The following is a 57,671-nucleotide window of genomic DNA, read 5'->3' as shown; positions in this document are numbered from 1 at the left end:
CGGCGCCCGCCAGGCGTCGAGTCGGTGTTCGACCGCCGCCCCCAGGGACAGCAGCTCGCCGTCGCGGTGGTCGCCGGACATCAGCAGCAGACCCACGGGCAACCGGTTCACCAGGCCGGCCGGCACCGACAACGACGGGTACCCGGCCACGGCCGCGGGGGTGGAGGACGGGATCACGTCGTTGTCGCCGCGCGCACAGTCGGTCGTCCAGGCGGGCGGGTTCGTCGGGGAGGCGATCGCGTCCAGGCGATGGGCGGCCATGGTCTCGTCGATGGACCTACGCGAGAGATCCTTCAACTCGGCGCGTGCGGCCCGGTATTGCGGGTCGGTGGTGGGCGGCGCGAGCAGGGCCTGCTCGAACAACTCCTGACCCGCGAAGCAGGTCTGCTCCGCCGGGTGGGTGCGGTTGAACTCGATCAGTTCGGCGAGGTCGCGCGGTCCCCGGCGGGTGGCGAGGTAGGCGTCGATGTCGCGGTGGAACTCGCTCAACAGTGCGGGAAACTCCAGTTCGGCGAGTCGCTCCTGGTAGGGGAGTCGCACCTCGACGACCTCGGCGCCCGCCTTGCGCAGGCTGTCGGCCGTACGCGTCATCAGGGCGTCGACCTCCGGCCCGAGCGAGGGCAGCCGCCACAGTCCGATGCGCTTGCCGCGCAGTGCGCCGGGGCGTGTCGACGCCCGCGCGACATCGAGGGAGGCGGTGAGCTCCGGGGCGCCGCCGCTGATCACGGCGAGGGTGAGCGCGGCATCGGTGACGTTGCGCGCCATCGGTCCCGCGGTGTCCTGCTCGGCGGAGATGGGCACCACGCCGGCCTGGCTGACCAGTCCCAGGCTGGGCTTGTGGCCGACGACACCGTTCGCCCCGGCCGGACACACGATCGAGCCGTCCGTCTCGGTCCCGATCGCCACCTGCGCCAAGGACGCGGCGAGCGCGGCTCCGGAACCGGACGATGAACCACACGGGTTGCGGTCCAACACATACGGATTCCTGGTCTGACCGCCCACCGCCGACCAGCCCGAAGTGGGCTTGGCCGCACGGAAGTTGGCCCATTCGGACAGGTTCGTCTTGCCCAGGATGACCGCGCCCGCGTCGCGCAGGCGGGTGACCAGGGTGGCGTCGGCGTCCGGCGGGCTCCCGGCCAGTGCCAGTGACCCGCCCGTCGTGGGCAGGTCACGGGTGTTGACGTTGTCCTTGAGCAGGACGGGAATGCCGTCGAGCGGGCCGCGGGTCTCACCGCGTCGATGCCGGGCGTCGCTGGCCGCCGCCTGGCGCAGGGCGGTCGGATCGGTCCGCAATACCGCGTGGATTTTCGGGTCGACGGTCTCGATCCGCCACAGATAGGCGCCGGTCAGTGCCGACGAGGTCAACGAACCGCGCGCCATGCGCGCCTGTAACTCGGGGATCGTCACCGTGTCCAGATCGACGCCCAGCCTCGGCGGCGAGCCCGCGGCGGCCGGCGAACCGCCGGCGTCGGCGGCCTCCGCAGGTGAACTCGGCGCGGTCACAAGGCATCCCGCGACGAGGGCGGCGATCAGCGTGGCAACGCTTCTCTTTGTCATGGGAGTCATCGCACTACACGGCGGCATCCGGCACAAGGTCACCGGGACGCCCGGACACCGGGTTGCCGGGGACGCCATCCGGCACGGCGCGCGACGCACCGGGTGGGTCGGCGGGGTGTGGTCGCCTCGTCCGTCGGGTGTTCGTACTCACATCAGGTGGGCGCGGCAGGCCAGTTGTACCGCGAGGCGTTGTTGGGGATCCTCCAGGTCCGCGCCGATCAGTTCGCCCACCTTGCGGACGCGTTTGGTGACCGCGTTGCGGTGCAGGTGCAGTTCGTCGGCGGCCCGGGCGGGCGAGCCCTGATGGTCGAGGTAGGCCTGTAGCGTACGCAGCAGCGGCGCGGCGCGCTGTGGGCCCAACGCCAGCACCGGGGCCAGGAGTTCGTGCACCGCCTCGCGGGCCGCGTCGGAGGAGTACCAGTCCAGCAACATCCGGTCCAGACCCGCCGCGTCGTGCGCGGCGATCGGGCCGGACCCGCCGCCGCCCGAGCGCAACAGGGCGGTGCGGGCCTCGCGGGCGGACCTGCGCAGGCCCAGCACGCCGCGATGGGCCGCGCCCACCCCGCAGCGCAGGTCCGCGCCCGGGTTGCGCTCGCGCAGCACCACCAGGAGCCGGCCGGCGTCGGCGAGCGTCGCGCGCATGCCGTCGCGGCCCGGGTCGGTGGGCTGTGATCGAGTCAGCACCAGCGCCTCGTCGACGCGCGCGGCGTTCCAGGTGACCGGGCCCAGCGAACGCAACAGGCGCAGCGCGAGCGGCCCGGCGGCCTCCAGGAGGCGGTATCGGTCGGTGCCGGCCAGGGCGATCGGCTCCACCCGCAGGGCCAGATGCCAACTGTCGACCGGCAGCCCCAGGGCCCGGCCGCGGCTGCCCAGGCGCAGTGCCTGGGCCTCGGGCACGGCCAGCAACTCGGCCAGGAGCTGGCCGCGCGAGCGCACCGGGACATCGTCGGCCGGGCCGGCCGCCGCCGCCAGCGCGCCCAGGGCGAGCACCGCACGCACGGCGCGGCCCGCCGCATCGGGTCGGTCCGGTGCGCTGAGCCAGACGTCGCCGTCGGGCCCGAGCGCCGACGCGCCGAACTCGCCCGGCTCCGGCGCACGCAGACCCACCGGCACCCCCAGAACCCGGGACGCGGCTCGGGCCACCCGCTCCGGGTCGCCCGCCACGGACGGCAACTCCCGGGCCGCCGCGTCCACCCGGGCCAGGGCGTCGGCCGCACCACCGCGGACCACTCGATCCACCGCCAGCACCAGCGCGGCCAGGTCGCCGTCGGTGTGCAGGATCGCGACCCGGCCCCGGTCGGCCAGCGCGCGGGCGGTGGCCGGGACGGGCGAGTCGGGCGTGATGGCGGTCAGCACCAGGCCCGCCGCGCCGGCCGCCGCGAGATCGCGCACCGCCACGTCGAGCCGATAGCCGCTGAGCGGTGTGGTCAGCACGACCAGGCAACCGGCGGGCGCGTGCGCCAGGCGATCCGCGCGCGTCTCCAGCCGCACGTCGGTCAGCGGGACGGCGTCGGTCGGTCCGGCCACGACGACGATCCCGTCGGTGTCGGGGCCGGAAAGCAGGTCGGCGAGTGTGGTCACGGCGCCCAGTGTGCCGGCAGCACATGTTTCGCTCGATCGGGTGCGTGTGGCACACATCCGACATGCCGTCCGTTCGTACCTTTGACCCATGGAACTCGACGCCGGACTGCTTCCGGACTTCGCGCGCGGCTGCGCCGTCCTGGGTTCGGGCGGCGGCGGGGCCACGTCGGTCACCCTCGCGGGCGCCCGGCAGGCGATCGTCGAGCACGGCCCGGTCCGGATCCTGCACCCGCGGGACCTGCCCGAGGACGCCAGGGTGATGACGGTCGGCACCGTCGGCTCGTCCCCGGTGATGGCCGAGCGGGTCGGCGGCGTCGCCGAGGCACGGCGGATGTTGGACCGGGTCGAGAAGGTCCGGGGCGGACCGCCGGCCGCGCTCATGTCGAGCGAGATCGGCGGCTCCAACGGCTGCGTGGCGGTCGCCTGGGCCGCACGCCTGGGCTTGCCGCTGCTGGACGCGGACAGCATGGGCCGGGCCTTCCCCCGGATGGACCAGAACGTGCTCGAACTCGCCGGGATCCGGGCCACACCCGCCGTGCTCGCCGACGAACGGGGCCGCACCGTGGTCGTCGACCACGCCGACGGCCCCTGGCTGGAGCGGGTGGTCCGGGCCGCGCTGGACGCGTTCGGTGGTCAGGCCGCCTGCTCGGACTACCCCCTGACGGCCGGTCAAGCCGCCCGGCACGCCGTGCCGGGCTCGATCCGCCGGGCGCTGGCCGTGGGCGCGGACCTGGCCTCCGGCGTACCCGGCGACCCCGCGCCGCCGACCCGCCGGGTGGTCACCGGCAAGATCGCCGCAATCGAGCGGGTCTCGCACGCGGCCACCGGAATCCTGGTCGAGGGCCTGGGCCGGGACCAGGGCCGGCTGCTGCGGGTCGAGGCGCAGTCGGAATATCTGGCCGTCCTGGAGAACGGCCGGCCGGTCGTGGTGACGCCGGACATCATCGCGCTGGTGGAGACCAGGACGGGCGAGGCCCTGCAGGTCGAGGTGCTGCGCTACGGGCTTCGCGTGTCGATCCTCGCGTTGGACTGCGCCCCCGCCTGGCTGACCGAGGCCGGCCTGCGCCTCGGCGGCCCGGCGGCCTTCGGGCTGGACCTGCCCGATCCCGAGGGGAGCGTGCGATGAGCGCCCTTGGCACGATCGGTGTGGACGTGGGCCCGACCCACACCGACGGGGCACTTCCGGCCGGCGACGCCCCGGCGATCACGGTCAAGGTGCCCTCGGCGGAGCATGCGGTGGACAGCGTCCGGATCGCCGTGGCCGCGCTCCTGCGGGACGCCCCGCGCCCGACGAGGGTGACCCACGTGGCCATCGCGCTGCGCAGCGCCGCGCACGCGGTCACCCGCCGCGAGGGGCTGACCCGGGTCGGCGTCCTGCGCATCGGCGGGCCCGTCTCGGACGCGGTGCCGCCGCTGGCCGACTGGCCCGCCGACCTGCGCGCGGCCGTGCACGCGGGCAGCGCGATGGTCGAGGGCGGCGCCGGCCTGACCCGCGCCGACACCACCTTGCTCGACCGGGACGCGGTGGCCCGGTTCGCGGCCGGCCTCGCGGGCCGCGCCGACGCGTTCGCGGTCTCCGGGGTGTTCTCGCCGATCGACGACACCCAGGAACACGAGGCCGCCGAGATCATCCGCCGTGAGGCGGGCCCCGACGTGTTCGTCGGCCTGTCCGCGGGATTGGGCGGGTTGGGCCTGATCGAGCGCGAGAACAGCACGGTCCTGGACGCCGCGCTGTCACGGCACACCGCGGCCCTCGCCGACGCGTTGACCTCCTCGCTCGGCGCCCTGGGTCTGGCGTCCGCGCCGATCCTGGTCACCCGCGGCGACGGCACCCTGACCGCGCTGGACTACCTGCGGCTGCACCCGAGCCTGGCGTTGGGCAGCGGACCGGCCGGCACGCTGCGCGGCGCCGGGCTGCTGACCGGGCTGACCGATGCGGTGGTCGCCGACGTCGGGGCGCGGCGGATCAGAGTGGGCCTGCTGGTCGGCGGCTTCCCGCAGGAGAGCAGGCCCGGGGAGGTCATCGGCGGCGTTCCGGTGAGCTTCCCGATGCCCGACCTGATCCGGGTCCCGGCCGAAGACCGCGACGCGTTCGAGGAGGCGGTGGACCGGATGCAGCCCGGCGCGGCCCGACTGCCGCTGATCGTGGTCGGCGGCGGCTCGGCCGCGCCCGCCGCGGCGACGGCCCCGGCCGCGCACGTCGTACGGCCCGAACACGGCCCGGTGGCCGGGGCGTTCGGGGCCGCACTCAGCCCGGTCGGCGGCGCCTACGAGCAACTGGTGCGAGCCGGGGAGGCGGCCGAGGCGGACGCGGTGGAAGACGTCCGCGAAGGCGCGCGCCGCAGTGCCGTGCGGGCGGGCGCCGATCCGCGCCGGGTCGTCGTACTCCCGGTCGAACGGGTCCCCGTGCCCTACCTTCCCGGTCCCGCGTTCAGCCTGCGGGCCCGAGCGGTGGGACCTCCCGCGCCGCTGTGAGCGGTCCGCTCAACGTACGCGCGGAGCACCACCCGTCCCGGTGAGCCGCGGCACGACACCACGCACACCCGCCCAGCCCAGGGCGGGTCTTCCAACCCCCGCCGAGCTCCACGACGCCCGGCACCGCACCTCGCCGCCCGGCGACACGTCCCCTTCCGGTCCCAGGAATTCGTGCCGGTCCCCAGGAATCCGAGGAAACGCATGACCACAGACAGCAGAACGACCGACGCGGGCACACCCTCGCCCAAGGCCGTCGACGCGGGTGCGCCCGACGCGTCGGGCCCGGACGAGGACTACCCGCTCGAGCGTGTGCCGCAGTCCGCGCGCTACTCGTGGTTCAACGTCGCGATCCAGCGCTTCGGCCAACTCTCCGACCTGACCCAGTTCCTGCTCGGCGCGACGCTGGGCGCCGGGCTGAGCTTCTGGGGCGCGTTCTGGGCCTTCACGCTCGGCTCGGTGATCCTGGAGGTGGTGTGCATCTTCGTCGGCATCGCCGGGATGCGCGAGGGCCTGACCACCTCGGTGCTGGCCCGCTGGACCGGGTTCGGCCGATACGGGTCGATCCTGATCGGCCTGGTGATCGCGGTCAGCCTGTTCGGCTGGTTCGGCGTGCAGACCGCGGTGTTCGCCGCAGGGCTGCACTCGCTGGTCCCGGGCGTGCCGTTGTGGGGCTGGTGCCTGATCACCGGTCTGGGTGTCACGATCCTGGTGCTGCGCGGGTTCCGCGCGATGGGCTGGACGGCCTTCGTCACCGTGCCGGCGTTCCTGGGCCTGGCGGGCTGGGCGATGACCGTGGAGATCTCCCGGCACAGCATGGGCGATCTGGTCGCCTCCCCGCCGTTCGGCGAGCACATATCGATCGCGACCGGCGCGACGATCGTGGCCGGCTCGTACATCATCGGTGCGGTCACCACACCGGACATGACCCGGTTCAACCGCTCCACCGCAGACGTCGTCAAGCAGACCCTGGTCGGCATCTCGCTGGGCGAGTACGTGCTGGGCCTCGCCGGTGTGCTGCTGGCGTACGCGGTCAAGTCTTCCGACGTGATCGCCATCATCACCGCCTCCTCCGGCGTCGCGGGCGTGCTGATCCTGGTGTCGGCCACCGTGAAGATCAACAACTGGAACCTGTACTCCGCCGCCCTGGGCCTGATCAGCGCCGTCGAGTCGACGATCGGGATACGCCTGAACCGCACCGTCGTGACGATCGCCATCGGCGTCCTCGGCAGCCTCGCGGCCGCCGCCGGCATCCTGGACCGGTTCACCGACTTCCTGACCGTGCTCGGCGTGGTGACCCCGCCGATCGCCGGAATCATGGTCGCCGAGTACTTCGTCACCAAGCGCTGGCGTGCGCAACTGGACGCCTCCCGCGCGATCGGCCGACTCCCGGAGACCGAACCCTTGTGGGTGCCCGCCACGATCGTCTTGTGGACCGCCGCCTCGGTGTTCGGTTGGTTGTGCGAGCACTACCAGTGGGCGGGAGTGCCGGCGCTGAACTCGCTGCTGGCCGCCGGGCTCGGATACATCGTGGCCGGTCGGCTGAACCTGGTGCAGCCGCACCGCGAACTGCCGGTCGAGCAACCGGCCCACCCGGCCGCGGCCCGCGAGATCGCGGCCGCCGGCGAAGCCGCCGCAACTCCGGCCTGAACACCCCCACACCGCCCGTTTCGGCAAGAGGAACCACCACATGCGCATCGGAATCGACGTCGGGGGCACCAACACCGACGCCGCCCTGCTGAGCGACGACAACCACGTCGTCGCCGGCACCAAGTCACCCACCACCGCCGACGTCACGTCGGGGGTGGCCGCGGCCGTCGCCGCACTGCTGGCCGCGCCCGGCGCCGACGGGCGGCCCACCGATCCGGCCGCGGTGGACGCGGTGATGATCGGCACCACGCATTTCCTGAACGCGCTGATCGAGGGCGAACGGCTGGCGCGGGTCGCGGCCGTCCGGCTCGGCCTGCCCGCCACCGAGGCGCTGCCGCCGATGGTCGACTGGCCCGAACGGCTGCGCGAGGTGGTCGGCGGCGGCACGTACCTGTGCCACGGCGGGCGCGAGTTCGACGGTCGGATGATCTCGCCGCTGGATCCCGACGAGTTGCGCCGGGTCGCGGCGGACATCCGCGCCCGGGGGCTGACCACGATCGCGATCAGCTCGGTGTTCTCGCCGGCGGCGGCCGAGGACGAGGTCCGGGCGGCGGAGATCCTCACCGGCGAACTCGGCGACGTACACGTGTCCCTCTCGCACGAGATCGGCCGAGTCGGCCTGTTGGCGCGCGAGAACGCGACGATCGTCAACGCCTCGCTGCGGGATCTGGCCGAACACATCGTGGACGCGTTCGGCGCGGCGCTGGTCGGGGCCGGGATCGGCGCGCCCTTCTTCATATCGCAAAACGACGGCACGCTGATGGACGTCGCACACGCGCGGCGCTATCCGGTCGCCACCTTCGCCTCCGGGCCGACCAACTCGATGCGCGGCGCGGCGTTCCTGTCCGGACTCACCGACTGTGCGGTCGTGGACGTGGGTGGGACCACGGCCGACGTGGGCATCCTGGTCGGCGGCTTCCCGCGGGAGGCGGCGGGCGAATCCGAGGCGGCCGGGGTGCGGACCAACTTCCGCATCCCGGACGTGCTTTCGCTCGGTATCGGCGGTGGCTCACTGGTCGCCGGCGACGGCGAGGTCGGGCCGCGCAGCGTGGGCTACCGGTTGACCGACGAGGCCCTGGTGTTCGGCGGCGACACGTTGACCGCCACCGACCTGGCCGTGGCCGCCGGTGCCGCCGACATCGGCGACGCGAGCGCGGTGGCCGGTGTGGAGCGCGCGTTCGCCGAGCGCGCGCTCGCCCGGATCGCCGAACGGCTGGCCGAGACGGTGGACCGCATGCGCACCTCCGCCGCGCCGCTGCCCGTGGTCGCGGTCGGCGGCGGCAGCGTGCTGGTCTCGGGCGGTCTGCCCGGCTTCCCGGACGTGCGGCGACCGGCCCACTTCGATGTGGCCAACGCGGTCGGCGCGGCCATCGCGCAGGTCGGCGGTGAGGTCGACCGGGTCTTCCGGGTCCCGGAGGGCAAGCGTGACCAGGTGCTGGCGACGGCCCGGGAGGAGGCGGTGCGCCGGGCCGAGGAGTCCGGCGCGCGGCCGGGGACGGTACGCGTCGTCGACGTCGAGGAGGTGCCGTTGGCCTATCTGCCGGGCGGGGCGACGCGCATTCGGGTGAAGGCGGTGGGGGATCTCGACCTTGGGCGGCCGGTCTCGGCGTACCGCGTGTCGGGTGCGGGGGACGGCGGTGCGGTGGGCGATGGCGCGCTGGGCGATGGCGTGTCGAACGTGGGCGCGTCGAACGTGGGCGTGGAGAAGCATGGCGCGTCGGACGCCGGTGCCGAGAAGCACGGTGCGTCGCAGGACGGCGCGGAGAAGCATGGCGCGTCGGCTGCCGGCGCGCGGAACGATGGTGCGTCGAAGGACGGCGCCGAGAAGCACGGTGCGTCGAACGAGGGCGCCGAGAAGCACGGTGCGTCGAACGACGGCGCGCAGGACGACGACGCGCAGGACGACGGCGCGCAGGACCACGACGCGCAGAACGGAGTTCGCACGCATGCGTGAGATCGGCATCGAGCAGTTGGCGGATATCGCGCGTGGCGCGGGCATTCTTGGTACGGGCGGCGGCGGGGACCCGTACGTGGGCATGCTGTTGGCTCGCGAGGCGGTGCGGCGATACGGCCCGGTGACCGTGCTCGACATCGACGAGGTGCCGGCGGACGCGACCGTCGTGCCGATCTCGTCGATGGGCGCGCCGACGGTGTTGTTGGAGAAACTCCCCTCCGGCCGCGAGGAGATCAACGCGCTGCGCGCGTTGGAGGCGGTGCTGGGCCGTCGGGCCACCCACCTGGTGCCGATCGAGATCGGTGGCGTGAACTCGATGATCCCGTTGGCCGCCGCGGCACACACCGGGCTGCCGATCGTGGACGGCGACGCGATGGGACGGGCCTTCCCGGAGGCGCAGATGGTGTTGCCCGGCCTGATCGGGGTGCCCAACTCACCGATGGCGCTGGCCGACGACAAGGGCAATACGGTCGTCGTCCAGGCGGTGGACAACACCGAGGCCGAGCGGATCGCCCGAGCCGTGTGCGTCGAGCGCGGCTGCCAGATCTCGTGCGCGGACACCGTCCTGCGCGGCGACCAACTGCGCGACGGCCTGGTCCCGGCGACGCTGACCCTGGCCGAGAACCTGGGCCGCGAGGTCCGCCGGGCGCGCGCCGAACACCGCGATCCGGTCGAGGCCGCCCGCGAACTTCTGGGCGGCGTACACCTTTCGGCCGGAAAGGTGGTCGATGTCGAACGCCGCACCGAGGGCGGGTTCGCACGCGGTCGGGCGCGCCTGGAGGGAGCCGGCTCGGTACTGGAACTGGACTTCCAGAACGAACACCTGCTCGCGCGCCGCGACGGCCGGGTGGTCGCCACCACCCCGGACCTGATCTGCGTCCTGGACACCGAGACGGGAGAACCGGTGACCACCGAATCGTTGCGCTACGGACTGCGCGTCACGGTGCTGGCCGCCCCGTGCGACCCGCGCTGGCTGACCCCGGCGGGCCTGGCCCTGACCGGCCCGCGCTATTTCGGGTACGACCTGGACCACCATCCGTTGACCGATTGAGCGCGCGTGAGCCCGACGGGCGGGCCTGCGGGCCGGCCCGCCCGCCGGGCTAGCCGCCGTGGAGCCGGCACGACCGCGTCGACCGCTGCCTGCGCATGCGCGGGGAGCGGGGCAGGTCGCAATCGCTCGATCGTAGGATGCCTGCATGCCTTCTTTGGTCGATTGGCTACGCGCGGGGCCCAGGCCGGTCGGGATCGCGCCCGGGGATCCCCTGTTCGAGGCCGTCGTAGTGGCGGGCGATGTGCGCGAGTCGGCGCGGCTGACGCAGGTGGGCATCAAGGACGCCTCGGGGCGCGATGTGCGCGTCGACTACACGCACTACGACCCGATGACGGCCAAGGAAACCGCGATCGCAGCGATTCACTGGGCCCGGATGTATCCGGACAGCGAGGCGCTCGCCTTCATAGGAATGAGGGAACTGGGCCCGAACGGTGAGGAATTTCCCCCGGCTGTCATATTTGCCACGGAGCAGGGCGGAGGGGATTTCAAGTTCAGTGATTTCTACTATGGGAGTGACTACCGCTTCCGATTCACCGATCTGCACGGGGCGTTGGTTGGGTCATCGGGCTACTTCGGGCCAGAGGGCCGAGCCAACCTGTTGACGGGGGTGGCGCGGGAATTCGAATCCCATATACCGGACATCTCCCGATGGGGCACGATCCCCGCCATCCTCCACGAACTCGGGCACATCCGGGAGATGGATGCCATGAGGCGGGGCCGATACGCGCTCCCGAACATCGGACCGGGCGACCGCGAGCAGTCCGGCAGGCTGCACTGGCAAGCCCCGCTGTTCTCTTCTCTCCGCGGCCCGGTCGGCTTGGACACGCCACAGGGCCGATGGGCGACGGGTGGGAGGGGCCGGGCGATGTCGCCTGCGGTCGCCGGGGCACAAAGCCAGGACGCCCACATCTCGCCGGAGATGTCTTGGGCACTCAATGATCGGTTCCGCAACCACGGGTTTCGATCGTATTCCGCGGGCACCAAGCACGAGGCATATCCGGACGCGCTGATGACGCTCATGATGCAGGGTGAGGCCGCCGGTTGGCAGGTCCGATCCATCGCCCGTGCGCAGCCCGGGTCGAATGTGGACACGCTCCTCGCGGGCGCACCCGGACTGCGTGCCGCCGCCGTCGAACTGCGCGAACGTTCGGACCCGGCCACCGCCGCCCCGGCGCGGGAGCAGGTGCGGTTGTCGGCTCGGACGGTCGGCGCGGAGGTGGTGCAGCGGGCCTCGGGTACCGTCGCGAGACTGGACCGCACATCGCCGGCGGTGGCGCGGAGCGACGCGGAATCGGTGACTGTGGAGCGTGTCGACCGGGCACTTCCTCGCCGGCGTGACACACTCGATCCGGCGCCGGTGCTGCCGCAACTGCCACGCGGGAGACAGCTTTCCTCGGCCACGTCCGACCCGAGTACCGACGCCCGCCTTGCCGTGACGAGGCACGGATTCGGCGCTGCTGCGAACACGAAGGCGCAGGCGACGAGCGCGGCTCCGACGCGCCTTCCCGACACGGGTCACGGTGCGCGTACGACCGGCGTCGGACGTGTCGAAAGCGACCCGTCCGGACGCGGGCTTGCCTGACTCGACCGCGTTGCCCCGGTGTTCGGCCGGGTCTGTCCGGGAGCCGTTCGCCGGCTGGCCCTTGGCGCCGACTCCGACCGGGACGGCCGGGTGTCGGCCCCGACGTGGGGCGGGGCCGACGGGGGTGGGCCGGATCAGGCGGGGAGGGTGTCGACGGTGGGGACGACGGTGCCGAACAGGTCGGTGATGGTGGTCAGGGCGGCGGTCTGGAGGGCGGCCGCGGGCAGGATCGTGCCGTCCGGGGTGGTGAGCGCACGGGTGGCCGTGGCCTCGGCGACGACGGTGGGGCGGTAGCCGAGGTTGAAGGCGCCCTCGGCGGTGTGGTTCACGCACATGTGGGTCATGAAGCCGGCGATGACCAGGTCCTTGCCGCCGCCCGGCGCGGCGCCCAGGTCGGTCAGGGTCTTCTCCAGCGCGGTGAGGTGGAAGGAGTTGGGGAACTCCTTGACCACGACCGCCTCGCCGTTCGCCGGCGCGACCTCGTCGCTGATGGCGCCGATGTGGGCGCGGATGTCGTACGGAGTGTTCTCGCCGCCGTCGTTGAGGACGTGGACGACCGGGGTGCCGGCGGCGCGGGCGCGCTCCAGCAGGCGGGCGCCGGCGGCGAGGGCCTCCTCGGCACCGTCCAGGGCCATCACACCGGTGCGGTAGGTGTTCTGGAAGTCGACCAGGATGAGGATGGAATCGCTCAGGTTGGGCGGCCGGTTGTCCAGACCGATGACGTCGCGCAGGGTCGTGGAGGGCTGGTTCGTGGAGGGCTGGTTCGTGCTCATCGAGCGACCTTTCATGGGGAATCGGGCATGGCGAAGTTGTCCGCCTTGGCGGCATGCCGGGCGGACGGGGGTGGATGGATGGTTGTTCGAGGGGGGTCCGGTGGTCCGGCCGTCGGGTCGTCCTGTCGTCCCGCGGCCGGGCGCTTCGGGCGCTGGGGCCGTCAGGAGGTCCGGGTGCGGAAGCGTCGGCGGTAGGCGGCGGGGGTGGTGGCGAGTTGCCGTTTGACCGCCCGGTGCAGGGTCTCCGCCGAGCCGAGTCCGGACGCGGCGGCGACCCGGTCGAGCGGGTCGTCCGTGGTCTCCAGCAGGCGTCGGGCCACCTCGATCCGGGCGGCTTCGATGTAAGCGGCGGGGCCGGCGCCGGTCTCCTTCCTGAAGACGCGGGCGAAGTGCCGCTCGCTCAGACACATCCGGTCCGCGAGGACCTGTACGGACAGGTCGTCGTCGAGGTGCTCGGCGATCCACAACCGCAGCTCGTCGATGTCCCGGCGGGCGGAGGCGGGCCGGCTGAGCGGTACGGAGAACTGGCTCTGCCCGCCCTGCCGCTTGAGGTACATCACCAACTGCCGTGCCACCGCCAGCGCGACCTCCTCGCCCAGGTCCTCCGTCACCAGGGCGAGCGCGAGGTCCAGACAGGCGCTGATCCCGGCGCCCGTCCACAATCGGCCGCAGTCGTCGCGTACGAAGATCGGGTCCGGATCCACCACGACCGCCGGATGGTCGGCGGCGAGCTGTGCGGCGGTCGACCAGTGTGTGGTCGCCGTCCTCCCGTCCAGCAATCCGGCCGCCGCCAACACATGCGCGCCCACGCACACCGACGCCACCCGCAGGGCATGCGGGGCGGTCTCCTTCACCCAGGCCACGACATCGGGGTCGATCCGGGCCACGGGGCCGTCGGCGGTCACGTCGACCGCACCGGGCACCAGCAGGGTGTCCACGTCCTCACCGACCTCGTCGAAGGCCAGATCGGCCAGCAGCCGCACACCCGCCGACGTCCGCACCGGGCCGGCGGTCGGCCCGGCGAGGCGGACCCGGTAGTGATCGCCGCTCGCGGTCTCCTCGTTGGCCAGCGCGAAGACCTCGGCCGGTCCGGTGACGTCGAGGAGATCGACATCGGGGAAGACCGCGATGACGACACGGTGTGTGAGGGGCATGACCCCATCCTCACGGGGACGACCGATGACCGCAATGACGGGCAACTGTCACATTCGGACGTGCGGACATCGGACCTGCGGACCTGCGGACCTGTCGGTCGCCCGGGCAGCGCGTGGGGTCGGGCCAGGTGTCGTCGATGCGGCCTCCGGTGGCGGGGGCGGGCCGGCGGTTGACGGGCCGGTCGGGTGCGGTTCCGCTGCCGGGCGGGTCGCCGGCACTCTTCCCGAAGTCTTCGCGACGGCCCGTGCGGCTTCCGCACCTCCCCCGTCGAGGCCCAATCCTTAATCGACCCGGTACGTATGTGTGTGCTCCGCGTGCCGAGGGGAGCCCCGCGTCGGGGCTGCGGAGGCGCCGTTAGCATGCACAACAGGGCTTGCCTGGGGGGCAGTTGGGGCCGGTCCCGAGGTCGGCCCGAAGACGGACGAAAGAGGCGAGGAATGTCGGACGCGGAGTGGATGTCCCAGGAACCGCAGGACGACGAGTGGCCGGTGGTCGATTTACGGCTGGACGTCCCGCATTCGGCCCGGGTCTACGACTACCTCATCGGCGGCAAGACCAACTTCGAGGCGGACCGGGTCGCCGCCAAGGCGTCGGTGCAGGCGTGGCCGGCGCTGCCGATCTCGATGCGCACCACCCGTACGTTCATGCAGCGCGCGGTGCGGCGGCTCACCGAGGAGTACGGGGTCCGCCAGTTCCTGGACATCGGCACGGGCATCCCCACGTCGCCGAACGTGCACGAGATCGCGCAGGGCATCGCTCCCGAGGCGCGGGTCGCGTACGTCGACAACGACCCGATCGTGCTGACCCACGCGCGGGCCCTGATGTCGAGCACCGTGCAGGGCAGGACCTGCTACGTCGACGCCGATCTGCGCGACGTCGACTCGATCATCGGCGCCCCGCAACTGCGCGAGGTGCTGGACCTGACGAAGCCGGTGGCCCTGTCCCTGATCGCGATAGTGCACTTCGTCCTCGACGAGGACGACCCGCGAGGACTCGTGCGGCGGCTCATGGACGAACTGGTGCCGGGCAGCTTCCTGGCTCTCACGGTGTTCACCGGCGACACCGACCCGGTGGGCGTCGGCGGCGTCGAACGCGAGTACAACGCGCGGGGCATCCCCCTCCAGGTCCGGGACAAGGCGGAAACCCTCGCCTTCTTCGACGGCTACGACCTCCTCGACCCCGGCGTCACCCTGGTGCACCACTGGCGCCCCGACCCGGACGCCCCACCTGTACGCGACGAGGACATCGCCATGTACGCCGGAGTGGCCGTCAAACGCTCCTGACCGTTGTCGTGCGGGCACGTTGGAGAGTCGACTCCTCCGGCAGGGGCAGGGCCCGGCCGGAGGCGGCAGCCGCCACGCGCCGTCCGTGCCACGAGGGCCGGTGTGCCTCGGGGTGTCGCGGCCGCACGGCCGGCGTCGCGAGGCTCGGGTACCGAACGCGGCGACCACGTCCGTCCACCGGTTCGACATCGCCTCTCCGTAGCTCTCGGGCGCGAGCATCGTGCCGGGCGGTGCCGGATGGGCCGGATACACACCCAGGTTCGTTCCGAACTCGACGAGCGTCGGGTACTCCGGCAAGAGGGCGTGCCGCACGCCGCGATCCGTGACGACGACGCCGTTCGGATCGCCGGTGACGACGCCGAGGGTCAACGTCAAGGTGGGTGGCGGGAAGTGGCCCGGGTGGGGACGCGGTCCCGCGCGGTGGCCGGGAGTCGTCAACGATGCAACTCGGCGTGGGAGGAAGGGGGACAGCCGTCCCGAGTCCTTGAACGCGACGCGCACGATCTCGCGGGGAGGCTCGCCGTCTCGACCGTCGGCCCGCATCACCAGGCACTGGTCAAAGAACGATAATATGAGTAACAGGCCCAGGCTGTGCTCAGCATCGGCACCGGTGCCCGGGACCGGGACCGGCCACAGCGGCGAAGCCGCCGGCGGCGGAATCGGCACGTTGCGACGGGTCGCACGGATCGGATCGGGTGCTTTGGCTATGGGTGGGGGACGGGGTTGCGGGCGAGCCAGTCCTGGAGTTCGCGGTGGCGAAATTGGTAGGCGGTGCCGGCGGTGCGCAGGAGTCCGGCGGTGGTGGCCCAGTGCAGGAATCGGCCCAGGCGCCAGGGCAGGGCGCGGGGGCCGGTGCGGACGCACAGCAGGAACAGCGCGTATCGCTGCGTGGCGGCGGTGGCCATGAGCATGATCGCGAGGAAGGCCACCAGTCCCAGCGCCGACCCGAACCGGATCCCGTCGCCGAGGCCGGAGCCGAGTCCTTCCGCGAATCCCAGGGCGAGCCCGACCGTTGCTCCGACTGCGAGGCCCGCCACGAGCGTGCCCGCGAGTTCGTCGCGCACGAGATCGCGGGGGTCTGCGACGGCGGCCCGACCGTCGTCGTCGCGCCCGCGCACGATCAGGCTCGCGACGCCGAGCGTGAGCGGCCACGCGAGCGTGAGCACGACGGAGGGATCGGTGTCGAAATCCCGGTCCAGGGCGCCGATGATCATCACGGCGAGGACGCCGGCGGCGCCGAGGGCGAGCAGGGTCAGGAGTTCGCGGCGGCCCTCGCGGGTGGTCAGCCGCCCCGGTACCAGGTGCGTGGGCCCGGGCCAGGCCGCGCCCCAGCGCAGGCCGAGCATGCCGGAGACCGACGCTCCGAAGAGGACGGCGACTGAGTTGGCGATCCAGGAGGATTCGTACAGCAGGGGGCTGGATTCACGAGCCATCACCGCCGCCGCCACCAGGCCCACGCACACCACCAGGACGGTGTGGATCAGCCGGGCGCGTCGAAGTCCCGCCAGCGGCCACAGTTCGTGCGGAACCAGATCGGTCCCCGACAGTGTCCTGCCGTTCAGCATCCGGGGGGTGGCGCTGTTGGCGGCGAGGTGGCGGGCCAGGACGGCGAGCCAGATGTGGACCCGGTCGGGGGAGTACGCCGTGTCGCCGTCGTCGCCGGGGTGGTCTGCGGTGGCGCGGAGGTAGAACCCGTTGAGGTGGTCGCGCATGTCCTCGTCCCGGGCCAGAGCCGGTGACAGGAGGTTTCGTGGTTGGTGGCGGTAGGCCGCGCTGCCGGGGTCGCGTTGTTCGTGGACGGTGACCGCCATCGTCAGTCGCCACGGGGTGGACAGCCCGCGGGCGAGGGAGCCGGACGGCGCGGTGTCGAGGGCGTGGATCACCTCGCGCCACCGCCGGGGGTCCTCGACCCGGGCGAGGATGAACTCGCGGCCCTGGATGGGGGTGACGGGTGTGATCTCGACGCGGGCGGCGTCCTTGGCCCAGGTCTCCAGCGCCTCGTAGGGGCCGCTGCGGCAGGTGAGCACGATTTTGGCCCGGGCCCGGCCGAGTGCGTACGCGTTCAGGATCTCCAGGGCGCGCCGCGCTCGCGGCCCGCCGCGCGCGCTCCCGCCGAGCCCCGGGCCGGGTGTGCCGCGGGGTTCGGTGTCGGTGCTGTCCATCTCGTCCAGCCCGTCCAGGACGGGCAGGATCATGCCCGCCTCGACCAACGCCCGCGCGGTGGCGGGGGTGAGCCGGTATACGCGTTCGAGGTGATCGCGCACCCACTCCTCGATCGCCGCACCGCCTGCCGCCGCACCGACTCCCGCTGAGGTGTCGGGGAGTCGGCTCCACGAGGCCAGGGACATCCGGACGGGGACCGGGTCCTTGGGGTCGCGGTTCTCCAGGAGGGCGAGCAGGAGTTCCAGGGCCAGGACCGTCTTGCCGGATCCGGGTGCCCCGGTGATCACCAGGCGGCGCGGGCGAAGTCGGCGGTAGTAGTCCACCACGGTGGCCAGCCGCCCGTCGGGATCCGCGCCGTCGGCGTTGTGCGCGGGGGCGGGGCGAAGGACGAAGCGGAGGTCGATGGGCGTGTGTTCGCCGCCCAACAGCCTTGCCCGTTCCGGGGTTTCGGCGCGGGTGACCGCGTCGGCCAGGCGGGCGGCCTGCACCGCGGTATCGGTGACCTGGAGCCGCAGCGCGGTTCGTGACATGCGCGCGGACCAGATGGCAACGCCCAGTCCGGGCAGGGCGATCGAGGCACTCAACCAGTCGACGTCACCGCGCTCGACGCCATGCGATCCCCACACGGCGAGCCAGAGCACCCCCATCGCGCACACGATCCCCCAAGCCCACCCGGCCGCGCGTCCCCCACGGTGTCCCATGAATGCTCATCATGGCGACCAAAGGCGCGCCGCATCGGGTTTTCGCGGGATCACGACCTGCCGGTCGCTCGGTGGCGACGCGCGGTTGGGGACCGGCGCGTCGGCGAGCGTACGACGGCTTCGGGTCGCGGTGGCGCCGGGTGACGCCCGGCGGGAAGTCCCGCCGGGCGTCACCGTGTTCGGCTCGGGTCGCGTCTGGGGCCGCCGTCCCGGGCGCCTGTCGCGGGTGCGCCCCTCGGAAGCCCGTGGCGGCCCGGTTCAGCAGGCCCCGAGGTCCTGCCAGACGCCCCACTGGCCGGTGGTGCCGGGCGTCTCGCCCGTCGTCCACCACTTGGCCTTCCAGGTGTGACCCTGGTGTGAGACCTGCTGCCCACCGGTGTAGATCGTGCCCGACGCCCATGGGGCCGCCGTGCACTGGTGGCCGTTCCCGCCGGTGACGGTCACGGTGTAGGTCGTCGTGTGGCTGCCGGAGGTGCCGGTCGCGGTGACGGTCAGGGTGTACGTACCCGACACCGCCGCCGAGGTGGTGGCCACGTTGAGCGTCGAGGAGTTGCCCACCATCACCGAGGTGGGGTTGAGCGAGGCGGTGACACCGGCCGGGGCGCCGTTGACGGTGAGGTTCACCGTCTGGGAGGCGCCGGCCGTCACCGCGGTCGCGATCGTGGAGGTGGTCGAGGCCCCGGCGACGACGGTCCCGGACGCGGGGGTCGCCTTCACCGAGAAGTCGTTGGTCGGGTTCGTGGTGCCGCTGGTGAAGGGCTCGAAGATGTGGCTGAAGTCCCAGGTGTTCTGGGCGATGCCGGAGCAGTTGTCCGCCGCCGGCTGGTTGGGGCAGTTGCCGTTGTCGCGCTGGAGGGCCCAGAACGAGAGGGTGTTGATGCCCTTGGCGACGGCCCAGTTGTAGACCTGTCGAGCGTTGGCGAGGGTGAACGTCTCGGCAGGCCCGAAGTCGTCGACGCCGATCATCTCGGTGACGCCGATCATGCCCCACAACTGGGCGGGGGTCTTGGTCGGGTAGAGCTGCGCGAGCGTGTTGTACAGGCCCTGTGCCGCGGTCTCGGTGTCGTTGGCCATGTTGTGCGTGGCGTTGTCGTAGTAGTCGAACGTCATGAGGTTGACGACGTCCACCTTGGTGCCGTTGGCGACGGCGTTCCTGAGCAGGGCCACGCCGTTGGCCGCCAGGCCGCGGGTGGTGGTGGGCAGCGTGTAGGAGATCTCGATCTTGCGCCCGTTGGCCGCGGCCCAGTCCTGGACTTGCTTGATGGCCTTGTTCCGCCGGTCGATGCCCGCCGTGTTGTCGAGCGCGTCGATCTCGATGTCCATGTCGAGCCGGGTGACGTCGTAGGTCGTGATGACCTTCTGGTACGCGGCGGCGATCTGGTTGACGTCGCTACAACTGTCGGCGATCTCGGTGCCGGTGGTGTCGGCCGTGTAGCCGCCGAACGAGGGGATGACGTCCCCGCCGTTGGCCTGAATAGTCCTGATGTCGGCGCCGAATGTCGAGGAGGCGATCGGCATGCCGGTGTCGCCGTTCCAGTACGGGGTGCAGGATCCCGCGGTCGCGGTCTGGAGGAACGCCATGGTCAGGTGCTTGGCACCGGACTGGGCGGCCAGCGCGGCGGGACTCTCACCGGTCCACGCCTCGAAGTAGGGGGCGAAGACGTGGGCCGGCAGGGGGGTTGCGGCTTGGGCGGGCCCACCTCCGAGCACGGTCAGGCTCACCGCCGCGGCGGCGGTGACGGTCGCGGCTACCGCCGCGCGGAATGTGCGTAAGAGTCGCATGTGCGTCCAGTCTGTATGCGGGGGACGTACCGCCGATTCGCGTGGCAAGGCGGCATGGGGTATGAGACAGCCCGGCGCTCGCAGAAGTCAATGGTCTGGACCAAAATTGGACTAGACCATTAATGTCGGAGGAAACCCTTTACCTCCAAAGGGAGTTGCTCGCCGGTCGATCCGCCGACCGGCCGGGCACGTGCGCGGCAGGTGCCGCGCAGGGCAGGGTGGGCGCAGGCCGGACGGGCCGGGCCCGTGGTGGTACTCGCCCGACCCGTACAGTCGTTGCCGCGTTGTACCCCAACCCGCCCCGCCCGGCCAGGAGTCCCATGAGCGACCCGGACAACATCCGCGCGACACTGCTGGTGCTCTACTCGAACCGAATCGACGAGTGCCGAAGCTTCTACACCGATCTCGGCCTGCGTTTCGTCGCGGAGCAGCACGGCGGGGGTCCTCGCCACTACGCGGCGACTCTCGCGGACGGCACGGTCTTCGAGATCTACCCGGCCCGTCCCGGCCGCGAGACCGGCGCCCTTCGGCTGGGTCTCGCCGTCACCGGTGCCGCCGCGACGCCTGCGCTCGCCCCCGGCCATCATCTGCTCTCCGACCCGGACGGCCGGACCGTCGACATCCGCGCGACCTGATCAAGATCGATTGCTTTCCGGCGATGCGGCGTTCGGCGGCGTTCGGCGGTGTGCATCGGTGTGCGTCGGTGTTCGTCGAATTGCGGTCGGTCGAACGTCGCGAGAACGATTCGCCGTATCGGAATTGCACACGCCGGCTCTTTTCGGCGCGCGTGACTTCGTCCACGCGCGGTGAGTGAAGACCGCGTGGTAGTCGCTGACCACTTCCGACTACATCGTTCTTTGGTGACTCGGAGGATTCGGTCGATCACCGGCGCCGATTTCCCGAGGCGTCGAAAACGCGACCGCCCCGGAGGCTCGAGGGCGCTCCGGGGCGGGACCCGCGACTCGATTCACCCGCGTCCGGGTCAGGGAGCCCGGAAGTAGTCGGGCTCGGCGCGCCTGGGTTCGCCGGGTTGCTGCGGCCCGCCGCGGGCCGGGTCGGTGAAGGCGACGCCGTCCGTCCGGCGCTGTGCGAGGCGTTCCAGGCGGGCGCCGAGTTCGGCCTCCTCGCGCAGTTCGCCGGTCGAGGAGGACAACGCGACGATGAACAAGGTGATCACGGTGAACAGGCTCACCCCGACCACGAGGGGAGCCAGGAACTGGGATGCCTCCACGCCGTGGAGGGCCGACGTGTGCGTATTCGACTCCAGGGACATCGCGGACATGCCGGTGTAGTGCATGCCGCTCACCGCGATGCCCATGATCAGCGACGCGCCCGTGACGGCCACGGCTCCCTTGACGTTGAGCGCGGCCCACAACGCGGCGGTCGAGGCGACCAGGGCGATCAGCACCGACAGCGCCACTCGGAAGGTGTCGTAGCCGATGTCGTCGTTGATGCTCATCGCGGACATCCCGACGTAGTGCATGATCGCGACGCCGGAGCCGGTGACGATCCCGCCGACGACCAGGCCGGTCGTCTGGGACCCGCGCCTGCCGATGATGGCCATCCCGACGCCGACCACCGCGATCGCCAGCAGGAGACTGACGACGGTGCGGGTCGCGTCGTACCGAATGGGTGTGTCGGTGACCGCGAATCCGAGCATTCCCACGAAATGCATGCCCCAGATCCCGGTACCGCCGATGGAAACGGACGCCAGGGCGAACCAGCGAACGCGCGGGGCGCCGGTGACCGCTCGGGCGCGGATCGCACACAAAAGCCCGAGTGCCGACCCGATGCAGGACATCAGATAGGCGACCGCCGGTGTGAGCAATCCGTTGGAGAAATGATCGATACTGCCCACGCTGGGTTACGCTCCGGATCGTTCCGAGTGCGATCGACTTGATCGGCCGCGCCAGCGTAGAACGATGTCGAAAGAAATATACACGCGGGTCGGTGAATTCTCGGTAACGCCCGTCGGCGCGCAATTTCGGCCGCACGCTGAGTGCACGACCGCATTACGGGGAGCGCCGAAGGCGCCCGATCGTCTCCCACTTCGGCCGGGGCGGTGTCGCGATCAGCGCCGCACGGCCAGGACGCGGGTGCGGAAGTCGTCCATGGACACGACCTTGTCCGGGTGGCTTGCCGGTCCGGGGAGGTCGGGCGGCCGAGTGGACGACCGGGCCTGGTTGTTCGCCGTAGCGGCGAGGTGGAGTCGGCATCGGTGCCTCCGTCGGTCATGGCGCACGCCCTTTCCGTGGTCCGCTCGGTCTCGCGTGCTCATCGCCGTGCCGGGGCCTGGAGGCTCCACGCGCGCCCGTCCGGGTCGCGGACGGTCATCTCCCTGGTCCCGAAGTGGATGCGGGCCCGAGGGTGACCCGAGATATCGGATTCATGGGGGTTCGGGTTCGGTTCGCGGGGCGGGTCAGGGGCGTGGCGGCGTGGGAGCCGCGACCCCGTTGTCGAGTTCGAGGGACAGGCGTGCAGCGGTCTCGTGTACGGACTCTTCGGTGCGACCCAGGATGCTCAGGTCGGCGCACTCCCACGAGTCGTGCCGGGAGAGCCAGACGACGACGGCGTCCCGAGCGCCGAAGAAGTGGAACGTGTTCCCCACTTCGTCCCACGGCAACGGGCCGAGCGCGGGCAACGTCGCCCGGATGTGCCGGCCCCGATCCTCCGTCGTCCCGTACGCGGCCACGTCACCGGTGAACGCGTACAGCGGCAGGACGCGCACGAGGGCCATCTGCACGAGCCACTCGGTCATCGACCGACTCGACATCGCCCACTCGTGGCCCTGTTCCTCGGACTCCTCCCGCTCCTCGCCCTGCTCTTCGGACTCCTCCCACTCCTCCCACTCCTCCCCGGGGCCCACCCACACGGGCGGATCCGGCAGGTGCGCGTCGGCCGCCCGGAAGGCCCACGCGCAACAACCCTCGTACTCCGTCATGAAGATCGAGTGTTCCCCGAGCCGCCGCGTCGGCCAGTCCAGGTACGTCTCGTACAGTCCGCGGTCGAGGAGATAGGAGTTGCGGACCGAGCCGAGCCATTCGGCGAGGGCTTCCGGAACGTCGTCCGATATCGGTGGTTCGGGTTGCCAGGGATCGGTCAGCGCCTCGACGTGGCCGAACTCGCGGAGCAGATCGGAAACCAGGGTGCGGCGCCGCGGCCAAGGGGCGGACAGGCGTTCGGCGAATCCTTCGTAGTCGATCATGCCGCGCAACCCTATTCGAGGGCTATGCCGTGGATATGGTGCCTTCGGGGATCTCGGCGGTCTTCGCCTTGTCGCCGGCGGGCAGCAGGTGCTCGTAGCCGGCGCTGCGCCAGACCAGCCTCTTGAACTGTTCCGGCGCAAGGACGCCCCGCCACGGTGTGTCGCCGGGGCAGAACACCGCTTCGCACGCGGGGCAGTAGTGCGCCGGCTTCCACATCAGGTCGGCCCGCGCCTCGCCGGCCGACTCGGAGTGCTTGTCGTACCGGTCGGTGCGGACCACCGCGATGGTCCCGACGAACAGCAGCACCGCCACCACCGCGCCGCCGATCGTGTACGGGGGCTTGTCGTTGGCCACGCCCGTGTACGCGAAGCCGATGGCCATGGCGACCATGACCATGCCCTCGGCGAAATGCAGGCAACCGTCGCCGGAGGTGTTCGGCCCCTTCGCCGGCCGATCGTGGAGATTCTTCCGCGAGGCCCCCTTGGCCACCATTGCCCGCTCCACCGAACGGGCTTCGGATCCACCGCAGTTCGAACAACGGATGCCGGTTGGTTGTGCTGCTCCTTGGTTCGCCATGCCCATCACGCTAGTCCGGCCCTGGGGAGCCGGTGCCGGGGCAGCCGGGTCACCCGCCGCGTCTCCCGCGTCGGCAGGTTCCGGTGAACACCCGGCCGAGTTGCTCGTCCAGCGCGGCCAGGACCCACGAGAGGGGTGCGCCTTCGGGGTCGATGTGCGTGTGCATGGCCGGCCCTTCGGCGAACGCGACGATGCGTAGCGTCTGTTCGCCGGCGTCCACGTCGACCGCCACCTCGCCGCCCTCGGTGCCGTCGCGGATCGCCCGGGCGACGCGCGCGGACGGCGGCGGCGGTTTCGCGTTGTACGGCGGCAGGGCGCGGGTCGTGCGCGGCCTGGCCGGTGAACGCCAGGCGGACCGGGAACTCGGCGCGGCGGGGCTCGTCGAGCGGCATCAACTCGGTCAACGCGCGCCGAAGCCCCGGATCGGTTGATCTGCATCGGACCGGCCGATCGCGGCGCCTCGCGGGGCGGGCGCGGGCGGCTATCCGGAATGCGCGTCGTCGGCGAATGCCGCGGGGCGGGGCGTGGGCGCCCCGGGGGAGGGGGTGGCGTGGGGTTTCGGGGGGCGGGGCCGCAGGAGTGCCGCTGTCCCGATAACGCGAGGGGGCGGTGGGCGGTTGGACGCGCGGCGGGGCATCACGTAGCTTCTGCGCCTGGGACAACTCGCTTGCCTGGTAAGGCATTTGCGCCCGATCCAGGTGATCCGCGCGCGCCCCGGGCGCCGGCGGGGAGGCCGCCCGACGCCGCTGTGCGGGGGCGATCACACCGACCGCCGGCCGTGGGCGCTCGACCCAGGAGGCAACGCGTGACCATCACCCCCCGCCACCGGCGAACCATGTACCTGTCGGCGGCGCTCGTCGCCATCTCCGTCGCGACACCCCTGACCCCGGCGTCGGCCGCACCCCTGGGCACCACCGCCGGGACGACCTACTACGTGGACGCCACGAACGGAGCCGACAGCCGAGCGGGCACCACCCCCGCGACCGCCTGGCGCACGCTCGACAAGGTCGGGGCCGCCACCCTTCGCGCGGGCGACACCGTCGCCTTCAAGCGTGGCCAGTCCTGGACCGGCACCCTGAAACTGTCCCGCAGCGGCACCGCGACCGCGGCGATCACGGTCGGCGCGTACGGCACCGGCGCCTCGCCCGTCGTGCGCGGCGGCGGCAGCTGTGTGGCGATCACCGGCGCCTACTGGACCGTGCGCGACCTGCGGCTGACCGGGTGCGACTGGGCCGGCGTCGAGATCGAGGGCCACCACAACACGGTGACCGGGATCCGCGCCGACGCCAACGTGGTCGGCGTCTCGATCGCGGACACCGGCCACCACAACACCGTGACCCGCAGCCAATTGGTCGACAACAACAAGATGAGCGTCAACGATCCCGGCGGCGACAACGACTCCGGCGCCTTCGGCGTGCTGCTCAACGGCGACGACAACGTCGTCTCGCACAACACCATCACCGGCAGCTACGCGGCCAGTTACGACTACGGCCAGGACGGGGCCGCCGTCGAGATCTACGACGGGGACCGCAACCGGATCGAGTACAACATCACCCACGACAACGAGACCTTCTCGGAACTGGGCCACGACACGGGCAAGACCGCCGACGGCAACGTCTTCGCGTACAACGTCGTCACCTCCACCCACGAATACGCCACGTTCCTGGTGGTCCGAGGCCCCGGGAGCGGGCTCGGCCCCAATCGTGACACCGTCGCCGTCAACAACTCGGTGAACCTGCCCGGCGCCAAGGCGCAGGGGTGGGTGTGCCACGACGGCTGCGCCTCGAACATCCTCAAGCTGCGCAACAACGTGATCTCGGTCGGCGGTCAGACCGGGTACGAGGACGGCGCGGGCGCGGACGAGAACACCGGGGTCTACAAGGGCGCGCAACACCGATTCACCCTCGGCGCCCGCTCGGCGATCGCCGACCCGCGCTTCACCGGCGGCACCGACCTGCACCCGCTCGCGGGCAGCCCGGCGATCGGGCGCGGGGAGCCGGCCGGCTACTCGGTGGACCTCGACGGCAAGCCGGTCCCGGCCACCGGCGCGACCGCGGGCGCGTACCAGTACCAGCCCTGACGGATCCCAACCGACACCCCGGCGCCGCGCCCATCGTGGCCGCGCCGGGGTGTCCCGCGATGACCGGCGCCGGGATCGACCGGGCCGTCGCCGTCGTCGCCGCCGGTGTCGGTGCGCGGCACGGCGTTCGCGGATCCGGTGTCCGTGATCGGCGCGGCGCGGTGATCAGATCGCGGTGATCCGGCCGCACTCGCGGCACGCGGCGTTGGCACTGGAGCCGTTCGACGAGGAGCCGCCGGACGAGCAGTGCGAACCGCCGCTTCGGGAACGGTGTTTATTTCCGCCACCACCACATCCGGTCGGCAGGCTGCCGAGCGGCACCACCGTCCCGCGTGCTCCGAGCGCCGCGACGAAGCCACCGGGACGGCGGGCTTCCGCCGGGTCGTGGTCAGCGACGAGTCAACGAGACGGGCCTTATTTCCCGGTCCGGCGTACGATCCGAAGGAGTGGAACCGGATCTGCCCCGGCCGGCTTCGGAACCGTGCGCGAGACCCCGGCTCGACGGTGAGCCGGCCCGCGGACCTGCCTGGCGCAAGGGGGTCAGCCCCTTCGCCGTCACCGGGCCGGCGGCGCTCGTCACGGCCCTGGCGGCCGGGGGCCGCCCGGACCGGCCCCCGGCTGCCGGCCCCGGCGGCTCGGGCCCCACCGACCGCACCGGCGCGGGCCGCGCGAACGGCCGGAGCGGGGAAGAAACCTGCTTGGCGGGCAACCCGTTCCGCTTGTCGAGTCGGTGTGCAGTTCGCGCACGGCCGGACGCGGAGCCGCGGCGACGATCGCGTCCACGGGGCCCACGGCCCGGGTGACCTCCAGACTGACCCAGTCCGCCCTGCCCCAGAAGGTCGCAGCTGCCTTTTCCGGGTCGACCATTACCCTGCGGCGCGGTCGCCCATCCGCGTCGGGCGTCGCACCGGCTCGTAGCCAGTCGTCCAAAGGCACCACCGGCCCCCCTTGCCACCCCTGTCCAGGGTCGCCGGGGCCGAGCGTACCGAAGGGCCGGGTGGGTGACGCGGCCGCCGCCGCACCGACATCGGCCGTTCGCCCGGCGATTCGGGGTGGGGATATTCGGTTCGCGTACCGGTGGGCCCGCGTCCTAGCATGCGCGGCATGGCCAAGACACCCGTGCTCACCCTGCGGTCGGACGACTTCCCCCGCTGGTACCAGGAACTGATCAACAAGGCCGAGTTGGCCGACAACGGTCCGGTGCGCGGCACCATGGTCATTCGACCGTACGGGTACAGCCTGTGGGAGCGGATGCAGCAGGAGATGGACGCCCGGATCAAGCGGGCGGGCGCCTCGAACGCGTACTTCCCGCTCCTGATCCCGCAGTCCTACCTGACGAAGGAGGCCGAGCACGTCGAGGGCTTCGCTCCCGAGCTCGCCGTCGTCACGCACGGCGGCGGCAAGGAACTGGACGAGCCCGTCGTCATTCGCCCCACCTCCGAGACGATCATCAACGACTACTTCGCCAAATGGGTGCAGAGCTACCGCGACCTGCCCCTGCTGATCAACCAGTGGGCGAACGTGGTGCGTTGGGAGCTGCGCCCGCGGGTGTTCCTGCGCACGACGGAGTTCCTGTGGCAGGAGGGCCACACCGCGCACGCCACGTATGAGGAGGCCCGGGACTACGCCGCGCTCATCCACCGCGACGTGTACGCCGAGTTCATGGAGAACGTGCTCGCCATGGACGTCGTGCCGGGACGCAAGACGGTCAGGGAACGGTTCGCCGGAGCGATCAACACGCTCACCCTGGAGGGCATGATGGGCGACGGCAAGGCGCTGCAACTGGGCACCAGTCACGAACTCGGACAGAACTTCGCCAAGGCGTTCGACATCCGGTACCTGTCCAAGGACGGTCGCCAGGAGTACGTCTGGCAGACCTCCTGGGGCTCCACCACGCGCATGGTCGGCGCCCTGGTGATGATGCACGGTGACGACGACGGTCTGCGGGTCCCGCCGATCCTGGCGCCGATCCAGGCGGTGGTGGTGGCGATCAAGGCCGACGACGCGGTGGTGGCGAAGGTCCGCGAGATCGGTGAGCGGTTGACGGCGGCCGGTGTCCGGGTGCGGGTGGACGACCGTACGGACACACCCTTCGGTCGCCGTGCGGTGGACTGGGAACTCAAGGGTGTGCCGGTACGGATCGAGGTCGGGCCGCGCGATCTGGACAACGGCACCGCCGTGCTGGTCCGGCGCCACGTGGGAGGCAAGGAGCCGGTGGCGATCGAGGCACTGTCCGCGCTCGTGCCCCGGGCGCTCGCGGACGACCAGGCGTTGCTGCTGGCGCAGTCCCGCGAACGCCGCCGGGACCGCACCGTCGAGGTGACCACGATCGAGGACGCCGCGGCGGCCGCGGGCACCGGTTGGGCGCGCATCCCCTGGGCCACGCTCGGCCCGGAGGGCGAGGCGCGGCTCGCCGAACAGGGCGTGTCCGTGCGCTGCCTGATCGCCGAGGACGGGTCGGTTCCCGCGAGCGATGAGCAACCGGGCAACATCGCGATCGTGGCGCGGGCATACTGATCCCCGAACTGCCCCCCGCCGCACCGTGATTGCGGGCGGGGGGCACACGGGAGCGAAGGAGCACTGTGCAGCCCACCGCGTCGCCGGCGTCCGATGACCCCGAGTTGCTCACCGCGCCCACCGACCGCTGGGGAAACCATCGATGGTTCCCGGTCCGCAGGGTCGAGTCCTACGCCGACCTGAGTGTCGCGCTGCACGACGTGGTGGCCGATTCGATGCCGGTGATCACCGTCATCGGTGGCGCGGCGGGAGCCGGTGCGGCGACGGCCGCGGACAAGGCGATGTACGAGGAAATCCTGCTGAACGCCGCGAGGTTCTCGGCCGCCGTGATGTTCGGGGGCACCGATTCCGGCTGCCTCAAGGAACTCGGCGAGGCCAAGCGCCGGTTGTTCGCCGAGGGGCGACTGGCGATGGCCGACGCCCCGCTGATCGGCGTCGTGGCCGAGGGCACGGTGGCCCCTCCGGGATCGCTCTACGATCCGAACAAGAAGGCACCGCTGCAACCCGACCAGGACCTGATCCTCGTGGTGCCGGGCCAGGATTTCGGTGACGAGTCCTGGGCGCTCGCCCAGGCCGGTCGGATCCTGTCCCAGGGACAGGGATCGGCGACCGTGCTGATCAACGGCGGCGGGATCACCATCCAGGACGCGACGCATCGCGTCCACGACATGACCGAGAACGGCAGGCCCGTCCAGGACGCGATCCTGCTGGCCTACCGAGGCTCCGGCCGCGCGGCCGACGACATCATCGCGGCGAAGGAGAACGGCGGGGGACACCAGGACCCCCGCATCAATGTCATCGCCGCGCACAGCCAAACGCGCGCCTTCGACTCGGCAGCCGATCTCCGAGCGCAACTGGGCGCGCACTTCACGGCCGCCGGACACGTGGCCCGCGAGCCCGGCGATCCGAGAACGGCGAAAATGGCGCCGGAGGTCACCGTTCCGCCGGTTTCGCTCCGGGTGCCGTTCGTCGTCGCCGGGATGACGCCGATGCGGGCGTACGAGTTGGCCCAGATGACGGTCGGCAGCACCGGGCCGCGCCATCTGTCCCAGGCACGCACCGATCCGGATCTGCATCGAGCGTGGCGGGAGGCGACCAAGGCCTCCCGCGCGGCAGCGCTGGACAAGCTGAACCGGGACAACGCCGGCTACCGGGAGGACGATCGGGCGGGCGACGAACGACGAAGCGTCGCCGCCTACAACGCGGGTCTTCGGGAAGCCTTTTGGCGCACCCACGACCACATCCGGGACGGTGATCTCTCGGCGCCGGGCCGACTGACGCACCTGGCGGCCAAGGGCTTCGGCGCGTCCAAGCAGGCGGCGCCGCTGCGCCCCGGCGACGCGGAACCGGTCAACGGCGGCAGTTCGGACTGGACGCGGGTCGTGCTGCCCTCGCTCGCGCTCGGCGTCGATCAGGGCGGTGGCTCTTCCCACAGGCGGGTGGGGCGAAGCGCCGGCCAGGGAGTCTGACCCGCCCGGCCCGCCGCCCGTTCCGGCCCCCCGCCCGGCCCGCCGACCCGCCGACCTGTCGGAACCGGCGGCAGGGAACCCGTCGGGTCCCGGTTGCGTCAGTTCTGCGAACCTGCACGGACGCAACGAACGAGGGAGTGGCACGGTGACGGCACGACGGAGGACCGCGGCGGCGTTGACGACGGGGCTGGCGGTGCTGGGCCTGGCCGGTTGCGGGAGCTCGGGGAAGGATCCGGTGTCGTTGCCGACCCCCGAGCCCACCCGGTCGCAGTCCGCGACCGCGCCGCCGGTCGAGCGGGAGACCGAGGTGAACACCGAGGCGGTGGGGTTCCGGATCCGGGCCTCGAGTCCGGTACAGCCGACGACCGCGCCCGCGACCGAGGGGTGCGCACAGGTCGTGGTGCGGCTGGGCGATGTCACGATCGAGTCCAACTCGACGCGGTGCAAGGCGCAGACCCAGGCGCCGGGCAATGGCCGGCACGGCATGTACCGCACCGCCGCGGACGTTCCACCCGGCGCTGTGACGGAGACGATCCGTACGCCGCTCGGCGACGCCATCCTGTTCACCCAGCGCTACTTCGAGGCGACGAATTCGGTGACGTACTGGAACGAACCGGTCGCCATCGTGACCCTGCGGAACCCGAAGCAGGCGACCCATCCGACGCTGATCCTGCGTTCCGACAAGGGAAAGCTCGATCAGGCGGGGCTGCGGACGTTCGTCGAGACGAAGCTGTCGCCCTCGGGATGAGCCGGATGGCCGCATCTCGGCTTCGAGCCGGTCGGAGCCGGTGGCTTCGAGCCGGTCGGAGCCGGGCGGTGCGCGGATCGACGTCCGGAGAACGAGGATGGCCTGAAACGATGCCGCTGCCGTCGGCGATTCGGACGGATTCGGCGACCGTTCTTTGTCCGGCAGGACGAGCCGAGGTGTTCGGACGCTGCCTACCGTGAGCGTCCTCTGCGGCACCGAGCCGTTCTCCGAGGAGGTATCCAGCATGGGACGATCCGATGCGGTCGGGTCCACCGTCCGGATGGTGGGTCCGGACGCCCGTACACCGATCGGCGCCGAACCGGAGGGCGGGAGGCAGGCGTGGCTCGCCTTCCTGGGCAGTGGTGACCGGGCCGGGATCCCGCAGACCAGGCGCGCCCTCTCCCGGGCGGCCGGCGTGGGGACCGGCTCGGGGGCGGCGAAGGTCGCCGACCAGGGTCTCGTGAACCGTCCCGGCGGCGGTGCCCGATGAGACGCGGCGTACGCGCGGCCGCGACCACGGTCGCGCTGGGCCTGCTTGCCGTCGGCTGCGGCGGAACCGGCTCCGGCGGCGCCGGCGGTCGCGACACGATCACCATCGGCATCAACGCCGACCCCGGCAACCTGTCCCCGCTCACCTCGCTGACGAGAATCACGTCGTTGCTCAACCGGTTCTCCTACGATTCCCTGGTGAACGTCGAGCCCGACGGGCGGATCGTCTCCGGCGTGGCCGAGAAGTGGACGACCGACGCCGTCTCGGCGACCTTCACGCTCAGGCGCGACGTGACGTGCGGTGACGGCCGACCGCTCACCGCGTCCGCCGTCGCGGCCCAGTACAACTACGTCACCGACCCGAAGAACACCTCACCCCTGCTCGGCCTGGCGGTGACCCCCGGAACCGTCGCCACCGCCGACGACGCCACCAACACGCTGACGCTGAGGACTCCGGAGCCCACACCGTTCCTGCTGCGGGGCACCTCCGGACTGCCGTTGGTCTGCCCCTCGGCCCTCGCCTCGCCCGACTCGCTGACGCACGCCACCGACGGCACCGGTCCCTACCGACTCACCGAGTCGGCACCGGGCGACCACTTCACCTTCACCAAACGACCCGACTACATCTGGGGCCCGGACGGCGCCGGCGCCGGCGAGTTGCCCGAGCGACTGGTCTTCAAGGTCGTCTCCAACGAGTCCACCACGGCCAATCTGCTCCTGGCCAAGCAGATCGACATCGCCCCGGTCAACGGCGCCGACCGGGTCCGGCTGACGGCGGCCGGATTGAAGTACCAGATCCAGCGCGACCCGCTCGGCATGCTCTTGTTCAACGAGGCCGCCAACCACGTCACCGCCGACCCGCAGGTGCGTTGGGCCCTGACCGCGGCGCTGGACCTCAAGCAGGTGGGGGCGGTGGCCACCGGCGGCAAGGGGGCGCCGCCGGCCAGGATCGCCACCACCATGCTGCCGCCCTGCCAGGCCGACGCCGTCACCGGGAACGTCCCCCCGCACGACAAGGCCCGCGCCGCGGCGGCGCTGCGGGCCGCCGGCTGGGAGAAGTCCGGCGGGCGCTGGAGCAAGGACGGCAAACAACTGTCGATCGTGCTGCCCTTCCCCTCCACGTCGGGCTCCCAGGTCGTGTCCGCCGTCGAGCTGGCGGTCGCGCAGTGGAACTCGTTCGGTGTGAAGGTCACCCGCAAGCCGCTCACCTCGGCGACGACCGGCGAGGTGCTGGCCTCGGGCGAATGGGACGTCTCGTGGACGCCGGTCGCGCTCACCCAGCCCGACCAGCTCATCCCCTTCTTCAGCGGCCCCCCGGGGCCCGACGGGATCAACTTCGGCTCCGTCGACAACCCCGAGTACCAGCGCCTGGTGGGTCTCGCGATGGCCAAGCCGGATCTCTCCGGCTGCGACGAATGGACGGCCGCCGAAGCAGAGTTGGTCAAACGCGTCGACGTGGTGACCTTCGTGGACTCGCTCTCGCCCTACTTCAACACCAAGGGCACCACGTTCACGATCGACGGCGCCGGCATCGTGCCGACGTCCCTGCGCCGGGGCCGAGGGTGACGAATCCCGCCTCCCCGGCGGCGTCGACGTCGGTGATCGCACCGCGACGGTCGGGGGCGAGCACGCCTTCGCAGCCGTGACGAAGCCCCGCCCGAAGCCGATCGACCCGGCTTCGGGCGGGCGGACGCTCAAGCACTTCGGTGTATCGAGGGTGCCCGTTCGCTCCCGGGGCCACGGCGCCGAGGCTGCCGGGATACAGGTACTGGTCCTGCGGGGCGGTGGTGCCGTGTGCCCAGGCGTCGAAGAACCCGGTGCGGGCCGGTCGGGCGGAGATCTTCTTGGCGAGTGCCTCGAACCGCGGCCGGGAGGAGTTGCCGTAGCGGTGCTCACGCTGCCACTGCCGGAGAGTTCCGAAGAAGGCGTCGTCCCCGATGGTCCGCCGCAGGGCGTGCATCATCATCGACCCTTATCCGAGCGCGGGAAGATGTCGGGAACCTGTCGGAAAGCCGTGACCGCACGGTGATTTCGTCGCGGAATCCCTTGGCCGCTCGGTGATTTGGTCGCGTGTGCGGACCGCTGCGGCACGGTGGGGGAGCGGCTCGGCCGTCGGGACCCGGTGCGGATCCCGACGGTGGGGTCAGACGGTGACGCGGGCCCGTACGGTGGCGCGGACGTGGGGGCCGAGGGAGTTCGTGCCGGTGACGCGGAGGTCCACCTCGTCGCCGGTCACGGCGGTCACCTCGGCGTCGAGGGTGAGAGTGTCGCCCGTGTGGTTGGGCGCGAGGAGGTGCAGGTCGACCTCCAGGAGCCGGGTGGCCGGGCCGCCCCAGTCGGTGACCACTCCGCCGACGAGGCCGGTGGTGGCGAGGATGTTGGTGAAGATGCCGGGACGCCGGAGCGAGGTGCGCGTCCAGTCGGCGTCGTGGTGAGCGGCGTAGAAGTCCTGGGTGGCGAACGCGGTCGCGATCACGAAGGTGGGGGTGATCGGGATCGTGGTGAGGGGGGTACGGTCGCCCACGCGGGGGGCGGCCGTGAGCGGGCGGCAGGTCCGGCGGCTCGCGGGTGTGGGCGGGGCCGGATCCGCGGGGGTGCCCGGTGCGCCGACGTCGGATGCGGCTGCGTCCACCGCGGTGACGTCGGGTGCGGTGACGTCGGGTGCGCCGGCGGGTTCCGGCGTACGGAAGCACAGTACGGTCCAGTCGACCGTCGCCACGTCCGCCTCGTCCTGGTCGCGGAAGGTCATGCGTGTGGTGACGAAGTAGCCCGGCCCCAGCGCCGTCCGCTTGCGCGGCGACACCGTCGTGAGCACGCTCTCGCAGGTCAGGTGGTCCCCGACCGCCGCCTCGCGGTGGTACCGCTGCCGGCATCGGGTCGCCGCGCGGGCGGTGTACCCGTGCGCGGTGAGGAGTCGGTGTACGGCCGCCGCCGGGTTGTCGGTCTCCTGCTCGGTCGACCGGCCGTCGGGCGACCCGTTCTTCGACGACACCTCGTGCCCCGATGCGCCGGCCAGGTAGGGCGCGTACCCGGGGACCTGGGGCAACGTGGCGGCCAGGGCGGAGAGTCGGGGCATGGTCCAGGCCTGGATCATGGTCGGGGGCGCGACGATCCCGGCCCGCCCGGTCGCCGCGGCGGCCTCGGCGTCGCGGTAGACGGGGTTGGGGTCGCCGAGGGCGTCGGCCCAGGTATCGAGCATGGGCGCGTTGACCGGGTGCCGGGCGCGCACGACGGACCTGGTGCCGCGCGCCACACAATCCTGGAGCGTGCGTTCCGGTTCCACGGTGTCGGTGCTCATGCCCGCCTCGCCTTCCGGACGATCGCCGCCTGTCGGATGCCGTCGCCTACCCTATCGATCTACTTGACATTGACAAGCGATTGACCCGCGTCGATGATCGACGGGAGTGGTCGTGGGGCCACACGCGTGCACAAGCGCACAAGCGCACAAGCGCGCACGCACAGGGATCGCGGAACTCCCGTCGTCGTCACGTGTGTCGAGGCACGCGCCGAGGTGCCGGGCCGAACGCGGTGGGGATGCGTTCGAGGATGCCGCCCGCGAAGACGTCGTACAGCGGCAGGGACGTCAGGTGCACGTAGCCGATGTGGCAGTCGCAGGTCTGCTCGGGGCACGGCGGCGCGGGTGCGAGACCGGCGCGGAACGAGCCGTCGTAGAGATTGCCCAGCACTGCGGGCACGAAATGGCAACGGCGTACGGTGCCTTCGCCGTCGACACTGATCACGGTGTCACCGGTGCGGCAGGGCACACCGAGGGCGGGATGCGGGTTTCGGCTGAAGCCGAAGTGCGGGTCCAGCGTGGCCCATTCGGCTGCCGCCGAGTCGGTGTACGCGTGCCCCTCGGCGGCGTTGACCCATAGGTACACGTCGGCGGGAAGATCGTCCCGCAGGCGCCGCGCGGCGGGCAGGTGTTCCGGCAGGCCGACGACGCCGACGCTGAGGCGCACGCCACGTGCGCGCAGGTCGCGGCAACGGTCCAGGAAGCGCTCGTGAGGGACCTGGTCGGGGTGATAGGTGGCCCAGAGCGCCAGGCGGGTGAGGTCGGCCGCCTCGGTCCACCGGGGATGCGCGCTCAGGTTGGTCTGGATGGCGACACGTTCGACGTGCGGGAGATGGCTCAGTTCGGCGAGCGTACGGCGGTACCAACTGCGGACGAGACCCTCGCCCCACGGGGTGAACAGGACCGACACGCGGTGCGGCGCGTGCGTCACCCAGTTTGCGAAGCGCGCCAACGCCGCACGATCGGCCCGCAGTTGCTCGGGACTATCGCGGCGCTTGGCGAACGGACAGTAGCCGCAGTCGTAGTCGCACGAAGCGAGCGGACCCCGGTACAGGATCGTCAACGGGTCCGCGCGCACGCCGAGTTCGACCAGGGGCGGCGCGGCGGGGGGAGTGCCCGTCATCGCGGCCGGTATCCGTGCATCAGGGTGGAGGTCTCGGGCGAGAACAGCGCGGGACCGATCGCGTCGGACCAGGCCAGGCCCTCGTCGGTCAGGTGTATGCCCGCCGCGGAGACGGTCAGCAGGCCCGCGTCGGCGAGCGGCGCCAGTTCGGCGGCGAAGTCGGCCTCGGCGTCGGTGCCGAACTCGGCCCGATAGTCGGGTGCGGCCAGGCCGTCGGCCTGCAGCAGCGAGGTGAGCAGGTGGCGTCTGCGTCGTTCGCCGACGTCCAGCCGATAGCCCACGCGGGCACGGGTGAAGGCGTCCTGATCGAGCGTCACATAGTCGTCGATGATCGCACGCACCTCGCCGACACCGACCGCGTACTCGAACGAGTAGTGCAGGTCGGTGGTGTACGAGCGGGCGCCGCAGCCGAGGCCGATCATGCCGTCGCGCTGGCAGCGGTAGCCGCCTTGCGCGTCGCTGCCGGCCGCGTCGGTGCCGGCAGCGCCGGCCGGCCCGCCGGCGGCGTCGGGGAGGGCGTCCGCGCGGCGGAACATGCGCATCGAGACCTGCTCGTAGCCGGCCTCGCGCAGACGGTCGCGGCCCGCCCGATAGAGCGCGAGGCGGTCCTCGTCCCAGTCGGCGCGCGTGACGGCTCGGCGGCCGAGGCCGGTGAGCGGGCGCACATACAGTGGATACAGGTACAACTCCTCCGGCCGCCACGCGAGCGCAGCGTCGATCGAAGCGAGCCAACTCGCCCGCGTCTGGCCGTCGATGCCGTAGATCAGATCGATGTTGAGCGTCGGCACCGCGGCGTCCCGGATCGCCGCCAGCGCGGCCTCGACGTCGGCACGGCGCTGCGGGCGCCCGCTCGCTCGCGCCTCGGCGTCGTCGAACGACTGGACGCCGATGCTGACCCGCGTCGTCCCGCGCTCGGCCAACACCGCGAGGCGCTCGGGCGTCGCCGTCGCGGGAGAGGTCTCCACGGACATCGGGATCGAGCCGAGGTCCGCGCCCATCACCTCCGTCGCGATGTCGAACAGTCTTTCCAGTTCGGGCGCGTCCAGGTACGTGGGCGTTCCGCCACCCACCGCCGCGACCGCGAAACGTGCCTCGGGGATCGCCTCGCGCACGGCCCGCGCCTGCCGTTCGAGCGCGTCCAGGTAGCGCCCGACCAGTTCCGCGGGGGCGCCGGTGCGGGTGAACAGGTTGCAGAAGCCGCAGCGCATCTCACAGAACGGCACGTGCACGTACAGGAACAGCGCCGACAGGTCCTGGCCCCGCCACACATCGCCCAGCGTGGGCATCGGGGCGAGCGGGCGGTAGGCGGTCTTGTGCGGATACGAGTAGACGTACCCCGCGTACGGCGAGCCGAGCAGGTCTCGCGCAGACGACGGAACCACCAGGGGATCGGCGGTGCTGGACGATCCCATGAGCGGACGACCTCCGAGGACGTGGGTGAGTGCCGGGTGCGGTGTTCGCACGCCCCGACTCTAGGGGTGGGCGCCGACAGGCCGGCCGACCGCCCGGTGGCTTGGGCGGCGGGCGATGGTCGGGGCCGTCGCCCGCCGCCGATCAAGGCGTGCGCGGGGTCACCATTCGCCGGGGTCGAGGGTGAACTGGGCGTAGGGGACGGTCCACACGACCTCGTGGCCGATGCGGTGCCCGGTGTAGCCGTCCTCGCCGTACGCCGTGCCGTGATCCGACGTCAGGATGGTGAAACACGGGCGGCGGGCGCTCATCGCCCGGAAGAGCCGGCCCAGATGCCGGTCCACGTACTCCAGCGCCGCCGCGTGCGTCTCGCGGGTATCGCCCTCGGCGGCCGTCGCACCGGGCCGGTGGAACCAGTTCGGCTGGTGCAGCGCCGCCACGTTGACCAGCAGGAAGAGTCGCCGGTCGGGGTCGAGGGCGGCGACGACGCGTTCCGCGCGGGCCACCTGTGCCTCGAACGAGGTGGGCGAGGTGACGCCGAGTTCGGGATCCCAGTGGCTCTCCGCGAACATGCCGGGCAGTACCGAGCCGAGCGCGCCGCGTTTGTTGAAGAAGCCGACGCCGCCGACGCAGGCCGTGTGATAGCCCGCGCGAGCCAGCCCGGAGGGCAGATCGGGCTCGTCGAACACCCACGTGTGCGGCGCGGTGGACTCGCTGCCGCCGAAGCGTGCCGCGAACAGGCGTGGATGCGGGCCTTGCCCCAGCGGGGTGGGCAGGAATCCGGCGAGGAACGCGGTGTGCGCGGCGTAGGTGAAGCTGCCCGGGGTGTGCCGCGCCTCCCAGCGCCCGCCGGGCAGCACCCGGGCGAGGGTGGGCAGTCGGCCCGCCGCCACGAGTTCCGCGGCCACGTCGTAGCGGAGCGTGTCGAGCGTGACCATGAGCAGATCGTGGTGGCCGACGACCTCGTTCATGTCGGGATTGTGGCCGTGCGGGCCGTTGTTCCCGTGGCGCGGTGGGGGTGTCGTCAGTTCGGGCACGGCAGTCGTTCCCCGTCGGGTGTCTCGCGGTTCGGTATTTCGTGGTCCGGTGCCTCGCGGTCCGTCGCTTCGCGGTCCGGTGCCTGGAGGTGTGCCGCTTCGCGGGTAGGCGTTTCGCGGTCCGATGTCTCGCGTCCCGCCTGTCGTGGCCTCGCGGGTGGGTGCCGGCCGTCGACCAGGGCGCGGATCTGTTCCGCCCACGTGTCCCGGCCCCGGTGCAGCACCCCCGGCAGCAGATCGCCGAACGCGTTGACCTCGCCGACCGCGTGGCGGCGGCGGTCGACCGCGAACAGGAGGTCGACACCGACGTGCAGCGTCCGGGGAAAACACTCGGCCGCGCGAACACATGTCGTCATCGCCTCCTCCCAGGCGGCGGCCCCCACGGCGCGGCGGACCGCGTCCACGTCGACGCGGGTGTTGCCGAGGTGGAGGTTGGTCATCGGGGTACGGCTGCCGCGTGCGACGACGTGTGTGGCGCGGCCCGCGACGACCAGGACGCGCAGGTCGACGGCGAGTCCGTCGAGGGTGAGTTTGGGCAGCCAGGTCTCGATGTGCACGCCGTCCGCGCACAGTGCGTCGATCAGGGCCGCGACATCCTCCTCGTCGCGGTACTTGCGCACCCGCAACGAGTTGAACAGTTCGATGCCCGACGCGGTGCGCACCAGTTCGGTGGACGTGGTGGCCTGGACGCGCGTTCCCGAGGTCTCCAGGGCGACCACACCGGACGCCGACGAGCCGTGCGCGGGCTTGACGAACACGCGTGGCCGGCGGGTGTCGCGCATCAGGTCGCGCAGGTGGGTGTAGGAGCGCACGGTGACGCCGCGCCCCTCCGCGCCGAGCCCGGGCGGGACCGGGACGCCCGCGTCGTGCAGCCGCCCGTGCGCGCGCGGCTTGTCGAACATGACGGCGATGTCGTCGGGGTCGTTGACGAGCCACGCTCCGGGCGTCGCGGCCACGGCGGTTCGTACGCGTTCCAGCGCGCGCACAAAGGTCGCGTGGCGCACCGCACCGCCCTCGACGCGGTGCGGGTCGGACGGCCCGCCGAGCAGTGCGTGGACGACGGGGTTCTCGCCGGGGGAGTCGATCCGCACCGGCCCGGCGGCGAAAGCCGGTTGCACACCACGCAGTACGTCCTCCCACGGGACGACGCGCGGGGCCGGTAGCCCGGCGGCCCGCGCCGCCGCGTCGAATCCCACGACGCGCCGGTGCCCCGGGTTGGCGACGACGGTGATCACGGTCACGGCAGGTACCGCGCGGCGCGGAGGTCGGCGGTGCCCGTGGGGTCGATCGCCGCGACGACGCGCGGGCCGGCGGAACGTGCCCGGGCCTGACCGCCGGTCATTCGGAGATCTCCACGTATCGGGGGTCGCCGCCCCAGTCGCGGGGGCTTTCGGGGTCGGAGATCTCCACCGTCACACCGGATGCCCGCAGCGTCGCCCGCAGGCGCTCGGCCACGGAGTCGTCCAGGAAGTGGTGGCGGATCGTCAGATTCCGCAGCCGGCCCAGGGATCGGCTGTTCAGCAGCGCCTCGGCGCCGTCGTTGCTCAGGATTCCCATCGACAGGTCGAGCGATTCGAGCCGGGGCGTGACGGCGGCGCTCGCGATCGCGGCGGCGATCTCGTTCTGCAATTCGCTGTTCATCAAACCGAGATGCCGGAGTCGGGGCACTCGGGTCCCGGACAGGAGGTCGGCGAGGTCCTCGACGCGGGCGTCACCGCCATAGTCGTCGACGCCGAGCCACATGTCGAGTTCCTCCAGCGCGGGGAAGTCGCTCATGCCGACGGCGCGCACGATCCGACCGGACAGGCCGCCGCTCTCGAAGCGGAGCCGGCGCAGGTGCTCGTGACGCACCGGAGTCAGCGCGGGGGCGTCCTCGGTGGCGTTCTCGCTGCCCCGAAGCACCAGTTCCTCCAGGTGCGGGAAGGCTTCGAGGAGCCCGGTGGAGGGGCCGATGCCGATCCAGGAGATCTCGGATTCCTCCTGCACCACGTCGCCGACGAACAGATGGCGCAGCGCCGGAAAGCGGGCGGCGTCGCGGACCAGCAGCCCGGGCAGCGGATTCTCCTGGGACATGTCCACGTCCCAGGCGCCGACGATCAGCGCGGTGACTCGTGTGGTGTCGACGTTGGCGAGGAAGTAGGCGTAGAGATCGGCGAGTTCGGGATCATCCTCCCAGTGGCGGTGGCGCAGCCGCCAGGCGACGGCGTCCGCGGGGTGGTCGCCGGGCGCGATGCCGTACGGCGGTGTGGGCTCGCCGCGGCGGGCCTCCTCGGGTTGCCTTCCGGGAACGGCCGAGGGCTGCTTCGAGTCCGGCGGCCGCAGGTCGGCGACGGGCAGGCCGCCGAAGTGTTCGAGATAGGTGTGGATGCTCATGTCGGGAGGTCACCTGCGTGGGTCGGATGCGTGCGGATCGGTGCGCGTAGGGCTCTTGCCTACCAGAGCGCACCGACGGCCGGCGCGGGGGGAGAGCCGAGGGGCCTGAGTCGGCAGACCCGCTCACTCCCGTCGGTGGTGCCCGGTGGGTCGGCTCGCCGCCGGTGCCGTCCCGGGACGGTGCGAGCGCGCCGGTGTTCGTTCGGCGGGTGCTTGCCGCGAAGGCTCCCGCGCCCCGTGTCACACTTTCCCGCCGACGTTCGTCTACATCGCATGGAGAACGAACCCGGGCCCGAGCCCACGTGGCGTGCGGAGTGGACGGCCGACCAGTTCGAGGGGCTGCGCCCGCACCTGCGGTCCGTCGCGTACGGCATCCTCGGTTCGCGCGCCGACGCCGAGGACGCGATCCAGGAGACCTGGCTGCGGGTCTCGCGCACCGAGCACGAGGACATCCGCGACCTGCGGGCCTGGCTGACCACGATCGTCGGGCGGATCTGCCTCGACATGCTGCGCGCGCGGCGACCGCGCCGTGAGGACTATCCGGGCACGTGGTTGCCGGAGCCGATCGTGCGCTCGGCCGACGCCGACGCGTACGACCCCGAACGCAAGACCATCGAGGCCGACGCCATCGGCCTGGCGCCGCCGATCGTGCTGGAGACCCTCAATCCGGCCGAGCGGCTCGCCTTCGTGCTGCACGACGTGTTCGGCGTGCCGTTCGACGAGGTCGGCCCCATCGTGGACCGCACCCCGGCGGCCGCCCGGCAGTTGGCCGGCCGGGCGCGGCGGCGGGCGCGGACCGCGCCGCAGCCGGAGGGCGACCTCAAGCGGCAGCGCCGCGTCGTCGACGCGTTCCTGGCCGCCGCGCAGGACGGCGACTTCGACGCGCTCCTGGCCAACCTCGACCCGGACGTCTCCTTCCAACTCGACCCGGGCCCGAACCGGCACGCGGCCCCGCCCACCGTGGTCGGCGCCGAGAAGGTCGCGCGGCAGATGTTGCGCTCGGCCCCGTTCTTCCTGCCCTACGCCCGTCCCGTTCTGGTCAACGGCGCCCCGGGTCGGCTGGTGGGCGACCCCAACCGGCCCAGCGGCGTCGCCGGCTTCACCGTGGCGGGCGACCGGATCGTGCGGATCGACGTGATCGCCAACCCCGAGAAGCTCAAGGGAGTTCCGCTGGACATCGTCGACGACGCCGACCCGATCGACTACCCCGACTTCACCCGGGTGCCGCACGAGCCGCCGGCCGCGGACGACACCCACCTGCGCCCCGACGACACCGAGAGCTGACCCGGCGAACCTTCGCCGCGCGGGACGAGCCGCGCGCACCTCCCGTGACCACCTCGGGCGACGCCCCGGTTCCCGGCACGCCGTCGCCTGATCCCCGCACGCCCGAAAACCGAACCGTCATCCAGCCCTGGAGCACCCATGTCCACCGGCACCTTCGCATCGACCGACTCGACGGATCCGCCGAAGTCCGCGGCTCCGACCGAGTCCGACGCCTCGTTCCTGACCACCGCGCGGGGCAAACTCACCCTCGTCCTGCTGTGCGCGGTGGCCTTCCTCGACTTCGTCGACGCCTCCATCGTCAACATCGCGCTGCCGGCCATCCAACGCGACCTCGACCTGAGCAACCAGGGTCTGCAATGGGTGCCGTCCGGCTACCTCCTGACCTACGGCGGCCTGATGCTCCTGGGCGGGAGGGCCGCGGACCTGATCGGGCGCCGCCGGGTCCTGACCGGCGGCACCCTGGTGTTCGCCGCCTCCTCCCTGATCGGTGGACTGGCGCAGAGTTCCGAGGTGTTGATCGGCGCCCGGCTCGCCCAGGGCGTGGGCGCGTCGATGATGCTGCCCGCGGCCCTGTCGATCCTGACCACCTCGTTCGGTACCGGTCCCGACCGCAACAAGGCGCTCGGCGCCTGGGCGGGCACCGGCGCACTCGCCTCCGCCGTCGGCGTGTTCCTGGGTGGGGTGCTCACCGAGGGCCCCGGGTGGCGCTGGGTCATGTTCGTCAACCTGCCGGTCTGCGCGCTCGTGCTTCCGCTCATCCCCCGACTCCTGCCCGACGACAAACGCCGGGCATCGGTACGCGGCTTCGACTTCCTCGGCACCGCACTGGCCACCGGCGGACTGGTGCTGCTGGTCCACGGTCTGGTGAAGGCCCCCGACCAGGGGTGGTCGTCCACCCGCACCGTGGTCGAACTAGGGGTCGCCGCCTGCCTGTTGCTCGCCTTCGTCGTCAACGAGGCGGTGATCGGCAACCCGCTGATGCCATTGGGCATCTTCCGGGTCAAGGGCCTGGCCGCGGCGAACGTCACGCAACTGGTGGCCATGTCCGGCTTCATCGCGATGTTCTTCTTCATCACCCTGTACGTGCAGGGTGTCATGGGCTACTCCGAGATCAAGGCCGGATCCGCGTTCCTGCCGGTCACCGTGGGTGTGGGGATCGCGGCCGGAATGGCCCAGCCGCTGCTGGCCCGGGTCGGCACCCGTCCGCTGATCGTGGTCGGCTCGCTGATCGCCTCCGCCGGGGTCTGGTTGTTGTCCCGCATCCCGGTGGACGGCACCTACCTCGGGGACCTGTTGCCCGGCCTGGTCGTGATGTCCTTCGGGCTCGGCTTCGTCTTCGTCGGCGTCGCCACCGCCGCCAACGCGGGCGTCCCCGCCGAACAGGCGGGCCTGGCGGCGGCGCTGATGAACACGGCGCAACAACTCGGCGGCGCGTTCGGCCTCGCGATCCTCTCCGCCGTGGCGACCGCGGAGACCACCCACCGACTGGCCGCCGGCGACGCGGCGGCCTCCGCCTACACGGATGGCTACCAAAAGGCGCTCCTGGTCGGCGCGTTCCTCCTCGCGGGCGCGGCCGTGGTCGGCCTGTTCGTCGCCAACACCCGCGGGGAGGAGACGACCTGACCCACACGCGGATCGGCCGCGCGCCGAAGGGCCGTCCACCGGGCCGGCTCCGCCGGACGCCGCTGTCCGGAACCACGGTTCCGCACAGCGGCGTTCGGCACGTCCGGGCACGTCCGGGCACGTCCGGGCATCCGTGCACGTCCGCACGTCCGACCGACCCGTCCGGAGGCTGGTCGGGGTGACGTCTGATCCTGGCGCGAGCGTGGCCGTGGAAGTGCACGGTGTGGACGACCGGCCGGGCGGGCGGGTCAGTTCGCGGTCGGGGTGGTGCTCGGGGCCGGTCGGCGGGTCAGGTGGGTCAGGGCGTTCGCGATGATGTCGAGACCGATGGATCCGTGTGCCGTCATGATCGACTCGGGGTGGAACTGAACGGCCGCGAAAGGGCGTTCGGTGTGCTCGACGACCATCGCGACGCCGTCGTCGGTGGTGGCGCAGACCCGCAGTCGCGGTGGCAGGTCCCTCGCGTGCACGTACAGCGAGTGGTAGCGGCCGACTTCGAACGAGTCCGGGAGGCCGGCGAGCAACCCGCTGCGGTGATCGGTGACCCGCACTCGCGAGGAGCGCCCGTGGACGGGACGGTCCAGGACGCCGAGCGTGCCGCCCAGGTATTCGACCAGGCCCTGCAATCCGAGACACACCCCGAACACCGGGGTGTCGAGCGCCTCGGCCGCGGCCAGTGTCTCGGCGACGCCGAAGTCGCTCGGGCGCCCCGGGCCGGGGGACAGCACGAGCAGGTCCGGCCGGGTGCGTTCCAGCACGGCCAAGTGGTGCGGCGGCCGGAACGTGGCCACCTCGGCGCCGCATTGACGGAAGTAGTCGCCCAGGCAGTGCACGAACGAGTCATGGTGGTCGACCATCAGGACCCTGGGCCGGGCAGCCGGCTCGGCGGTCGGCGACGGTCGCCGCCCGCGGATCGCCGCCGCAACCGGCGCCGGGACGCGGACCTCCGGTGCCTGCGCCTCGTCCAGGGCGGCCAGCAGGGCCCGGGCCTTCAGTTCGGTCTCGGCCTCCTCGGCCCGGGGGTCGGACGCGCACAACAACGTCGCCCCGGTCCGGACGACGGCCGTTCCGCGGCGGATCTGGATGGTGCGCAGCGTGAGCGCGGTGTCCAGACCCCCGTCGAAGCGGATCCGGCCGACGGCTCCGCCGTACCAGCGCCGAGGCGACCTCTCCTCGTGTTCGAGGTACCGCACCGCGGCCCGCTTGGGCGCGCCGGTGACGGTGACCGCCCACAGGTGCGCCAGGAACGCGTCCAGGGCGTCGAGTTCGGGTCTCAGGCGTCCCTCCACGTGGTCGACGGTGTGGATCAGCGTGGCGTGGAACTCGACACGGCGCCGGGCGGTGACCCGGATGCTCCCGGGTACGCACACCTTCGCCTTGTCGTTGCGGTCCACGTCGGTGCACATGGTGAGTTCGGACTCCTCCTTCTCGGATTCCAGGAGTCTTCGCACCTGTGCCGCGTCCTCCAGCGCGTCGCGGCCGCGCGCGATCGTGCCGCTGATCGGCGCGGACTCCACGACGAGCCCGCCCTCGCCGGCGTCCCCTCCCGCTCGGACCGCGACGAAGCGCTCGGGTGACGCGCCGATCAGGTGCTCACGCTCCCCGAGGTTCATCAGCAGCGCGTACGGGGCGGGGTTGCGGGCGTACAGCCGCCGGTACACCGCCGACGGCGGTGCGGTCGCGGCGCGGCGGAACTCCCGGCCGGGCACGACCTCGAACAGGTCGCCCGCGCGGAAGGCCGAGCGGGCCCGCTCCACGACCCGGGCGTAGTCACCGGGAGCGTGGTCGTCCTTCGCGACCGCGCCGCCGGGGCGGAAGGCGGCGTCGGCGGTGGTACGCGGCAGTCCGTCGGTGCGCGCGCGACTGTCGTGGAACTCGTACCGGTGCCGGATCGCCGTGTCGTTGCGCTCGTCCACCTCGAGGAGTTCGTCCGGCAGGTGCAGGACCAGCACGCGGTCGCCGGGATCGCGTTCTCGCGCGATCGTGATGCCCTCCAGCTCCAGGATCAGGTCGTAGCCGAAGGCTCCGTACAGGCCCAGGAGGGAGTCGGCGGGAGAGCGCATCGCGTCCACCAACTCGCGGAGCACCGTGAAGACCCCGGCCCGGCGGGTACGGTCCTCCTCGGCGATCGCCTCGTCCGCGGACGGCATGCTCCCGTATACCCGGTCCGCGCGGACCTCCCGATCCCGCAGGACGCCGGCGGTCGCCCGGGCCAGCGCGGGAAGCAGCACCCGACCCCGGGCGTTGAGCGCCCGCACGGCCAGCAGGGAACCGCGCGCGGTCACCTCGATCGGCGGGTCGGCGTATCCCACGACCGTTCCGTTCCCGAGGTGGGCGAGCATGCCGCGACGCCGGTCGAGCCGTTCCTCCAGTGCCGCCAACGCGGGGCCCGCCCGTCCCGCGTACGCGGACGAACGGCGTACTCGGAGGCCGTTCGGCAGGCGCCAGGACAACTCCCGGGACGTGCCGGCGGAACGGACGGCGAGCATTTCCGGTAGCGCCATGGCGAAGCCCCTCCGTGAAGTGGTGTGCCGACCGGCCACGTGCCGCGGTGCGCCGACGGGCCGTCGGGCCGCGATGTGCCGACCGGTCCATCACACGCGCCGGGCAAGTGCCGTCGCAATCGGCTGGGTTGCGCGGACGCGAACGTCCGGCCCCACATGCGGTGAATGTTGCTCAACCCCGCGACCCGGGGGCGCAACCGGTTGCCCCCGGCCGCCCGGCATGGGTGCACTGGACCCGTTCCCGCAAGGCCGCCGCGTCGGCGTCGTCGACGCGCCGGGCGGGAGCGCTTCCCTTCTTCCCACCGAGAATCGGGGACCCCATGCTCTCCGCCCGACACACCCTGCTCCCCCGATCGGCACGTATCGCCCTGGCCCGGGACACCCGGCTCGGGGGCGGCAACCTCTGGCGTACCGCGCTGGAACACAGCCGGGCCCCCGACGCACCCCTGCTCGTGTCGGACCCGCCGCTCGTGGTCGGCGACGGGAGCCGGCAGCGGGAGTTCGGCATCGCCGCGCTCGACGCCCTCGCCGACGCGTGGGCGTGCCACTACCTCGACCGGGGCGTACGGCCGCGCGACCGGGTCGCCATCTACATCGAGGACTCCTTCGAAGACCACGTGCACCTGGCCGCCCTCGCCCGGATCGGGGCCATCGCGGTCCTCGTCAACGGCCGGATGCCGCCCGAGCTCGCGCTCGGCCTGATGGACCGCGCCGACCCGGTCGGCCTGTACACCGACCCCGCGCACCTGGAACTCCTCGCCGGGCGGCACCGGGAACTGCCCGGACTGCGCTGGACGCACACCCGCGCGGACGCGGCCGGGCTCGGCAACCCGGAACCGCCCGACAAGGCGAGATACCGGCACGGCGACAACGACCCGATCTTCCTGTGCCATTCGTCCGGCACCACCGGCCGACCCAAACTGGTCACCTGGACCCACCGGCAGAGCGTCGCGGGCACCCGGTTCCGGCTCGCCACCCAACCCGAACCCGACGACTCGCTGTTGCTGTGCGCGGCGCCCCTCAGCCACGGGGCGGCGATCGCGATCACCTTCTTCGCGCTGGCGGCGGGCCTGCCCGTGGTCGCCTCCGCCGACCGCAGCGCCGCCGGCCTGTCCCGCGCCGCCGCCGCGCACCGGCCGACGACGATCTTCGCCTTCAACCACACCCTCGCCGAACTCGCCGTCTCGGACCCGGACCCGGCGGACTTCACGTCGGTGACGGACTGGGTGAACGTGGGCGACTCCGCCCACGAGGCGCACGTACGGTCGCTGGTACGGATGGGCGGGCGCACCGCGGCGGGCAATGCCGTATCGGGCTCGGTCTTCAACGACATCCTCGGCTCGTCCGAACTCGGGTGGGCGGCGCTGCGCCGCTCCACGGCACCCGACACACCCTCGTCCCCGCGCCACCTCGGCAGGCCCGGCTCCGCGATGAAGGTGGCGGTACTGCGCGAGGACGGAACGCACGCCGACGTGGAGGAGGTGGGCATGCTCGGGGTCCGCGGCGAATCGGTGACCACCGGCTATTGGAACGACTCGGACACCTACCACCGCAGTTTCCTCGGCGGCTGGTTCCTCTCCGGGGACCTGGTGCGCCGAACCGCGGAGAACCACTACTTCCACGTCGACCGCGTCGTGGACACCATCCACACCACGGGATCGCCGGGCCACTCCGTCCTGATGGAGGAGGTGATCCTGCTCGCGCTGCCCGAAGCGGCCGACTGCGCGGTGGTCGCGGGAGGCGATCGCGGCGCGAGCGTGCCGGTGGCGGTGGTCCGGCTGCGGGGCGGGCACGCGGACCCGGCCGGACTCCTCGATCGGGCCAACACCGCGCTCGCCGCGGCCGGTCAGCCCGACCTGGCCGCCCTGGAGCTCGCCGCCGACGACGCGGACCTGCCCGTCGGCGCGACCGGGAAGGTCCTCAAACGGCACCTGCGGGAGAAGTACCGGGACTTGCCCGGCCATCTGGCCGCCGCGGCACGGGGATCCGTGGCGGCAGTCCGGGAACCGAACCGCCCACCCCGGCGGGAGGAATCGACGACCCACCGAACCACCCCGGACGCGACCGCCACGCCGGCGGGTGTGCGTGCGATCGCCGCCGCGGTGCTGGAGACGGAACCCGAGCGGATCACGCCCGACGCGGCCTTCCACGCACAACTGGAGATGGACTCGCTCCAGAAGACCGAATTCGTCGCGCGGGTCGAACGCGCCTTCGAGGTGCGGTTCGCCGCCGAGGAGGCGGCCCGACTGGACTGCCTGGCCGACGTGCTCGCCGCCCTGCGTCGGCACGGCGTCGGCAGCGACCCGCGTGCCGACGACGGAGGCTCCCGATGAACCCCGTCGACCTGCTCCTGCTGCGGCACACCGCGGCCGGCCGGGGCAGCCGTACGAGCGTCACCGACCGCACCGGTGCGATGACCTACGCCGAACTGACCGAGGCGGCGCGCGGGTACGCCGGCGCACTGGCGGCCGGCGGGATCCGCCGGGGATGCCGCGCCCTGGTGGTCTCCGACGACACGGTGGACGCGATCGTCGCCGTCCTGGGCCTGTGGTGGCACGGCTGCGTGCCGGTCGTGCTCAGCCCGATGCTCCGCGACGCCGAGCTCGTGTTCATCGCCGGGGACTGCGCCGCCGAGTACGCGGATCTCGACCTGGTGCACGAGCGCCGCGACGAACTGGCCGCGGCCCTGGGCCCGCTCGGCTTCCGCCACGAACAGCGGGACGGGGAGCGGGCGTTCGTCGACCCGGGCGCACCCGCGAGGTTCGTCGAGGGAGCCGAGGTGCTGGTGCAGTACACCTCGGGCAGCACCGGCCGGCCGCGCGGCGTCCGACACTCCATGGGCGGGCTGCTCGCCGTGCTGAACGGGTTCGGCGGCGTGCTCGGGCTGACCGAGTCGGACACCGTCCTGTCCACCGCCAAACTCTCCTTCGGCTACGGCTTCGGCAACTCGCTGCTGTTCCCGCTCGCGGCGGGCGCCGGCTCGGCGCTGCTCACCGGCCCCGTCGACGCGTTCAGCGTGAGCACCGCGATCGACCGGTACCGGCCGACCGTGCTGTGTGCCGTGCCGAGGGTGTACGAATCCCTGCTGGGCGCGGTCGCCGACCGAGGAGCGGCGCCGGACACCTCCGCCATCCGCCTCGCGGTCGCCGCCGGCGAGCACCTGCCCGCCGACCTCGCCCGCCGCACCACAAAGACCTTCGGATTCCCACTGGTCAACGGCCTCGGCGCGACCGAGGTCCTGCACATCGTGCTGGCCACCGCGGCCGACGCTCCGCCGCACGGATCCACCGGCAACCCGGTGCCGGGCGTGACGGCGACCGTCCGCGACGAACACGGGCAGCCGGTGCCGACCGGGACCCACGGCCGGTTGCACATCGCGTCCGCGTCCGCCGCGCTCGGCTACATCGACCGGCCCGAGGCCCAGGCGCGCACGTTCGCCGACGGCGGCGTCTACCCGGGCGACGTCGTGCACCGCACCCCCGACGGGGACTTCCGGCACGTCTGCCGTACGGACGACCTGCTCAACATCGGCGGCCACAAGGTGGCTCCGGCGGAGATCGAGGCACTGCTCAAGGCGACCGACGGCATCGCCGACTGCGCCGTCGTCGCCGACCGGGACCCGGCCGGCCTGCAACAAGCCGTGGCCTACGCCGTTCCCGCGTCCGGCGCCGCGCCGGAGGAGGTGCGCCGCAACGCCCTGCGCGCCCTGCGCGACCGGTTGCCGCCACACCGACGCCCCTCGCGGATCGAACTCATCGACGCGCTGCCGACCACCTCCACCGGAAAACTCGCCCGCTACCGGCTGCGCACCCCCGAGGAGACCCGATGACCTGGGACATCGTCGGAATGGGCGCGGTCACCTGTCTCGCGGACGAACCGCGGGCGATCCACCGGGCGTTGTGCCGAGGCGAGAGCGGGGTCGGCCCGCTGCGCGCGTTCGACAGCACCGGGTACCGGGTGAAGAACGCGTACGAGATCGACGATCGCGCCGTGCCGGGCCGTGACGAGCCCGGCCGGGCCACCCGTTGGCTGCGCGCGGCGGTCGCCGCCGCGCTCGCGGACGCGGGCCTGGGCGATGGGGGACCGGCCGACGGGTCGGGACCGGCCCACGCCGGACTCGGCGAAGCGGGGCGCACGGACGCGGACCCGGGCGGCGGCGCACCGCACCAGGGGTCGCGGCCCGGAGGGATGGCGGACATCCCGGTGATCGTCGGAACCACCCTGCGCGAGCTGCGCTCGGCGGAACTGTGGTGGCGCGACGGCACCGAGTTGGAACCCACCGACCTGCACTTCGCCCGGGCGATGCGCGACGCGTTCGGGACCACCCGCACGCACACCGTGGCGAGCGCGTGCGCCGCGTCGCTGTACGCCCTGGGCATGGCCACCGACCTGATCGCGCTCGGCATGGCGGAGACCGTCGTGGTGGCCGGCACCGACTCCCTCACCGAGAGCGCCTTCGGCGGGCTCGACCGTGTGCAGAGCCCGGCGCCGCAGTCGATCCGCCCATTCGACCGCGACCGAAGGGGCATGGTCATGGGCGAGGGCGCGGTGGCCGTCGTGGTGCGCAGGGCCGGCGCCCACCACCGACCAGCCCACGCACAGGTGCGTGGCGTCGCGATGAACTGCGACGCCGCCCATCCGACGGTGCCCGACCCGGCGAGCGTGACCGCGGCCGTGCGCGAGGCCCACCGGCGAGCCGCGGTCCGGCCCGAGGACGTCGACCTGGTCGTCGTGCACGGCAGCGGCACCCGGCACAACGACGTGGTCGAATCCCAAGTCCTGGGCGAGGTGTTCGGACGGTCCCGGCCCGGACCGCTGGTCACCTCGATCAAATCCGGACTGGGGCACACCTGCGGCGGCTCCGGCCTGATGAGCCTGGTCGTCGCCGTACTGGCGCTGCGGTCGGGGCAACTCCCGCCGATCGCCGGCCTGCGCGACCCGATCCCCGAAGCCGCGAACCTGCGCCTGGTCGCGGGCGAGCCCGCCTTCGACAGCTTCGCCACCGCGCAGATCAACGCGATCGGCCTGGGCGGCATCAACGCCGTCGCCGTCGTGGGGAAGGCGCCGTGATGCCCGCCGGGACGCCGCACGAGGCGGCACCGGTGATCACCGGCTGCGCTCTCGCGGTCTCCGGCCTGCGCGACGAATACGACCTGCTGGAGCCGGCCGAAGCCGGAGTCGGGGCTGCCACCGCGGACCGCGATCCGGACGCCGGTCGCGCCGGCGCGGGCATGCGGCACAAGGACCGCGCCTCCCGGCTGGCCCTGCACGCGGTGCGCCGAGCCCTGGACGGCGTGGCGCTGCGCGATCCCGCGGCCACCGCGGTCATCGTCAGCAGCAACTTCGGCAACCTCGACACCGTCTGCGACTTCACCGACACCATCGCGGCGGAGACCGTCACCGGCCTGAGCCCCATCCGGGTCCCGCACATGTCGAGCAACGTCACCGCCGGCTGGGTGGCGATCGCGCACGGCCTGCGCGGACCCAACATCACCCTGTGCAGCGGCACGACCGGCGGGCTGGACGCCGTGTTCTGGGCCGCGGCGCTGCTCACCGCCGGCCGCGCCGAGGCCGCCGTCGTGGTCGGCGTCGAACCGGACACCGCGCCGGTGGCCCGGTTGCACCGTGAGCACGGCGGCGGACCGTGGTTGGACGGCGCGGCCTGTCTGGTCGTGGAAAAGCCCGAACACGCCCGCGCCCGCGGCGTGCGAGCGCGCGCGGTGATCACCGGCTACGGCCGAGCGGCCGGACGCGCCGACGCGGTCGGGCAGGCGACGAAGGCGTACGACCGTCCGATCGTACGGTGGGTGGCGGCCGGCGCGCAGGCGTCGGCGCTGGACCTGACCGCCCGGCTGGGCCGGTGCTCGGGCGCGCTGGGAGTACTGCAATGCGCGGCCGCGGCGGCCTGGTTCGACCGGTCGGGCGACGACTCGGTGCTGGCCGTCGCCGGCGACGACCACATCGGCGCCGGATCCGACGGCGAGGGTGATCCCAGCGGTGTGGCGGCCGTGCTGCTCACCCGCCCCGAACCGGTTCGCGCGGGAGGTGGTCCGCATGACACCGAGGCATGACGAACGCAGGGCCGTGCTGACCGGCCTCGGCGCCGTCTCCTGCCTGGGGGCCGGGGTCGGCGCGTACTGGAACGCGCTGCTCACCGGTGGCGCCGCACCGCGCGAGGTCGACCTGCCGCACCTGAACATGCGGGCCACCCGGATGTACCGGGTGCCCGGGGCCGCCGTCCCCGAGCAGCCGCGCCGGCACGCGGGCGTCCCGCTCGGCGCCGTGCCGCGGATGGCGGTCGCAGCCGCGCTCGAAGCCCTCGACGACGCCGGGATCGAGCATCCCGACCGCGCCGACGTGCCCGTGGTCATGGGCTGCGAAATGGGAAACGCGAGTGTGCAGGAGGAGCGGCGCGGCGCCGACGGGGCCGGCCGCCCGCGGTGGACACCGCTCGCGGTCGCCGCCGCGGCCGTGGGTGCGGCCATCGGCTCACGCCGGGGCAACATCAGTGTGGGCAACGCCTGTTCGGCGGGTGGGTACGCGCTCGGCATCGCCTCGGACATGATCCGCTCGGGTGAGGCGTCCGTGGTCCTGGTCGGCGCCGCGGACGGGGTCACCCGGGTCGGCATGGGCGGATTCGACCGGCTCGGCGCGGCCGACCCGCGAAGCTGCCGCCCCTTCGCCCGGGACCGGGCCGGTACCATGTTCGGCGACGGCGCCGCGATGCTCGTGCTGGAATCGGCGGCACACGCCCGACGGCGCGGGGCCCGCGCCTACGCGGAACTCGCCGGCGTGGCGTGGAGTTGCGACGCCCTGCACCCGACCGCGCCCGATCCGGACGCGGCCCAGCTCGTGCGTGCGATGCACGAGGCCCTCGCCGACGCGGGGCTGCGCCCGGACCAGGTGGGCTGTGTGCTGCCGCACGCGACCGGTACCCCGCTCAACGACGCGGTGGAGAGCCGGGCGCTGCGTCGAGTGTTCGAGCAAGTGGCGGACCCGCTACCGCTGTTCGCGCTCAAGGCGATGATCGGACACACCTCCGCGGCGGCCGGGATCTTCGCCTGCCTGACCTCCGCGTTGATCCTGTCCCGGGCGCGGATCCCCGCGAACGCCCCCATGGAGCAGGACCCGGAATGCGACGTGTGGCTTCCCCGGGAGGGCCCGCTGCGCCTGGAACGCCCGGCGGTCCTGGTGAACACCTGTGCCTTCGGCGGCAACAACTCCTCTTTCGCGCTTGCCGGAACGGCGTGGTCGGCATGATCGCCCCGGCGCGGATGCGCGTCACCGGCCTGGGGGTGATCACCCCCGGCGCGAACCGGCCCGACCGTGCGCTCGGACCGCGACTCGCGCCGATTCCCGGCTGGTTCGAGGTCGCCGAAGCCCTGCCCGGGCGCGGCTATCGCCGGTTGCCCGCCGGCTGCCTCCACCTGCTCGCCGCGGCCAGGGCGGCGGCGCTCGACACCGGCCCGTGGTTCACCGAGGTCCCCGCACACCGCCGGGCCGCGGTGGTGGGAACCAACAACGCCGGCGCGGCCCTGATCGAGGAGTTCGACCGAACGATCATCGACCTCGGTGCCGCCGAACTGCCGCCCGCCCGCGTTCCGTACATGGCGATGAGCATGTTCGCGGCCCGATTGGCGCCCGAACACCTGCTGCGCGGCTTCGACCTGACCACCAACTCACCGGCCGTGGCCGGGCTGGACGCACTCCAGAGCGCCGCACGCGCACTGGCCGCCGGGCGCGCGTCGGTCGTCCTGGCCGGCGCGGTGGAGGAACCACCCTCGGCCGCACAGCAGGCCGGCGCCCGATCCGGCGCCGTGCCGGCCGACATCGGAGCCGCGGTCGTGGTCTGCGAACCCGAGGAGACACCGACCGGCGGTGCCGGCGTGTACGGCTACTGCTCGACGTACAGCGCGTTTCTTCCCGACCCCGACAGCGCGCGGGCCGTCCTGGAGGTGTTGTGGGAGCAACTCGCCCAGGACGGTGCGGCGCCGCACCACATCGACACCGTGCTCGACGACTCCGCGATCGGCGCGGCCGTCGCCGCACGGTTGACCGAACTCGCCCCGGACGGCGAGATCACCACCGTTCCCGCGGCGACCGGCGGCGGTTGCCTGACCCCGGTGCGCCGCGTCGTCGGTCGGCTCGGCACCGCCGGCGGCCTCGCCGATCGCGTCGCGGTCGTCGCCGCCTCCGCCCACGGCCACCTCTCGATCACCGACATCACCCCGTACACCGGCCCCCCACGCAGCACGGACAACACGAACAGCACGAACAGCACGGACAACACGGACGGCACGGACAGCACGCGAAAGACGCACGGCACGCCGCCGGCGACCACGAAGGGACACCGACCATGACCAAGCCCATCCCCACCCGCGAGGAACTGCGCGACTTCTTCGTCGAGGAACTCGAACTCGCCGACGAGATGGTCGCCTACGACAGCGAGTTCGCCGTCGACCTCGGTATCGACTCGCTCACCACGATGGAGCTCATGGTGCAGTTGGAGAAGCGCTACGGTGTGCGGCTCGCGGAGTCCGAATTCGCCGAACTCACCTCGGTGGACGCCGTACACGCCTTCCTGTCGGCCCGGCTCGGGGCGGCCTGAGCATGGCGGACACCGGGCGGCCGGTCGCGGTGGTGACCGGAGGATCGCGCGGCATCGGACGGGCCGTGGTGAACCGACTGGCCGCGGACGGATTCGACGTCGCCTTCTGCTACCGGTCCCGACCGGACGCCGCGGCGAAGGTCGTGGCAGAGGCCGGCGCGGCCGGCGCCACCGTCGTGGCGCACCGGGCCGACGTCTCGGCCGCGCACGAGGCCCGCGCCCTCGTCGCCGTCGCCGAGGCGCGACTGGGGCCGCTGTCGACCCTGGTCACGTGTGCCGGCGTCGTTCGCGACCGGCCGCTGGCACGCATGTCCGACCAGGACTGGGACGAGGTGATCCGCACCAACCTGGACGGGACCTACCACGTGTGCCGCGCCGCCGCTCTCGCGCTGATGCGGCACGGCGGCGGCTGCATCCTCACCCTGTCCTCGGTCGCCGCCGCGCACGGCAGCGCCGGACAGAGCAACTACGCCGCGTCCAAGGCGGGGATCGTCGGCTTCACCACGTCACTGGCCCGGGAACTCGGCCGCTTCGGGGTGCGCTCCAACGTGGTCGCCCCCGGCCTGATCGACACCGACATGACCGCGGAACTGCCCTGCGCGGCAAAGGCGTCCATCCTCGACCGGATCCCGCTGCGCCGACCGGGCAGCCCCGAGGAGGTCGCCGACCTGGTCTCGTTCCTCGCCTCGGATCGGGCCCGATACATCAACGGTCAGGTGATCGGTGTGGACGGCGGGCTGATCCTGTGAGCACCCGACCGAAACCCTCACGACGGCGCAAGTGGTGCCCCGGAAGCAGGAGTTCGTCATGTACGACGTGATCGTCGTCGGCGCCCGTTGCGCCGGCGCGCCGACGGCCATGCTGTTCGCCCGTGCCGGATACCGCGTCCTGATGCTGGAACGGGCCCGATTTCCCCGCGACACGCTCTCCACCCTCTACATCCATCAACCGGGCAGCGCACTGCTCGACGCGTGGGGCCTGCTGGACCGCGTCACGGCCACCGGCTGCCCACCGATCACGGCCGCGACACACCGCATGGGAGAGGTGACCCTGGCGGGCGCGCCGACGCCGATCGGGGGAATCGGTGCGGCCTACGCGCCGCGCCGGTATCTGCTCGACACCATCCTCGCCGAGGCCGCGACCGCCGCCGGAGTCGAGTTCCGCGAGCGGTGCCGGGTCACGGACGTGGTCTTCGACGGCGACCGGGCCGTGGGCGTGCGATGGCGCACCGGGGCGAGCACCGGCACCGACACCGCCACGCTCGTCGTCGGCGCGGACGGCATGCGGTCCGTCGTGGCGGATTCCGTACGGGCCCCGGTGACCCGCGAGAACCCGGTGCTGAGCTGCGTCTACTACGGCTACTGGGAAGGCGTGCCCGCGGACCGGTTCGAGGCGTACGCCGTGCGCGGACACTGGGTGGGCTGCGTCCCGACCAACGACGGACGCACGCTGATCGGGGTCTATCGCCCGCAGGCCGCGTACGCGGCGCTGCGGGCCGATCCGGAGGCCGGCTACCTCGAGGGCCTGGCCGCTGCGGCGCCCGAACTGCACGACCGGGCACGGGCCGGCACCCGGGTGGAGCGGCTCTTCGGCTGCGGCGCGCAACTCAACTTCTTCCGCCGCGCGTTCGGCCCGGGGTGGGCGCTGGTCGGCGACGCCGGCCACCACAAGGACTCCATCACCGCGGACGGCATCACCGCCGCCTTTCGTCAAGCCGCCCTGCTCACCGCCTGCGTGGGCACGGACCTGCACGACGAACCACTGCTGCGGGCGGCGTTGCGGCGCTTCGCCGGACACCGCGACCGGCTGCTCGCCGACCGCTACACCGACGCCCTCGCGCTGGCGCGACTGCGTCCCGACCGCGGGCAGGGCCGGCTGGCGGCGATCGCGGACGATCCCGCGCTGACCCAGCGCTTCCTCGACCGGGCGGCCGGTCCCGCCCCGGACATGACGGACGTACTACAGGAGGGTCGGGTACGCATATGACCACCGGCTTCGGCATCGCCTTTCCCGGGCAGGGCACCAAGGCGGCGGCGCTCACCGCGGCCCTGCACGCCCACCACCGGCACGCGCTCGTGGCCCGCCTGCTGGACACCTTCGACGCGGCCGACCCGGACGCCTTGGACCTCACCGACACCGCCGTCAACCAACCCGCCACCTGCGCCGTGGGCATCGCCGCCGTCGAGGCGGCATTCGGGCCGGGTGCCCGTCCACCCGTGACGGTCGGACACAGCCTCGGCGAACTCACCGCCGCCGCGTGCGCCGGATTCCTGGACGCGCACGACGCGTTCGACCTGGCGGTCGCCCGCGGCGCGTTGTGCCGTGCGCAGAACCTCCGCCGGCCCGGGGCCATGGTCGCGGTGGTGGGCGCCGGACCGGCCGACGTCGAGTGGCTGCGCCGCCGCGTGCTGGCCGAGCGCGGCGGCATCCTCGAGATCGCCGGCCTCAACGGCGCGCGCCAGGTCGTACTGTCCGGCGACCCCGCGGCCGTGCGCGAGACCGTGCGGCTGGCCGCCGAACTGTGCCTGCGCGCCGAACCGTTGCCCATCGCCGGGGGTTTCCACAGTCCGCTCATGATGGACGCGGTCCCACTCTGGCGCAGCCGACTGGAGGCCGTCGACTTCCGCCCGGGCACCGCACGGTTCGTCTCGGCGATCGACGCGCGGGAGCACACCGACCCCGAGCAGGTTCGCGAGCGACTGGCGCAAGGGCTCGTGCTCCCGGTCCGCTGGCGCGAGGCGATGCACGCGGTCCGCGACCTCGGGGTCCCCGGACTGATCGACGCGGGACCCGGGGACACGCTGCTCCGACTCGGGCGCAGGGACCGGGCGACGCCCTTCGTCGGGATCGGCGAGCCGGCCGCGCGGCCGACGGCACCCGAGCGGGCACGGCCGCGGACGTCCCCGCAGTCCCCGTCGCACCCGCGGACACAGTCTCGGACGCCCCTCGGCCACGATCACCGGACCGACCGCTCGCCCGATCCGCCGCGACCCGACACACCCGTCCGCCGCCGACGCTCGGGAGGCGTCACATGATCCGCGAAGACATCCCCGCCCGGGCCCCCGCCCGAACCGGACCCGCGACGCGCGGCGCGGATCCGCGCACGGACGCGCTGCTCGACCCGGACATCGTCCCGGCCGCGTCCGCCCCGTCCGCGCCGCGCCGGTCCGGATCCGACCGCCGCGTTCTGCTCACCGGCGCGACCGGCTTCCTCGGCGCCTTCCTGCTGCGCGAACTCCTGGACCGCACCGACGACGACGTGTGGTGCCTGGTCCGTGCCGACACCCCGCAGCACGCGCGACATCGCCTCCAGGAGACGATGCGGCGCTACCTGCTGTGGGACGCCGACACGGCCGCCCGGGTCGTCCCGATCACGGGCGACCTGACTCGACCCCGCTTCGGGCTGGCTCCGCGACAATGGTCGCGACTCGCCGAGCGCATCGACATCATCCAGCACAGCGGGGCGCGGGTCAGTCACGTCGCGGGCTACGAACCGCTTCGCGACGCCAACGTACGAGGCACCGCGGAAGTACTGCGGCTGGCCTGCGCGGACCATGTGAAACCGGTGCACTTCGTCTCCACCGCGGCGCTGTCCACCGATCCCACCGACCCGGCCGGGCAACCC

At 72.4% G+C, this 57,671-nt stretch carries 45 protein-coding genes and 1 pseudogene (2 of these 46 cut by a window edge); 27 read left to right on the top strand and 19 right to left on the bottom strand.

What is annotated here, in order from left to right:
• Window positions 1-1,557: the 5' portion of an amidase gene (locus tag ACIBSV_RS08490; protein WP_395860587.1), read on the bottom strand. Its footprint begins 33 nt before the window's first position; 1,557 of the gene's 1,590 nt are visible here — the first part of the coding sequence; it begins with the start codon at window positions 1,555-1,557; its stop codon lies beyond the left edge, outside the window.
• A 147-nt stretch (window positions 1,558-1,704) separates the two neighbouring features.
• Complete coding sequence (locus ACIBSV_RS08485) at window positions 1,705-3,138, bottom strand: PucR family transcriptional regulator (protein ID WP_395860585.1); 1,434 nt, start codon at window positions 3,136-3,138, stop codon at window positions 1,705-1,707.
• 88 nt (window positions 3,139-3,226) lie between these two features.
• Between ACIBSV_RS08485 and ACIBSV_RS08480 the strand changes: the two genes are divergently transcribed.
• The 6 genes from ACIBSV_RS08480 to ACIBSV_RS08455 all read left to right on the top strand — a co-directional run bounded on the left by ACIBSV_RS08480 (window position 3,227) and on the right by ACIBSV_RS08455 (window position 11,847).
• Entirely contained in the window at window positions 3,227-4,264 is a 1,038-nt protein-coding gene (locus ACIBSV_RS08480; RefSeq protein WP_395860583.1) for a DUF917 domain-containing protein, read from the top strand.
• Window positions 4,261-5,613, top strand: coding sequence for a hydantoinase/oxoprolinase N-terminal domain-containing protein (locus tag ACIBSV_RS08475; protein WP_395860581.1), 1,353 nt, complete (start codon window positions 4,261-4,263; stop codon window positions 5,611-5,613). The genes ACIBSV_RS08480 and ACIBSV_RS08475 overlap by 4 nt, the downstream gene beginning before the upstream one ends.
• Window positions 5,614-5,814: 201 nt before the next feature.
• Window positions 5,815-7,260: a purine-cytosine permease family protein gene (locus tag ACIBSV_RS08470; protein WP_395860579.1), complete on the top strand. Its 1,446-nt coding sequence runs from the start codon at window positions 5,815-5,817 to the stop codon at window positions 7,258-7,260.
• A gap of 40 nt (window positions 7,261-7,300) precedes the next feature.
• A complete protein-coding gene (locus tag ACIBSV_RS08465) occupies window positions 7,301-9,214 on the top strand; it encodes a hydantoinase/oxoprolinase N-terminal domain-containing protein (protein WP_395860577.1) in 1,914 nt (637 codons plus the stop codon).
• A complete protein-coding gene (locus ACIBSV_RS08460; RefSeq protein WP_395860575.1) occupies window positions 9,207-10,265 on the top strand; it encodes a DUF917 domain-containing protein in 1,059 nt (352 codons plus the stop codon). The genes ACIBSV_RS08465 and ACIBSV_RS08460 overlap by 8 nt, the downstream gene beginning before the upstream one ends.
• Before the next feature lie 229 nt (window positions 10,266-10,494).
• Window positions 10,495-11,847: a hypothetical protein gene (locus tag ACIBSV_RS08455; RefSeq protein WP_395860573.1), complete on the top strand. Its 1,353-nt coding sequence runs from the start codon at window positions 10,495-10,497 to the stop codon at window positions 11,845-11,847.
• A gap of 134 nt (window positions 11,848-11,981) precedes the next feature.
• On the opposite strand, the gene ACIBSV_RS08450 is transcribed toward ACIBSV_RS08455, so the two are convergent.
• Window positions 11,982-12,620 (bottom strand): isochorismatase family protein, encoded by a 639-nt coding sequence (locus tag ACIBSV_RS08450; protein WP_395860571.1) that lies wholly within the window; start codon window positions 12,618-12,620, stop codon window positions 11,982-11,984.
• A gap of 161 nt (window positions 12,621-12,781) precedes the next feature.
• Complete coding sequence (locus tag ACIBSV_RS08445; protein ID WP_395860569.1) at window positions 12,782-13,774, bottom strand: GlxA family transcriptional regulator; 993 nt, start codon at window positions 13,772-13,774, stop codon at window positions 12,782-12,784.
• Window positions 13,775-14,212: 438 nt separating this feature from the next.
• Here ACIBSV_RS08445 and ACIBSV_RS08440 point away from each other — a divergent pair, with 438 nt between their 5' ends.
• Window positions 14,213-15,058 (top strand): SAM-dependent methyltransferase, encoded by an 846-nt coding sequence (locus ACIBSV_RS08440; protein WP_395860567.1) that lies wholly within the window; start codon window positions 14,213-14,215, stop codon window positions 15,056-15,058.
• A gap of 704 nt (window positions 15,059-15,762) precedes the next feature.
• On the opposite strand, the gene ACIBSV_RS08435 is transcribed toward ACIBSV_RS08440, so the two are convergent.
• Window positions 15,763-17,868, bottom strand: a complete 2,106-nt coding sequence (locus tag ACIBSV_RS08435; RefSeq protein ID WP_395860565.1) for an NACHT domain-containing protein — start codon at window positions 17,866-17,868, stop codon at window positions 15,763-15,765.
• Window positions 17,869-18,180: 312 nt separating this feature from the next.
• Window positions 18,181-19,704 carry a chitinase gene (locus ACIBSV_RS08430; protein ID WP_395860563.1) on the bottom strand — a complete coding sequence of 508 codons (1,524 nt, stop codon included), beginning with the start codon at window positions 19,702-19,704 and terminating at the stop codon, window positions 18,181-18,183.
• Between the two features lie 320 nt (window positions 19,705-20,024).
• Between ACIBSV_RS08430 and ACIBSV_RS08425 the strand changes: the two genes are divergently transcribed.
• Window positions 20,025-20,339: a VOC family protein gene (locus ACIBSV_RS08425; RefSeq protein WP_395860561.1), complete on the top strand. Its 315-nt coding sequence runs from the start codon at window positions 20,025-20,027 to the stop codon at window positions 20,337-20,339.
• A gap of 347 nt (window positions 20,340-20,686) precedes the next feature.
• Here ACIBSV_RS08425 and ACIBSV_RS08420 read toward each other — a convergent pair whose 3' ends face one another.
• The 5 genes and pseudogenes from ACIBSV_RS08420 to ACIBSV_RS08400 all read right to left on the bottom strand — a co-directional run.
• Entirely contained in the window at window positions 20,687-21,562 is an 876-nt protein-coding gene (locus ACIBSV_RS08420) for an MHYT domain-containing protein (protein ID WP_395860559.1), read from the bottom strand.
• A gap of 561 nt (window positions 21,563-22,123) precedes the next feature.
• Window positions 22,124-22,909: a hypothetical protein gene (locus ACIBSV_RS08415; protein WP_395860558.1), complete on the bottom strand. Its 786-nt coding sequence runs from the start codon at window positions 22,907-22,909 to the stop codon at window positions 22,124-22,126.
• A gap of 22 nt (window positions 22,910-22,931) precedes the next feature.
• Window positions 22,932-23,402 carry a hypothetical protein gene (locus ACIBSV_RS08410; RefSeq protein ID WP_395860556.1) on the bottom strand — a complete coding sequence of 157 codons (471 nt, stop codon included), beginning with the start codon at window positions 23,400-23,402 and terminating at the stop codon, window positions 22,932-22,934.
• Between the two features lie 133 nt (window positions 23,403-23,535).
• Window positions 23,536-23,706: a hypothetical protein gene (locus tag ACIBSV_RS08405; protein WP_395860991.1), complete on the bottom strand. Its 171-nt coding sequence runs from the start codon at window positions 23,704-23,706 to the stop codon at window positions 23,536-23,538.
• A gap of 109 nt (window positions 23,707-23,815) precedes the next feature.
• Window positions 23,816-23,878, bottom strand: a pseudogene (locus ACIBSV_RS08400) (hypothetical protein); the annotation flags it as partial.
• A gap of 413 nt (window positions 23,879-24,291) precedes the next feature.
• Here ACIBSV_RS08400 and ACIBSV_RS08395 point away from each other — a divergent pair.
• From ACIBSV_RS08395 to ACIBSV_RS08370, 6 genes are all read left to right on the top strand, one after another.
• The gene (locus ACIBSV_RS08395; RefSeq protein WP_395860554.1) at window positions 24,292-25,566 is read left to right on the top strand and encodes a hypothetical protein; all 1,275 of its coding nucleotides are present in this window, start codon (window positions 24,292-24,294) and stop codon (window positions 25,564-25,566) included.
• Between the two features lie 1,104 nt (window positions 25,567-26,670).
• Window positions 26,671-28,083: a proline--tRNA ligase gene (gene proS / locus ACIBSV_RS08390; RefSeq protein WP_395860552.1), complete on the top strand. Its 1,413-nt coding sequence runs from the start codon at window positions 26,671-26,673 to the stop codon at window positions 28,081-28,083.
• Between the two features lie 65 nt (window positions 28,084-28,148).
• Window positions 28,149-29,552, top strand: coding sequence for a hypothetical protein (locus ACIBSV_RS08385; RefSeq protein ID WP_395860550.1), 1,404 nt, complete (start codon window positions 28,149-28,151; stop codon window positions 29,550-29,552).
• 145 nt (window positions 29,553-29,697) lie between these two features.
• Window positions 29,698-30,300, top strand: coding sequence for a hypothetical protein (locus tag ACIBSV_RS08380; protein WP_395860548.1), 603 nt, complete (start codon window positions 29,698-29,700; stop codon window positions 30,298-30,300).
• A gap of 244 nt (window positions 30,301-30,544) precedes the next feature.
• Window positions 30,545-30,790: a hypothetical protein gene (locus ACIBSV_RS08375; protein WP_395860546.1), complete on the top strand. Its 246-nt coding sequence runs from the start codon at window positions 30,545-30,547 to the stop codon at window positions 30,788-30,790.
• Entirely contained in the window at window positions 30,787-32,355 is a 1,569-nt protein-coding gene (locus ACIBSV_RS08370; protein WP_395860544.1) for an ABC transporter substrate-binding protein, read from the top strand. The genes ACIBSV_RS08375 and ACIBSV_RS08370 overlap by 4 nt, the downstream gene beginning before the upstream one ends.
• Here the strand turns inward: ACIBSV_RS08370 and ACIBSV_RS08365 are convergent.
• The 7 genes from ACIBSV_RS08365 to ACIBSV_RS08335 form a co-directional block, all read right to left on the bottom strand.
• Window positions 32,300-32,755 carry a hypothetical protein gene (locus ACIBSV_RS08365; RefSeq protein WP_395860543.1) on the bottom strand — a complete coding sequence of 152 codons (456 nt, stop codon included), beginning with the start codon at window positions 32,753-32,755 and terminating at the stop codon, window positions 32,300-32,302. The two genes, ACIBSV_RS08370 and ACIBSV_RS08365, sit on opposite strands and share 56 nt — an antisense overlap.
• Window positions 32,756-32,932: 177 nt before the next feature.
• Entirely contained in the window at window positions 32,933-34,087 is a 1,155-nt protein-coding gene (locus ACIBSV_RS08360) for a MaoC family dehydratase N-terminal domain-containing protein (protein ID WP_395860541.1), read from the bottom strand.
• Window positions 34,088-34,274: 187 nt separating this feature from the next.
• On the bottom strand, window positions 34,275-35,207 hold the full coding sequence (locus tag ACIBSV_RS08355) for an STM4011 family radical SAM protein (RefSeq protein WP_395860539.1): 933 nt from the start codon (window positions 35,205-35,207) through the stop codon (window positions 34,275-34,277).
• The gene (locus tag ACIBSV_RS08350; RefSeq protein WP_395860537.1) at window positions 35,204-36,619 is read right to left on the bottom strand and encodes an STM4012 family radical SAM protein; all 1,416 of its coding nucleotides are present in this window, start codon (window positions 36,617-36,619) and stop codon (window positions 35,204-35,206) included. Before ACIBSV_RS08350 ends, ACIBSV_RS08355 begins: the two co-directional genes overlap by 4 nt.
• Window positions 36,620-36,778: 159 nt before the next feature.
• Window positions 36,779-37,588: an STM4013/SEN3800 family hydrolase gene (locus ACIBSV_RS08345; protein ID WP_395860535.1), complete on the bottom strand. Its 810-nt coding sequence runs from the start codon at window positions 37,586-37,588 to the stop codon at window positions 36,779-36,781.
• Window positions 37,589-37,641: 53 nt separating this feature from the next.
• Window positions 37,642-38,895, bottom strand: a complete 1,254-nt coding sequence (locus tag ACIBSV_RS08340; RefSeq protein ID WP_395860533.1) for an STM4014 family protein — start codon at window positions 38,893-38,895, stop codon at window positions 37,642-37,644.
• A 97-nt stretch (window positions 38,896-38,992) separates the two neighbouring features.
• Complete coding sequence (locus ACIBSV_RS08335; protein WP_395860531.1) at window positions 38,993-40,027, bottom strand: STM4015 family protein; 1,035 nt, start codon at window positions 40,025-40,027, stop codon at window positions 38,993-38,995.
• Between the two features lie 273 nt (window positions 40,028-40,300).
• Between ACIBSV_RS08335 and sigJ the strand changes: the two genes are divergently transcribed.
• Together sigJ and ACIBSV_RS08325 are read left to right on the top strand one after the other, a co-directional pair.
• Entirely contained in the window at window positions 40,301-41,311 is a 1,011-nt protein-coding gene (gene sigJ / locus ACIBSV_RS08330) for an RNA polymerase sigma factor SigJ (protein WP_395860529.1), read from the top strand.
• A 138-nt stretch (window positions 41,312-41,449) separates the two neighbouring features.
• Window positions 41,450-42,934 carry an MFS transporter gene (locus ACIBSV_RS08325; RefSeq protein WP_395860527.1) on the top strand — a complete coding sequence of 495 codons (1,485 nt, stop codon included), beginning with the start codon at window positions 41,450-41,452 and terminating at the stop codon, window positions 42,932-42,934.
• A 248-nt stretch (window positions 42,935-43,182) separates the two neighbouring features.
• Here ACIBSV_RS08325 and ACIBSV_RS08320 read toward each other — a convergent pair whose 3' ends face one another.
• The gene (locus tag ACIBSV_RS08320; RefSeq protein WP_395860525.1) at window positions 43,183-45,438 is read right to left on the bottom strand and encodes an anthranilate synthase component I; all 2,256 of its coding nucleotides are present in this window, start codon (window positions 45,436-45,438) and stop codon (window positions 43,183-43,185) included.
• A gap of 320 nt (window positions 45,439-45,758) precedes the next feature.
• On the opposite strand from ACIBSV_RS08320, the gene ACIBSV_RS08315 reads away from it, so the two are divergent.
• The 11 genes in view from ACIBSV_RS08315 to ACIBSV_RS08265 are tightly spaced (at most 58 nt apart) and all read left to right on the top strand, a layout consistent with a single transcriptional unit that may run on beyond the window.
• Complete coding sequence (locus ACIBSV_RS08315; protein WP_395860523.1) at window positions 45,759-47,771, top strand: AMP-binding protein; 2,013 nt, start codon at window positions 45,759-45,761, stop codon at window positions 47,769-47,771.
• Entirely contained in the window at window positions 47,768-49,267 is a 1,500-nt protein-coding gene (locus ACIBSV_RS08310) for an AMP-binding protein (protein ID WP_395860522.1), read from the top strand. The genes ACIBSV_RS08315 and ACIBSV_RS08310 overlap by 4 nt, the downstream gene beginning before the upstream one ends.
• Window positions 49,264-50,508, top strand: a complete 1,245-nt coding sequence (locus ACIBSV_RS08305; protein ID WP_395860520.1) for a beta-ketoacyl synthase N-terminal-like domain-containing protein — start codon at window positions 49,264-49,266, stop codon at window positions 50,506-50,508. The genes ACIBSV_RS08310 and ACIBSV_RS08305 overlap by 4 nt, the downstream gene beginning before the upstream one ends.
• Window positions 50,508-51,509 (top strand): beta-ketoacyl synthase N-terminal-like domain-containing protein, encoded by a 1,002-nt coding sequence (locus ACIBSV_RS08300; RefSeq protein WP_395860518.1) that lies wholly within the window; start codon window positions 50,508-50,510, stop codon window positions 51,507-51,509. The genes ACIBSV_RS08305 and ACIBSV_RS08300 overlap by 1 nt, the downstream gene beginning before the upstream one ends.
• Entirely contained in the window at window positions 51,493-52,698 is a 1,206-nt protein-coding gene (locus tag ACIBSV_RS08295) for a beta-ketoacyl synthase N-terminal-like domain-containing protein (RefSeq protein ID WP_395860516.1), read from the top strand. Before ACIBSV_RS08300 ends, ACIBSV_RS08295 begins: the two co-directional genes overlap by 17 nt.
• Window positions 52,695-53,798 carry a beta-ketoacyl synthase N-terminal-like domain-containing protein gene (locus ACIBSV_RS08290; RefSeq protein WP_395860514.1) on the top strand — a complete coding sequence of 368 codons (1,104 nt, stop codon included), beginning with the start codon at window positions 52,695-52,697 and terminating at the stop codon, window positions 53,796-53,798. Before ACIBSV_RS08295 ends, ACIBSV_RS08290 begins: the two co-directional genes overlap by 4 nt.
• Entirely contained in the window at window positions 53,795-54,046 is a 252-nt protein-coding gene (locus tag ACIBSV_RS08285) for an acyl carrier protein (RefSeq protein ID WP_331770219.1), read from the top strand. Before ACIBSV_RS08290 ends, ACIBSV_RS08285 begins: the two co-directional genes overlap by 4 nt.
• A gap of 2 nt (window positions 54,047-54,048) precedes the next feature.
• A complete protein-coding gene (gene fabG, locus ACIBSV_RS08280) occupies window positions 54,049-54,795 on the top strand; it encodes a 3-oxoacyl-ACP reductase FabG (RefSeq protein WP_395860512.1) in 747 nt (248 codons plus the stop codon).
• A 58-nt stretch (window positions 54,796-54,853) separates the two neighbouring features.
• The gene (locus ACIBSV_RS08275) at window positions 54,854-56,032 is read left to right on the top strand and encodes an NAD(P)/FAD-dependent oxidoreductase (protein ID WP_395860510.1); all 1,179 of its coding nucleotides are present in this window, start codon (window positions 54,854-54,856) and stop codon (window positions 56,030-56,032) included.
• Window positions 56,029-57,081 carry an ACP S-malonyltransferase gene (locus ACIBSV_RS08270; protein ID WP_395860508.1) on the top strand — a complete coding sequence of 351 codons (1,053 nt, stop codon included), beginning with the start codon at window positions 56,029-56,031 and terminating at the stop codon, window positions 57,079-57,081. Before ACIBSV_RS08275 ends, ACIBSV_RS08270 begins: the two co-directional genes overlap by 4 nt.
• On the top strand, window positions 57,078-57,671 hold the 5' end (the start) of the coding sequence (locus ACIBSV_RS08265) for a thioester reductase domain-containing protein (protein WP_395860506.1). Its footprint extends 651 nt past the window's final position; the window shows 594 of its 1,245 coding nt (coding positions 1-594); its start codon is at window positions 57,078-57,080; its stop codon lies off the right edge, out of view. The genes ACIBSV_RS08270 and ACIBSV_RS08265 overlap by 4 nt, the downstream gene beginning before the upstream one ends.

The organism is Embleya sp. NPDC050154 (assembly GCF_044460165.1).
Lineage (GTDB): Bacteria > Actinomycetota > Actinomycetes > Streptomycetales > Streptomycetaceae > Embleya.
This window is presented reverse-complemented; position numbering and strand designations above follow the sequence as displayed.

Coding starts and splice junctions, on each gene's coding strand:
- ACIBSV_RS08460 (WP_395860575.1), top strand. CDS start 9,207: ATGCGTGAGATCGGCATCGAGCAGTTGGCGGATATCGCGCGTGGCGCG.
- ACIBSV_RS08325 (WP_395860527.1), top strand. CDS start 41,450: ATGTCCACCGGCACCTTCGCATCGACCGACTCGACGGATCCGCCGAAG.
- ACIBSV_RS08310 (WP_395860522.1), top strand. CDS start 47,768: ATGAACCCCGTCGACCTGCTCCTGCTGCGGCACACCGCGGCCGGCCGG.
- ACIBSV_RS08295 (WP_395860516.1), top strand. CDS start 51,493: ATGACACCGAGGCATGACGAACGCAGGGCCGTGCTGACCGGCCTCGGC.
- ACIBSV_RS08430 (WP_395860563.1), bottom strand. CDS start 19,704: ATGCGACTCTTACGCACATTCCGCGCGGCGGTAGCCGCGACCGTCACC.
- ACIBSV_RS08475 (WP_395860581.1), top strand. CDS start 4,261: ATGAGCGCCCTTGGCACGATCGGTGTGGACGTGGGCCCGACCCACACC.
- ACIBSV_RS08275 (WP_395860510.1), top strand. CDS start 54,854: ATGTACGACGTGATCGTCGTCGGCGCCCGTTGCGCCGGCGCGCCGACG.
- ACIBSV_RS08345 (WP_395860535.1), bottom strand. CDS start 37,588: ATGAACGAGGTCGTCGGCCACCACGATCTGCTCATGGTCACGCTCGAC.
- ACIBSV_RS08315 (WP_395860523.1), top strand. CDS start 45,759: ATGCTCTCCGCCCGACACACCCTGCTCCCCCGATCGGCACGTATCGCC.
- ACIBSV_RS08415 (WP_395860558.1), bottom strand. CDS start 22,909: ATGATCGACTACGAAGGATTCGCCGAACGCCTGTCCGCCCCTTGGCCG.
- ACIBSV_RS08465 (WP_395860577.1), top strand. CDS start 7,301: ATGCGCATCGGAATCGACGTCGGGGGCACCAACACCGACGCCGCCCTG.
- ACIBSV_RS08445 (WP_395860569.1), bottom strand. CDS start 13,774: ATGCCCCTCACACACCGTGTCGTCATCGCGGTCTTCCCCGATGTCGAT.
- ACIBSV_RS08410 (WP_395860556.1), bottom strand. CDS start 23,402: ATGGTGGCCAAGGGGGCCTCGCGGAAGAATCTCCACGATCGGCCGGCG.
- ACIBSV_RS08365 (WP_395860543.1), bottom strand. CDS start 32,755: ATGATGATGCACGCCCTGCGGCGGACCATCGGGGACGACGCCTTCTTC.
- proS (WP_395860552.1), top strand. CDS start 26,671: ATGGCCAAGACACCCGTGCTCACCCTGCGGTCGGACGACTTCCCCCGC.
- ACIBSV_RS08450 (WP_395860571.1), bottom strand. CDS start 12,620: ATGAGCACGAACCAGCCCTCCACGAACCAGCCCTCCACGACCCTGCGC.
- ACIBSV_RS08335 (WP_395860531.1), bottom strand. CDS start 40,027: ATGAGCATCCACACCTATCTCGAACACTTCGGCGGCCTGCCCGTCGCC.
- ACIBSV_RS08350 (WP_395860537.1), bottom strand. CDS start 36,619: ATGGGATCGTCCAGCACCGCCGATCCCCTGGTGGTTCCGTCGTCTGCG.
- ACIBSV_RS08290 (WP_395860514.1), top strand. CDS start 52,695: ATGATCGCCCCGGCGCGGATGCGCGTCACCGGCCTGGGGGTGATCACC.
- ACIBSV_RS08320 (WP_395860525.1), bottom strand. CDS start 45,438: ATGGCGCTACCGGAAATGCTCGCCGTCCGTTCCGCCGGCACGTCCCGG.
- ACIBSV_RS08270 (WP_395860508.1), top strand. CDS start 56,029: ATGACCACCGGCTTCGGCATCGCCTTTCCCGGGCAGGGCACCAAGGCG.
- sigJ (WP_395860529.1), top strand. CDS start 40,301: ATGGAGAACGAACCCGGGCCCGAGCCCACGTGGCGTGCGGAGTGGACG.
- ACIBSV_RS08480 (WP_395860583.1), top strand. CDS start 3,227: ATGGAACTCGACGCCGGACTGCTTCCGGACTTCGCGCGCGGCTGCGCC.
- ACIBSV_RS08435 (WP_395860565.1), bottom strand. CDS start 17,868: ATGGGGGTGCTCTGGCTCGCCGTGTGGGGATCGCATGGCGTCGAGCGC.
- ACIBSV_RS08355 (WP_395860539.1), bottom strand. CDS start 35,207: ATGACGGGCACTCCCCCCGCCGCGCCGCCCCTGGTCGAACTCGGCGTG.
- fabG (WP_395860512.1), top strand. CDS start 54,049: ATGGCGGACACCGGGCGGCCGGTCGCGGTGGTGACCGGAGGATCGCGC.
- ACIBSV_RS08470 (WP_395860579.1), top strand. CDS start 5,815: ATGACCACAGACAGCAGAACGACCGACGCGGGCACACCCTCGCCCAAG.
- ACIBSV_RS08370 (WP_395860544.1), top strand. CDS start 30,787: ATGAGACGCGGCGTACGCGCGGCCGCGACCACGGTCGCGCTGGGCCTG.
- ACIBSV_RS08305 (WP_395860520.1), top strand. CDS start 49,264: ATGACCTGGGACATCGTCGGAATGGGCGCGGTCACCTGTCTCGCGGAC.
- ACIBSV_RS08360 (WP_395860541.1), bottom strand. CDS start 34,087: ATGAGCACCGACACCGTGGAACCGGAACGCACGCTCCAGGATTGTGTG.
- ACIBSV_RS08440 (WP_395860567.1), top strand. CDS start 14,213: ATGTCGGACGCGGAGTGGATGTCCCAGGAACCGCAGGACGACGAGTGG.
- ACIBSV_RS08300 (WP_395860518.1), top strand. CDS start 50,508: ATGCCCGCCGGGACGCCGCACGAGGCGGCACCGGTGATCACCGGCTGC.
- ACIBSV_RS08375 (WP_395860546.1), top strand. CDS start 30,545: ATGGGACGATCCGATGCGGTCGGGTCCACCGTCCGGATGGTGGGTCCG.
- ACIBSV_RS08425 (WP_395860561.1), top strand. CDS start 20,025: ATGAGCGACCCGGACAACATCCGCGCGACACTGCTGGTGCTCTACTCG.
- ACIBSV_RS08285 (WP_331770219.1), top strand. CDS start 53,795: ATGACCAAGCCCATCCCCACCCGCGAGGAACTGCGCGACTTCTTCGTC.